Annotated in this window: 52 protein-coding genes, 4 tRNA genes and 1 pseudogene (1 of these 57 running past the window's edge); 18 read left to right on the top strand and 39 right to left on the bottom strand. The window is 44.1% G+C overall.

Annotation, left to right across the window (positions count from 1 at the left end):
* The 3 genes from EV213_RS07585 to EV213_RS07575 form a co-directional block, all read right to left on the bottom strand.
* On the bottom strand, positions 1-552 hold the 5' portion of the coding sequence (locus EV213_RS07585) for an ATP-binding cassette domain-containing protein (RefSeq protein WP_133579917.1). 429 nt of this gene lie to the left of the window's left edge; only the first 552 of its 981 coding nucleotides appear in the window; its start codon is at positions 550-552; the stop codon falls past the left edge of the window.
* 495 nt (positions 553-1,047) lie between these two features.
* Entirely contained in the window at positions 1,048-1,872 is an 825-nt protein-coding gene (locus tag EV213_RS07580) for an SDR family oxidoreductase (protein ID WP_341770326.1), read from the bottom strand.
* Between the two features lie 19 nt (positions 1,873-1,891).
* A complete protein-coding gene (locus EV213_RS07575; RefSeq protein ID WP_133579916.1) occupies positions 1,892-2,779 on the bottom strand; it encodes a helix-turn-helix transcriptional regulator in 888 nt (295 codons plus the stop codon).
* Between the two features lie 299 nt (positions 2,780-3,078).
* Between EV213_RS07575 and EV213_RS07570 the strand changes: the two genes are divergently transcribed.
* The gene (locus tag EV213_RS07570) at positions 3,079-3,528 is read left to right on the top strand and encodes an SRPBCC family protein (protein WP_133579915.1); all 450 of its coding nucleotides are present in this window, start codon (positions 3,079-3,081) and stop codon (positions 3,526-3,528) included.
* A gap of 47 nt (positions 3,529-3,575) precedes the next feature.
* Here EV213_RS07570 and EV213_RS07565 read toward each other — a convergent pair whose 3' ends face one another.
* On the bottom strand, positions 3,576-3,986 hold the full coding sequence (locus tag EV213_RS07565; protein ID WP_133579914.1) for a VOC family protein: 411 nt from the start codon (positions 3,984-3,986) through the stop codon (positions 3,576-3,578).
* 314 nt (positions 3,987-4,300) lie between these two features.
* Between EV213_RS07565 and EV213_RS07560 the strand changes: the two genes are divergently transcribed.
* A complete protein-coding gene (locus tag EV213_RS07560) occupies positions 4,301-4,897 on the top strand; it encodes a hypothetical protein (protein ID WP_133579913.1) in 597 nt (198 codons plus the stop codon).
* On the opposite strand, the gene EV213_RS07555 is transcribed toward EV213_RS07560, so the two are convergent.
* The 4 genes from EV213_RS07555 to EV213_RS07540 form a co-directional block, all read right to left on the bottom strand.
* Positions 4,878-5,546, bottom strand: a complete 669-nt coding sequence (locus EV213_RS07555) for an NUDIX domain-containing protein (RefSeq protein WP_208112726.1) — start codon at positions 5,544-5,546, stop codon at positions 4,878-4,880. The two genes, EV213_RS07560 and EV213_RS07555, sit on opposite strands and share 20 nt — an antisense overlap.
* Before the next feature lie 43 nt (positions 5,547-5,589).
* Positions 5,590-7,074, bottom strand: coding sequence for a UDP-N-acetylmuramoyl-L-alanyl-D-glutamate--2,6-diaminopimelate ligase (locus EV213_RS07550; RefSeq protein WP_133579912.1), 1,485 nt, complete (start codon positions 7,072-7,074; stop codon positions 5,590-5,592).
* 128 nt (positions 7,075-7,202) lie between these two features.
* Complete coding sequence (locus EV213_RS07545; protein ID WP_133579911.1) at positions 7,203-7,673, bottom strand: hypothetical protein; 471 nt, start codon at positions 7,671-7,673, stop codon at positions 7,203-7,205.
* A gap of 51 nt (positions 7,674-7,724) precedes the next feature.
* The gene (locus tag EV213_RS07540) at positions 7,725-8,165 is read right to left on the bottom strand and encodes an Lrp/AsnC family transcriptional regulator (protein WP_133579910.1); all 441 of its coding nucleotides are present in this window, start codon (positions 8,163-8,165) and stop codon (positions 7,725-7,727) included.
* Between the two features lie 193 nt (positions 8,166-8,358).
* Between EV213_RS07540 and EV213_RS07535 the strand changes: the two are divergent.
* The 4 genes and pseudogenes from EV213_RS07535 to EV213_RS07520 all read left to right on the top strand — a co-directional run.
* Positions 8,359-9,399 (top strand): annotated as a pseudogene (locus EV213_RS07535) (oxidoreductase); the annotation flags it as partial.
* Between the two features lie 295 nt (positions 9,400-9,694).
* Positions 9,695-10,243, top strand: coding sequence for a sigma-70 family RNA polymerase sigma factor (locus EV213_RS07530; protein ID WP_133579908.1), 549 nt, complete (start codon positions 9,695-9,697; stop codon positions 10,241-10,243).
* 2 nt (positions 10,244-10,245) lie between these two features.
* Entirely contained in the window at positions 10,246-10,677 is a 432-nt protein-coding gene (locus tag EV213_RS07525; RefSeq protein ID WP_133579907.1) for a PadR family transcriptional regulator, read from the top strand.
* Positions 10,674-11,924 (top strand): FtsW/RodA/SpoVE family cell cycle protein, encoded by a 1,251-nt coding sequence (locus EV213_RS07520; protein WP_133579906.1) that lies wholly within the window; start codon positions 10,674-10,676, stop codon positions 11,922-11,924. Before EV213_RS07525 ends, EV213_RS07520 begins: the two co-directional genes overlap by 4 nt.
* 322 nt (positions 11,925-12,246) lie before the next feature.
* On the opposite strand, the gene glmS is transcribed toward EV213_RS07520, so the two are convergent.
* The 11 genes from glmS to EV213_RS07465 form a co-directional block, all read right to left on the bottom strand.
* Positions 12,247-14,049, bottom strand: a complete 1,803-nt coding sequence (glmS, locus tag EV213_RS07515; RefSeq protein WP_133579905.1) for a glutamine--fructose-6-phosphate transaminase (isomerizing) — start codon at positions 14,047-14,049, stop codon at positions 12,247-12,249.
* 414 nt (positions 14,050-14,463) lie between these two features.
* Entirely contained in the window at positions 14,464-15,813 is a 1,350-nt protein-coding gene (glmM, locus tag EV213_RS07510; protein ID WP_133579904.1) for a phosphoglucosamine mutase, read from the bottom strand.
* Positions 15,814-15,905: 92 nt separating this feature from the next.
* The gene (locus EV213_RS07505) at positions 15,906-17,222 is read right to left on the bottom strand and encodes a CdaR family protein (RefSeq protein WP_133579903.1); all 1,317 of its coding nucleotides are present in this window, start codon (positions 17,220-17,222) and stop codon (positions 15,906-15,908) included.
* A complete protein-coding gene (cdaA, locus tag EV213_RS07500; protein WP_133579902.1) occupies positions 17,215-18,036 on the bottom strand; it encodes a diadenylate cyclase CdaA in 822 nt (273 codons plus the stop codon). Before cdaA ends, EV213_RS07505 begins: the two co-directional genes overlap by 8 nt.
* 414 nt (positions 18,037-18,450) lie before the next feature.
* Positions 18,451-19,056, bottom strand: coding sequence for an anti-sigma factor family protein (locus EV213_RS07495; RefSeq protein WP_133579901.1), 606 nt, complete (start codon positions 19,054-19,056; stop codon positions 18,451-18,453).
* Positions 19,057-19,073: 17 nt separating this feature from the next.
* On the bottom strand, positions 19,074-19,637 hold the full coding sequence (sigW, locus tag EV213_RS07490) for an RNA polymerase sigma factor SigW (RefSeq protein ID WP_133579900.1): 564 nt from the start codon (positions 19,635-19,637) through the stop codon (positions 19,074-19,076).
* Between the two features lie 336 nt (positions 19,638-19,973).
* A complete protein-coding gene (locus EV213_RS07485) occupies positions 19,974-20,438 on the bottom strand; it encodes a GNAT family N-acetyltransferase (RefSeq protein WP_133580097.1) in 465 nt (154 codons plus the stop codon).
* A gap of 158 nt (positions 20,439-20,596) precedes the next feature.
* Positions 20,597-20,669, bottom strand: a tRNA-Lys gene (locus EV213_RS07480).
* Between the two features lies 1 nt (position 20,670).
* Positions 20,671-20,745 (bottom strand) — tRNA-Gln (locus EV213_RS07475).
* A 7-nt stretch (positions 20,746-20,752) separates the two neighbouring features.
* A tRNA-Tyr gene (locus EV213_RS07470) sits at positions 20,753-20,837 on the bottom strand.
* Positions 20,838-20,851: 14 nt separating this feature from the next.
* Positions 20,852-20,926: transfer RNA gene (locus EV213_RS07465), tRNA-Glu, on the bottom strand.
* A 597-nt stretch (positions 20,927-21,523) separates the two neighbouring features.
* Here EV213_RS07465 and EV213_RS07460 point away from each other — a divergent pair.
* The 4 genes from EV213_RS07460 to EV213_RS07445 all read left to right on the top strand — a co-directional run bounded on the left by EV213_RS07460 (position 21,524) and on the right by EV213_RS07445 (position 25,613).
* Positions 21,524-22,717, top strand: coding sequence for a transposase (locus EV213_RS07460; RefSeq protein WP_133579899.1), 1,194 nt, complete (start codon positions 21,524-21,526; stop codon positions 22,715-22,717).
* Positions 22,718-23,377: 660 nt separating this feature from the next.
* The gene (locus tag EV213_RS07455) at positions 23,378-24,124 is read left to right on the top strand and encodes a sirohydrochlorin chelatase (protein ID WP_133579898.1); all 747 of its coding nucleotides are present in this window, start codon (positions 23,378-23,380) and stop codon (positions 24,122-24,124) included.
* Positions 24,121-24,735 (top strand): NAD(P)-dependent oxidoreductase, encoded by a 615-nt coding sequence (locus EV213_RS07450; RefSeq protein ID WP_133579897.1) that lies wholly within the window; start codon positions 24,121-24,123, stop codon positions 24,733-24,735. Before EV213_RS07455 ends, EV213_RS07450 begins: the two co-directional genes overlap by 4 nt.
* A gap of 59 nt (positions 24,736-24,794) precedes the next feature.
* Positions 24,795-25,613, top strand: a complete 819-nt coding sequence (locus EV213_RS07445; protein WP_133579896.1) for a uroporphyrinogen-III synthase — start codon at positions 24,795-24,797, stop codon at positions 25,611-25,613.
* Between the two features lie 506 nt (positions 25,614-26,119).
* On the opposite strand, the gene EV213_RS07440 is transcribed toward EV213_RS07445, so the two are convergent.
* From EV213_RS07440 to EV213_RS07415, 6 genes are all read right to left on the bottom strand, one after another.
* The gene (locus tag EV213_RS07440; RefSeq protein WP_133579895.1) at positions 26,120-30,298 is read right to left on the bottom strand and encodes an immunoglobulin-like domain-containing protein; all 4,179 of its coding nucleotides are present in this window, start codon (positions 30,296-30,298) and stop codon (positions 26,120-26,122) included.
* Positions 30,299-31,195: 897 nt separating this feature from the next.
* Positions 31,196-32,248: a substrate-binding domain-containing protein gene (locus EV213_RS07435; RefSeq protein ID WP_133579894.1), complete on the bottom strand. Its 1,053-nt coding sequence runs from the start codon at positions 32,246-32,248 to the stop codon at positions 31,196-31,198.
* A 131-nt stretch (positions 32,249-32,379) separates the two neighbouring features.
* Positions 32,380-33,651: an ABC transporter substrate-binding protein gene (locus EV213_RS07430; protein WP_133579893.1), complete on the bottom strand. Its 1,272-nt coding sequence runs from the start codon at positions 33,649-33,651 to the stop codon at positions 32,380-32,382.
* Between the two features lie 17 nt (positions 33,652-33,668).
* Positions 33,669-34,550 carry a carbohydrate ABC transporter permease gene (locus EV213_RS07425; RefSeq protein WP_243740024.1) on the bottom strand — a complete coding sequence of 294 codons (882 nt, stop codon included), beginning with the start codon at positions 34,548-34,550 and terminating at the stop codon, positions 33,669-33,671.
* A 15-nt stretch (positions 34,551-34,565) separates the two neighbouring features.
* Complete coding sequence (locus EV213_RS07420; protein WP_133579892.1) at positions 34,566-35,444, bottom strand: carbohydrate ABC transporter permease; 879 nt, start codon at positions 35,442-35,444, stop codon at positions 34,566-34,568.
* Positions 35,445-36,348: 904 nt separating this feature from the next.
* Entirely contained in the window at positions 36,349-37,371 is a 1,023-nt protein-coding gene (locus EV213_RS07415; protein WP_208112731.1) for a bifunctional transcriptional activator/DNA repair enzyme AdaA, read from the bottom strand.
* Positions 37,372-37,728: 357 nt separating this feature from the next.
* Between EV213_RS07415 and EV213_RS07410 the strand changes: the two genes are divergently transcribed.
* The gene (locus EV213_RS07410) at positions 37,729-38,712 is read left to right on the top strand and encodes a N(5)-(carboxyethyl)ornithine synthase (protein ID WP_208112725.1); all 984 of its coding nucleotides are present in this window, start codon (positions 37,729-37,731) and stop codon (positions 38,710-38,712) included.
* Positions 38,713-38,904: 192 nt separating this feature from the next.
* A complete protein-coding gene (locus EV213_RS07405; RefSeq protein WP_133579889.1) occupies positions 38,905-39,726 on the top strand; it encodes an STAS domain-containing protein in 822 nt (273 codons plus the stop codon).
* A 75-nt stretch (positions 39,727-39,801) separates the two neighbouring features.
* On the opposite strand, the gene EV213_RS07400 is transcribed toward EV213_RS07405, so the two are convergent.
* From EV213_RS07400 to EV213_RS07370, 7 genes are all read right to left on the bottom strand, one after another.
* Positions 39,802-40,191 (bottom strand): NUDIX domain-containing protein, encoded by a 390-nt coding sequence (locus EV213_RS07400; protein ID WP_133579888.1) that lies wholly within the window; start codon positions 40,189-40,191, stop codon positions 39,802-39,804.
* A 529-nt stretch (positions 40,192-40,720) separates the two neighbouring features.
* Positions 40,721-42,019 (bottom strand): arsenic transporter, encoded by a 1,299-nt coding sequence (locus tag EV213_RS07395; protein ID WP_133579887.1) that lies wholly within the window; start codon positions 42,017-42,019, stop codon positions 40,721-40,723.
* Between the two features lie 60 nt (positions 42,020-42,079).
* Positions 42,080-42,541, bottom strand: a complete 462-nt coding sequence (locus tag EV213_RS07390) for a GNAT family N-acetyltransferase (protein WP_133579886.1) — start codon at positions 42,539-42,541, stop codon at positions 42,080-42,082.
* Positions 42,542-42,622: 81 nt separating this feature from the next.
* Positions 42,623-43,423: an aminoglycoside phosphotransferase/kinase family protein gene (locus EV213_RS07385; protein WP_133579885.1), complete on the bottom strand. Its 801-nt coding sequence runs from the start codon at positions 43,421-43,423 to the stop codon at positions 42,623-42,625.
* Positions 43,424-43,443: 20 nt separating this feature from the next.
* Complete coding sequence (locus EV213_RS07380; RefSeq protein ID WP_133579884.1) at positions 43,444-44,292, bottom strand: YitT family protein; 849 nt, start codon at positions 44,290-44,292, stop codon at positions 43,444-43,446.
* 316 nt (positions 44,293-44,608) lie between these two features.
* Positions 44,609-45,514: a manganese catalase family protein gene (locus tag EV213_RS07375; RefSeq protein WP_133579883.1), complete on the bottom strand. Its 906-nt coding sequence runs from the start codon at positions 45,512-45,514 to the stop codon at positions 44,609-44,611.
* 138 nt (positions 45,515-45,652) lie between these two features.
* Positions 45,653-46,216 carry a ribonuclease FAU-1 family protein gene (locus EV213_RS07370; RefSeq protein WP_133579882.1) on the bottom strand — a complete coding sequence of 188 codons (564 nt, stop codon included), beginning with the start codon at positions 46,214-46,216 and terminating at the stop codon, positions 45,653-45,655.
* Positions 46,217-46,435: 219 nt separating this feature from the next.
* On the opposite strand from EV213_RS07370, the gene EV213_RS07365 reads away from it, so the two are divergent.
* The 3 genes from EV213_RS07365 to EV213_RS07350 all read left to right on the top strand — a co-directional run bounded on the left by EV213_RS07365 (position 46,436) and on the right by EV213_RS07350 (position 49,700).
* Positions 46,436-46,936: an AAA family ATPase gene (locus tag EV213_RS07365; protein WP_166639204.1), complete on the top strand. Its 501-nt coding sequence runs from the start codon at positions 46,436-46,438 to the stop codon at positions 46,934-46,936.
* A gap of 351 nt (positions 46,937-47,287) precedes the next feature.
* Positions 47,288-48,937: a ribosomal protection-like ABC-F family protein gene (gene abc-f, locus EV213_RS07360; RefSeq protein WP_133579880.1), complete on the top strand. Its 1,650-nt coding sequence runs from the start codon at positions 47,288-47,290 to the stop codon at positions 48,935-48,937.
* Between the two features lie 559 nt (positions 48,938-49,496).
* The gene (locus EV213_RS07350) at positions 49,497-49,700 is read left to right on the top strand and encodes a hypothetical protein (protein ID WP_133579878.1); all 204 of its coding nucleotides are present in this window, start codon (positions 49,497-49,499) and stop codon (positions 49,698-49,700) included.
* 135 nt (positions 49,701-49,835) lie between these two features.
* On the opposite strand, the gene EV213_RS07345 is transcribed toward EV213_RS07350, so the two are convergent.
* The 3 genes from EV213_RS07345 to EV213_RS07335 form a co-directional block, all read right to left on the bottom strand.
* Positions 49,836-50,408, bottom strand: a complete 573-nt coding sequence (locus EV213_RS07345; RefSeq protein ID WP_166639202.1) for an SDR family NAD(P)-dependent oxidoreductase — start codon at positions 50,406-50,408, stop codon at positions 49,836-49,838.
* A 115-nt stretch (positions 50,409-50,523) separates the two neighbouring features.
* Positions 50,524-50,835, bottom strand: coding sequence for an SDR family NAD(P)-dependent oxidoreductase (locus tag EV213_RS07340; RefSeq protein ID WP_133579876.1), 312 nt, complete (start codon positions 50,833-50,835; stop codon positions 50,524-50,526).
* A gap of 98 nt (positions 50,836-50,933) precedes the next feature.
* A complete protein-coding gene (locus EV213_RS07335) occupies positions 50,934-51,278 on the bottom strand; it encodes an ArsR/SmtB family transcription factor (protein WP_133579875.1) in 345 nt (114 codons plus the stop codon).
* Positions 51,279-51,464: 186 nt separating this feature from the next.
* On the opposite strand from EV213_RS07335, the gene EV213_RS07330 reads away from it, so the two are divergent.
* Both EV213_RS07330 and EV213_RS07325 read left to right on the top strand, forming a co-directional pair.
* On the top strand, positions 51,465-52,040 hold the full coding sequence (locus EV213_RS07330) for a DUF6434 domain-containing protein (protein WP_133579874.1): 576 nt from the start codon (positions 51,465-51,467) through the stop codon (positions 52,038-52,040).
* Between the two features lie 49 nt (positions 52,041-52,089).
* Positions 52,090-52,923, top strand: a complete 834-nt coding sequence (locus tag EV213_RS07325; RefSeq protein WP_133579873.1) for a dihydrodipicolinate synthase family protein — start codon at positions 52,090-52,092, stop codon at positions 52,921-52,923.
* 40 nt (positions 52,924-52,963) lie between these two features.
* On the opposite strand, the gene EV213_RS07320 is transcribed toward EV213_RS07325, so the two are convergent.
* The 3 genes from EV213_RS07320 to EV213_RS07310 all read right to left on the bottom strand — a co-directional run bounded on the left by EV213_RS07320 (position 52,964) and on the right by EV213_RS07310 (position 55,770).
* On the bottom strand, positions 52,964-53,566 hold the full coding sequence (locus tag EV213_RS07320) for a peptidoglycan-binding domain-containing protein (RefSeq protein WP_243740023.1): 603 nt from the start codon (positions 53,564-53,566) through the stop codon (positions 52,964-52,966).
* Positions 53,567-53,774: 208 nt separating this feature from the next.
* On the bottom strand, positions 53,775-54,569 hold the full coding sequence (locus tag EV213_RS07315; protein ID WP_133579871.1) for an SDR family NAD(P)-dependent oxidoreductase: 795 nt from the start codon (positions 54,567-54,569) through the stop codon (positions 53,775-53,777).
* A gap of 145 nt (positions 54,570-54,714) precedes the next feature.
* Positions 54,715-55,770, bottom strand: coding sequence for a helix-turn-helix domain-containing protein (locus tag EV213_RS07310; protein ID WP_133579870.1), 1,056 nt, complete (start codon positions 55,768-55,770; stop codon positions 54,715-54,717).
* Between the two features lie 402 nt (positions 55,771-56,172).
* On the opposite strand from EV213_RS07310, the gene EV213_RS07305 reads away from it, so the two are divergent.
* Positions 56,173-56,883, top strand: a complete 711-nt coding sequence (locus EV213_RS07305) for a DUF4386 domain-containing protein (protein ID WP_133579869.1) — start codon at positions 56,173-56,175, stop codon at positions 56,881-56,883.
* Positions 56,884-56,894: 11 nt separating this feature from the next.
* Here EV213_RS07305 and EV213_RS07300 read toward each other — a convergent pair whose 3' ends face one another.
* Entirely contained in the window at positions 56,895-57,503 is a 609-nt protein-coding gene (locus tag EV213_RS07300) for a Crp/Fnr family transcriptional regulator (protein WP_243740022.1), read from the bottom strand.
* Between the last annotated feature and the right edge of the window lie 168 nt (positions 57,504-57,671).

Genomic DNA, 57,671 nt, shown 5'->3' with positions numbered 1-57,671 from the left:
ACGGATGATATCCCACACCTGATTGCGGCTTCGTGGATCGAGACCCGTCGTTGGCTCATCTAGAAAAAGCAGATCCGGCGTTCCAACAATGCTGGCGGCAATATCAATTCGTCGACGCATCCCGCCAGAGTAATTTTTGACCTGTTTCGCAGAGGCGTCATCCAAGTCAAACGCGTGCAGCAAATCACGGGCACGGACTTTTGCTTCCTGTCGTGTATACCCGACGAGCCGTGAAACCATCACGAGGTTTTCAAAACCGGTTAAATCTTCGTCAATCGAAGCATACTGACCGGTCAAACTGATGCGTTGCTTGATGACATCTGCTTCAGTAAATAAATCATGCCCGAAAATGCGCACCTCCCCTTCATCTGGTCGGAGCAATGTCGCCAGCATACGAATGGTCGTCGTTTTCCCAGCACCATTCGGCCCGAGAAAGCCATAGACCATGCCTTTGTTGATGGATAAATCAACGCCATCAACAGCACGCTTCTCGCCAAATATCTTCACAAGCCCCTTCACTTCAATAGCAAGCTCTTTGTTTTCGTGATTCATCGTGTCGACCACCTTTCTTCTTATGCCTGACCTATTACTATTACTATTTGCCTTTTTCAATCTAATCTAAAAGTGGTCTCGCTAGGAATACATTTGGTTGTATCCTCGTCACTTGAAGTTACTAAGGGTATAAACATAGGGCTTCACAGCAAGCGTTGCCTAACGGAGGGAACTGTGTTCGTACAGATGGAGGACCGCCTATTCACCTTTGGGTTTACTGACTATCCAAGTTTCATTCGTGCCCTTTAATCGAGTTTACGTCAGTTATAGACTGCCTCCTCTTCATTTCTCCATACCATTTTCACCATACAACATTGATGCAAGCCCCTTTTTCAGAAAATCATTTAGTGAAGCATCAAGAATTTTCTTAACAGAACCCGTCACAGAGCTTTAATCTTTTAATAGAAGGTTTGGGGGAGAACAAGAATACAAAAGAATTTTCCATCGTTTAATGTTGTTTCTTTTCAGGCACGACAAAGCACAGACAAGCTCTTTCTACCTAAAAAGGTGATGATTTTCGCTTGCCCAATCCGCAAATGTCCTGGCCGGGCGACCTGTGATGTTTTCCACAGTTGACAGGACGGTGTAGCCCATCTCTGGTGGGTTGGTGCTCATCTGAATAAAGAATTCGATGCTTTCGTCATCATAGCCTTCTTCTTGCCAGCGTTTTTTCGCTTCGTCTAAGCTGATCGTTTCAAACGGAATCTTTGTCTCGAGAGCTTTTCCGAGTATGTCTAACTGGTCATGGACCGATAGCGCCTCTGGTCCTGTCAATGTATAAAGCTGCCCATGATAGCCCTCTTCCAAAAGCGTCGCCACAAACACTGCAGCGATATCCGCTTCATGGATAATCGCTCCCCGAACGTCTCCATCAAGCTCACGGACCGGCTTGCCGTTTCGAATGGCTTCCTGCCAGTTATCCACGGCGTTCCACATAAATCCGACAGGCTGAACAAACGTCCATTTCATCGTGCTGTTTTTGATCGCTTGCTCGACCTCCCCATCGCCATACACCGTCAACAAGCATACCTTTTGCACGCCCGCCTCTTCCGCCAAGGCCACGACCTCGGCATTCGTTTCCAAGTAGTTCCCTACCTGATCTGATGATGTCAGTAAGTACATCGCGGCAACCCCGTGCAACGCTTCTTTGAAGGTTTCAGGAGCCATTAGATCTCCTTTGACAACCTCAACACCGATAGGAAAACCTGCCTTATCGGGATTACGTGTTAATGCCCGAACTTCCTTCCCTTTTTCCATAAGCTGATCGACAATATGCCTTCCAACCGTACCTGTCGCTCCTGTAACGAAGATTGTCATCATCCATCTCTCCTTTTATGTCTCATGAATAGAGGCTTGCCATTCGTTTGATCGTTTCAAGCAATTCGTCTTTCAACTCAGTAGGGGCCATGATCCGGACGTCGTCCCCATAGCTAAGGGCGACGGAAAGCGCGTATTCCTTAGAATAGAAGACCGTGTGTACGTCAATCACATCGCCAAGCTCCTCATATTCGTCTGGAAACTGCTCAATGACACGCTGCTTTACGTTTTGATGAAAACGCAGATGAATGTCCATCCCCTGTCCTTCATGCGATTTCAACGCTTTTTTCCGTGGAAGAAATGTTTCCTCCAGCACCTCGACAGCATTCATTCGGGACACACGGAAGAAGCGATCGTCCTTCCGCGACAAACAGTAGCTTTCGACGTACCATTTCCCCTCCTCCCAAAGAAGGTTGTACGGTTCGATCGTTCGTTCCGATTGCTTGCCTTTCGCATCCGTGTACGAACAGCGGACCCTTCGCGATTGGTCGATCGATTGCAGAAGAATGGGAATGGTGCTTTTTTCAGTCTCTGAGCCGCTCATGGCAACGATGATGCGATCCTTCCGATCCTCGTTTAATAGCGCAGGCTGCAGGGCACCAAGCTTACTAAGCAACGGACTGATGCTTGCCGAGCCCACAGCCCCCTCCATCCCTTTAAAGACGGCATAGATGAGGGAGAAATCCTCAAGTGAAAAGTGCTGCTTTGTCAGGAAAAAACCGCTCATTAACTCATAGCCGCCCTGACTGCCAGGAATCGAAGCTACCGCAATGCCCGACTGGTTGATCAGCTCCATGTCCCGATAAATCGTCCTCACCGTCACCTCAAACTTGGCAGCCAACTCCGGCGCCGTCACTCGCTTCTTCGTCAGCAATTCCATCGTAATCCCCAGCAATCGGTCCAGCTTCATGTCCTCACCCCACTTGATAGAGTCCTCTAGCCGCTAAAGACAGCATAAACGAAGAACCCTGACATCTGTATGTCAGGGTTAAAATCGAGAGATATATTTTTCATAGGAGTGGTTTGTCATCACTCATTATGACCTGCTCTCCAACCCCGAATCGGTGAAAATTGCGTTATTGATTATATGAAAGGATGAAATTAGAACAGCCTAGATGAAGAAACATTTACAAGAGGTTTCATTTATACTATAGGAAATGATCACGAGATACTGAAATAGTTAAAAATTTCTTGCTAAGGAGATAACAAATGCCAATTATCAAGCATAAGGAAATCATCAAGGCACCTGTTGATGTATGTTTTGACCTAGCAAGAAATGTGGATATACATACTAAAACGACGGCTAAAACGAAAGAAAAAGTGATAGGCGGGGTGCTCAAAGGATTGTTAGAAAAGGGTGATACGGTGACTTGGGAAGCTACTCATTTCGGTATTAAACAAAAACTAACCGCAAAAGTGACACATATGAAAAAACCTACTTTGTTTGTTGATGTTATGGTCAAAGGAGCTTTTAAATCATTTACACACACCCATCAATTTATAGAAAAAATGGATGGGACACTAATGATTGATACATTTGAGTACAAATCACCTTTTGGTCCTATTGGTATCATTGCAGACAAACTATTTTTGGAGAAGTATATGGCAAACTTTCTAAGTTCTCGTGCAAAAGAACTAAAAAGAATTGCAGAAAAATAATGAAACGGTGCTCCATCTGCGACGTATTTATTTTGGCTGAGTGAACCTTACGCTTTTGGCATCTGTTCCGGATCCATGTAGAGTGCATTCCAGCGGTGCCCATCTGGATCGGCAAAGCCACACCCGTACATAAAACCTTGGCTTTCCGCTGGCTCCGCGTAGACGGAGCCTCCAGCGGCTTCCGCGTTTCTTGCCAGTTCATTGACCTCATCCCGGCTCGCTGCACTTATGGAAATCAAGACTTGAGAAGCCTCCCTGGGATCGGCAGCGTCTTGTCCAGTGAATTGTTCAAACATCTCTCGTGGAAACAGCATCACCGATGAGTTATTCTCTCCAAACGACAAAATCACATGCCCCGTCTCTTCTCGCACAGACACATCAAACCCAAGCTGTTCAAAGAATGATTTAGACCGTTGCGTGTTTTCTACAGGAAGATTGATCCATACATCCGTAGCCATTCGCCATGCACTCCTTCTCTGTGTCATATCCTAATTAGTATAGCATCGGTCGTTGTTGGAGATTTCTTTTTGATTGCGGAATTAGTGTCCATCTTCTTCAATGTTCAAATTGGAACCACTTGCCCACTCTTAAAAGTGAATCATTTTTAAATAAGGTAAACAAAGCCCAAATGATACATTTGACCGCCAGTATGTAAATGATTTCCCTCAAAATACCCCTTCTTATCGTATTTATAATGCAAAGGTATTATGATTTGTTTAAACTAAACAAAAGGGTTTTTTGGGGATAAGTAAGAAAAGAGGAGTGTTATCCGATGGCTCAATCTCTGAGAAGAAAGAAGGTTATTATCATCTTAACTGTCATGGTTTTGATCTCTTCAGCCATAGCTTACTTCTATTTAGAAGAAAGAGTTACTTTTGAAACTGTGCAGGCGAATTATGAAGTGTTCGAAACGCCCGCTCCCCTCGAAGAAGCTAGTGACTTCATTCTAACTGGGACTCCTGTCGAAAATGAAAATTACTTGAGAACGACTCGGGAAGGATATGTAGAAATTGCTTATACAATGACCGAATTTAAACTATCAGAGATCAAATACCAATCGCCTACAGTTTATAACTTTGAACCGGGAGAAACCATTACTGTGATAGAACCGACGTATGTATACGATAACCATTTCCCGCTAGGAAAGACGCGGTTCTCTACTGGTGGGTATACGTTAATGGAAGAAGGCCAAGAGTACCTTCTTTTCTTAGACTACAATGAAGAAGAAGATACGTATGTAATGAATGGGGTCACTCAAGGGAAATATAACTTCGAAAATGATTTTGACACGAACGAATTGCGTTTGAGTGATCACGCCCAGCAACAGCACGAGGAGTTTCGAGAATACTTTATTGAGCAGTATCGTTAGGATTACTTTTAGCAGCCTCATCAAACCGATAATGAAGTTCATTACACACATACTCAATCCACGCTTGCTGCGGAGTCACAATCGCCGGCAAATGCTCAATTGGCGACCAAAACAAACGGTAGTGGTGGTTGTCCACTTCAACAACCCAGCTCTGACGTCCATCGTCCTCTACAGACAAATGATAAAAGTAGCGGACCATCCTGTTGGTCAAACAGTCTGTCGGAACCCATCCCATAATATGATACGTCGTGTAATTAGGATGAACAAGTTGATCATTTTCTTCATAGGAAACCTGAGAAAAACTCCCCTCCACCCGCTGAAGGTTTACCCTGATTCCCCTAAGAAATCTCGCCCAATCAAAGCTAGTCGTGTCCGGTCTTGAATACACTTTGGTATCAGTTGTGACGGCAAATTGATCTGTCGGGAGCTCACTCTCCATCTTCCCGATATATTTAGTGCCTTTATACTGCTGGATGCCTGTTTCCTCCATTGCTTCTCGGACAGCGGCAGCTCTGTGGCTTTCAGCAACCTCCACCGTTCCAGCAGGAAGTTGGATGCCTGCATGTGGGTGTTCGAACAATAAAAGTTCCGTTACGCCTGCTCGTGATCGAGTGATGAACGCTGTAACCTTTTCAATGGCTATGGACAAGAGGGAACACCTCCGCTTTCAGTGAACATGATGTTGACCGTTTTTAGTCAAGTGTATTGAGGACTTTGATCGCTTCTTCCCTGTCATCAAAATGGATGGTTTCAGAGTGTAGAATCTGATAATTTTCATGACCCTTGCCAGCGATTAAAACAATATCATCTTTTGATGCCATTTGTATGGCTGCTTGAATGGCTGTAGCCCGGTTATTGATAAGCTCATAATTGGTCGAAGAATTATCAATACCAGCTGCGATTTCTGTCACGATCTTTACTGGGTCTTCTGATCTTGGATTATCCGAAGTAATTATCACATGATCACTCAAAGCACTCGCAATTCTCCCCATTTTTGGACGCTTGCTAGCATCTCGATCGCCACCACATCCAAATACGGTGATAATCCGGCCTTTAGAGAACTCCTTCAGGGTCGTTAATACATTTTCTAAAGCATCTGGTGTGTGTGAATAGTCGACGAGAACGAGAAAGTTTTGCCCAGCATTGACCAGCTCCATCCTCCCGCGAACATTGTCCATAGTTGCTAAGCTACTTTTAATACGTTCAAGAGGTATCCCTTCAATCAGTGAAGCCGTGATCGCAGCCAAAGTGTTGTACACATTAAATCGTCCAATGAGTTTTAGTTCTATATCAATGTTGCCTTTAAATGACTCTAAGCGAAAAGAAATGCCAGTCGCGCCAATGGTGATCTCCTTTGCAGAAACATCCGCACTTTCTTTAATTCCATATGTGATAACTTCGGCAGCCGTTCTATTTTTAAAATGATTGGACACTGGGTCATCCGCATTTAATACCGCATACTGTCTATTTTTATGAGAGCTGTTGTTGCCAAGCCGAGAGAACAATAACCCTTTTGCATCTCTATAACTTTCAAATGTCTTATGGTAATCCAAATGATCTTGCGTTAGATTTGTGAAAATACCTACAGTAAAATGACAGCCTACAACCCGTGCCATGTCTAGACCTTGGGAGCTCACCTCCATGACGCAGCAGTCCACGTTTTGATTCACCATTTGCCTTAGGTTTTTTTGCAGGACTGGCGGCTCTTGCGTGTTTATGTCTGTCGGATAGAACGTCCCATTTATTTTCATGCCGTTATTGCCCATTAACCCCATAGTAAGCTTGTGACTAGCAAATATCGTTTCAATGATATAACTTGTCGTGGTTTTGCCGTTTGTCCCGGTGATCCCGTACAATCTAAGAGCATTCGATGGGTGTCCATAAAAATGAGCTGACATGATCGCCATAGCGTATCTCGCACTTTTGACATGTATTTTTGTAACATTCGGATGATTTCCGACGTCTCTTTCTACGATCGTCGCAATTGCACCTTTTGAAACAGCATCATCTATAAATTGATGCCGATCGTCCAATAACCCGTTCATGCTAGGCACACAAACAAACAGATTCCCTTTTTCTATTTTTCTGGAGTCCATTTGGATGCCTGTGATATCAACATCGATGTCGCCATCAATTTTCTTCACCATTAACAAATCAGCGAGTTCTTTTAATCTCAATACGGCGCCCCCTTTCATTGTTTTGGCACCTATTAGTCTATGTATGCTTTTGTATCAATTCACTTTTAAAAACGATAAATGAATTGGATCTCTAGAGAAACTTCGGCCAGTTCCAACTTTAAAAACATTTATTGGTTCCGGCTCTTCTCTTGTTCTAAAGAATCCGATACGCTAATCACTTCAACGTATTTGCTGTATTTTTGTGAGGAAATAATAAAAAACGGATCTTCTTTAAGAATCTTTTCCTCTTGTTCAGTTAGATTGTCTACATGGACTGATGATCTTAAAGTGACGCCCGGATAATCTTCTAGGCGAGACAAGTCAATTGCATGATACACCTCAGCATTTTCAGCCCTGTATGCTCTTATTGGGTTTTCCAGATTGTAATACTTGGTGACCTCATCGCCTAAGAGCAACTCTATAAAGTACTCTCCATCTTCCACATATTTATCATGTATTGTGATATAGAGACTGACCATGACGGCACCTACATGATTTTTCTGATAGATATGGTTTTCAATTGCCTCATACACTTTCGGACCAAAGACAACGGCCAACAACAGGACGAGGCCAATGAGGACAAAATGTTTCTTTTTCATTGTTTTCTCCTACCTTTCAAACGTAACATTAATTATTCATTCATACCCTATTCACACCTCTACATTGTTAGGAAGGAGCGGTTTGTGTTCAAAAGGAGTGGATAGCACGATTAGAGAAGTCGAAAACCCAAATTGGCCACAGGCATCTGTGAATTCGTCCAATGATCGCGTTGATTCTGTAACAACTTTCACTAGATAATTATGTTGACCACTAATACGATGAAGGTCAATAACATCCGGATGACTTTCGCAAAAATCAATAAACTTTTCGCAGCTGTTTGTTTGAAACAGGACAAATGCTGTGGTCTCTTTCCCAAGCTTACTGGGAGACAAAGATGCTCCATAAGACGAAATTACCCCTTTTTCCTCTAACTTTCTCACCCTCTCCTTTACAGCAGGCTGTGTCATATTAATTAATTTTCCTATGTCTGCAATCGTTCTTCGTGCATTCGTTTGTAACAACTTAAGGATCTTCGCATCGGTTGAATCCACGTCATGTCACCTCGACTTTATTTTTGTCTGTTATTTTACCATATCTCCTTATTTTCTAAGGTCTTTTAAGGAAAACACATTCGTTTATGTATGTAAAATAAAGGTAGCTATTTATATACTATGTGTTGCAACCATAAATCAATCCTGATCTAAAATAAAGGAGAGTGCAATGCATATGCAAAAGATACCGGAGAAGCTTTTAAAACCATCAAGAATTGGAGCTTGGGATCTTCGTTCGAGAGTTGTCATGTCTCCGATGACGCGCAGTTTCGCAGATAATGAGACAGGGGTCGTTGGTCAAGATGTTGTGAATTATTATCAAAAACGCGCTGCAGATGGCGTTGGTTTAATCATTACAGAAGGAATTATCATTAGTCCACGTGCAAAAGGAACGACTGGCGTGCCTGGTCTTTATACACGTGAACAGATAAACGCGTGGAGAAACGTCACAAATGCGGTCCATGAGGTTGGCGGGACAATTGTTGCACAGCTCTGGCATGTTGGCCGTCTCAGTCACCACGAATTAACAGGTGGATATCCCTCGCAAGCCCCTTCAGCAATAAGAGTCGATGGCCTCGTGCATCGATTACGAAAACCTTATGATATGCCTGAAGAAATGACAATTGAAGATATTGAGGACGTGATCGCTCAGTTTGCTACGGCCGCTAAAAACGCTATGGAAGCGGGGTTCGATGGTGTCGAAATCCATGGAGCACATGGGTATCTCATCGATCAATTTACATACAAACTAGCCAATCATCGCACAGATCAATATGGTGGTGACCTTCGTCAACGGTTGACGTTTATGAAAAAGGTACTGAAAGCCGTCATTTCCAAAGTTGGTGCGGATCGAAAGATCATCCGTTTTTCTGAATTAAAGGATGAAAACCCAAGTTATAAGTGGGAGCATCCAGAAGATGCGGTTCAAACGTATATCGATGTCTTTCATGAGACCGGTGTTAAAATCATTCATCCATCAACGAATGACTTCACACAAGAGATCACCAATGGGAAGACATTTCACCAATTGGTTCGTAAATACTGGGATGGCGTCGTTATCGGTGTCGGCAATCTCAACCCAAGTACGGTTGAACCAGCACTCACAGACGGTACCATCGATCTTGCAGCATTCGGTCGACCTTTATTAGCCAATCCGGATTTTGTCCATCGGGTGAGTGAAGGGTGGCGATTGCGTGAATACGATACGTTTCAACACCTTCACGTCCTAACTTAACTTCATTTGTCAAGCAGCGTTTCCATGATAAGTCCTTCCTCGTCCCTCCCATCCTTTATCAGGCGATGGGGGATTTCTGTCGTCCAACGCGCATCAAAATTAACCATTGACCGGCTCAAAATGAACCAGTCAATGGCTGCATCATCATCGTTTTTTTAAAGCATCATTGGTTTTCTGTTCTTCGATGTTTTTTTAAAAGGCGCATTACGACAATGATTCACTTGATTTTCTTAAAATTTTTCCAAACCAAAAGGATGCTTGCTTCGTCTAAAATGGAGAAAGGGGTGAAACGTAGATGGCTGAACTTGAGGAAATAGAAATAAATAGTAATTGCATAGAAAATACTGAGCAAATTATCGGCCAATTAATGGATAACTACAGCGATGATGTACTGCATCTTGTTTTTTCATATGTAAAGAATCGAACGACAGCTGAGGATTTAACGCAAGAGATATTTATTAAGTGCTATGAAAAATTAGGTCAGTTTAATGATAAGTCATCCATAAAAACGTGGCTGTATCGAATTGCCATTAATCATTGTAAGGATTACTTACGTAGTTGGCATTATCGTAAAGTAAAATTCAGCGATAAAGTTTGGGACTATATCCCATCTAAATCAAACCATGTGGACGAGGAAGTCATCTCAAAAAATGTAGCAAATCGTTTAACGAGTGCTGTTATGGAGTTACCAGTAAAATACAGAGAAGTTGTTTTTTTATATTACTACGAGGAGCTTTCTTTAGTAAATATCAGCAAGATTACGGATGTAAATAGCAATACATTGAAAACGAGATTAAAAACTGCCAGAGAATTATTAAAGAATAAGATGAAAAAGGAGGTTTAACGATGGGCGATCCATTCTATAGCTTAAAGAATTCTTTTAAAAAAGATTTTGAAGGCCTTTCTTTTTCCGAGGAGAGAAAAAATGCGGTGAAAGAAACGATCCGGAGGAAGCAATCTCACCTAGACCTCGAGTATTGGAAAGTAGAAACCCTTAAAAATGTATTAGATTCACTGAAACATGAAGCAAAGTATGGGTACGATATTTCCACCCAACTATTTCGAAAAGACGAGCTTAGCTTCAAAAGCAATGAAGGCCAGATTTACACCCTTTTACATCTACTAGAAAATAAGAAAATCATTACTTCAAAATGGATGGAAGACAGGAAATACTATTCCCTAACTACGAAAGGAAAAAAATATCTAGCTGCTTGCGAACATAGAGATTCTAAACAACATGCATCACTGAAATATCTAATTGAGGAGGATTCTTTATGAGTTCTTCTAAATTTGAGGGCTATTTAAATAAAGTAATCTCTAAAGTGAAATCCAAGGAAGCTCATCATATGATCATAAAAGAGCTTAGTAGTCATATGGAAGAGCTAAGCCAATCCTTTCAAAAAGGCGGATTATCTATAAAGGATGCGGACAAAAAGGCAATGCAGGAGATGGGCGATCCCTCTACTGTTGGTAAAAACATGAATCTTCTTCATCAACCGAGAATGGATTGGCTCCTTATTGTTTTATTTGTTATTCTTGCAGGCATTAGTTTTCTTCCACTGATTGGTGGGGTTTCAGTACCTAGCTTTTCTTTTATGAAAAAACAAGTCGTCTGGCTCGTCCTTGCTATTCTTGCTCTCATAGGGTTTCTTTTCTTTGATTACAGGAAACTGAAAAACTTGTGGATGTATTTTTATGGAGGTGGCATACTCCTATTTTTCACAACGTTTTTAGTTGGCATTGAGCTTAACGGAGCAAAAAGATGGATTTCTTTCGGGGGTATTACGATTGACGGACCAGCTATATCCTTATTTTTATTTCTCATAGCGTGGGCCGGCATTTTTGCCAAAATCAATGCGTTTAAGGGGTGGAAAAAACATGGAATGCTATTATTCCTATTTTGGACTCCAGCCCTTCTCTACATCATAATCCCACATTTTATGTTTAGTATGATATATGTTTTATGCGTATTAGCCATGTATGTGTTTTCTTATATCCATAAACAATTTGCCATTAAAGTAGCCGTGGGTCATTTGCTTCTAGGTATCATTTTCATTAGTACGATGATTTTTAAATTACCTAAAAACCATCTCTCTGATACACTCATACCATTGAACGATATCCTTTCAGAGGCTGGTTGGTTCGGCCAGGGACTTTACAATGATCTAAAGCTCCCTGAAGCACATATCGATTTTGTATTCCCATTTCTCGTCTATTCTCTTGGGTGGGTATTCGGAATTACCCTTTGTCTACTTCTCTTTGTATTTATTTTGCGAATTTCATTAAATGCGTTTAAAACAAAGGATGTATTCGGCAAATTATTAGCCATCGGAGGGGCTGCATTATTTATTGTCCCCGCTTGTTGGAACATTCTAATGGGTCTTGGAATAGTCCCCATCATGGTTGTACCCTTGCCGTTTATTAGTTATGGAGGAAGCCTGTTGCTAGGGTACTCTGTACTATTAGGCCTGATTCTGAGCGTTTATCGAAGAAAGGATATTGTAGAACCTACACTGGTAAATTGATTTAGTGTATAACCGTTACCAAATACTCTATTAAAGCTATGAGAAGACTCTACCATATAGGGACAGGACAATTCGTTAAACGACTAGGGCGTGTCTGAGAACGCAGAAGGTGACGCAAAGGCTGTGACATTTGCTTCTAAGCGAGTTTATATGAGGGGGCCAACATCCTTCTATGCAAAAGCCTTTTTCATCAGATGAGAAATTATTGTATGAATATAGTTAAACAAGCATAAAAAAGATCAATGTAAAACCAAAAAGAACCGGAATTATGTACACTTGGTACTGTTCCGGTTCTCATTGATTTTACTTTATTGCAATAAACCTACTCCACCGTAACACTCTTCGCCAAGTTCCGTGGTTTATCAACGTCACAGCCGCGATGAAGAGCGGCGTAGTATGCGATGAGCTGGAATGGGATGACGCTGGCGAGTGGGCTGAAGTGCGGATGCACTTCGGGCAGCACGTGCTGGTCGCCTGGGCGAGCCTGGTCATGGGACACGATCGCACAGGTGTTGGCGCCACGGGCGGCAACTTCCTGCAGGTTGCCTCGTAGGTGGCCTGCGACATGCTCCTGGGTGATCAGACCGAAGACTGGCGTGCCGTCTTCAATTAAGGCAATCGTGCCGTGCTTCAGTTCGCCACCGGCAAAGCCTTCTGCCTGGATGTACGAGATTTCTTTCAGTTTCAGCGCAGCTTCCATCACGACGTAATAATCGACAGCGCGGCCGATAAAGAAGGCGTTGCGTGTCTCGGATAGATAATCGCGAGCGATTTGCTCGTAGTCGTCCTTCTGGGCGCACAGCACTTCCATCGCATTGGCGACAATCGCTAATTCTTGCAATGGATCAAACGTGAGCGTGCGTCCTTTGCCATTGGCCACATCGACAGACAAGATCGATAGAACAGCGATCTGTGCAGTGTAGGCTTTCGTCGAAGCCACCGCAATTTCCGGACCAGCGTGCAGCAATAATGTATGATCGGCCTCTCTCGACAACGTCGAGCCTGGCGAATTGGTAATCGTGAGCGTAGGGTGCCCGAGCTGTTTCACGTCAACAAGGACGCTGCGGCAGTCGGCGGTTTCCCCACTCTGTGAGATAAAGACAAACAACGGGCGCTCAGACAACAATGGCATGTTGTAGCTGAACTCACTGGCAATGTGCACTTCAGTAGGCACTCCGGCAATCGTTTCTAGAAACTGCTTGCCGACGAGACCTGCATGCCAGCTCGTGCCACACGCAATAATGTACAAACGATCGGCGGCTTTAACGGCTTGGCGAACGCCTTCGTCCACCTTTAGTTTGCCGGATTCGTCTTTGTATTGCTGGATAATGCGGCGCATAACGAGCGGCTGCTCATCGATTTCCTTGAGCATAAAGTGCGGATACGTGCCTTTTTCAATATCGGCCGCATCCAGTTCCGCGGTGTAGGGCTCTCTAGACACAGGTGTGCCGTCGAGCGCAGAGATGTGTGCCGCATTCTCGGTGAGCACAACGACCTCTCCGTCCATAATTTCCACATATTGATCGGTAAGTGCAAGGGTGGCCATCGCATCACTAGCGACGACATTTCCATGCTCCCCTAACCCAACAAGCAATGGGCTTTTTTGTTTGGCTACAAGAATTCGGCCTGGGGTTTCATTGTCGAGCAACGCAAGCGCAAAGGACCCTTTTAATAGGCCAAGCGTTTTCCGGAACGCTTCTTCTGCCTCTAGACCTTGCTTTGTGAACTGCTCAACAATCTGGACAATGATTTCAGTGTCGGTGTCGCTTGTCATGCCAACGTCCATCAGATGCTCGGTTTTAAGCTCCTGATAGTTTTCAATCACGCCGTTATGCACAAGCGTAAAACGACCCGATTCGCTTTGGTGTGGATGCGCGTTTGCATGGCTTGGTACGCCGTGTGTTGCCCAACGTGTATGACCAATGCCTGTTGCGCCAACTGCGTCGTCAGCGACAACGCCACGAAGCGCTTCGATACGGCCTTTTTCTTTATACACCTTCACGCCATTCGCGTCCATGAGGGCAATACCCGCCGAGTCATACCCACGATACTCCAGACGCTCCAAACCTTTTAACAAAATTTCCTTTGCCTGTTCCGATCCAATATATCCTACAATTCCGCACATGTGCTTTCATCCTCTCAAACTAACGAGGGCGATGAAAGCAGGGCTTTCTCGCCCCCGCTGTTCTTTTCGTTTTGTATGAAAGCTTGTGATTGTGTTTTTGTTCAAAGAGTCACCTCTCTGTTTTGAACACAATCTTAACGACCGAAGCTACTACGGCCGGGAGGCATCCGCCGATGCTCGATGATCCTCCTCCTCGTCAACTAAACCTTCCGTTTAGTTCAGGCGCTTTATGAAACTAGGAAACGTCCAACCCTCTCTTTCTTTACTAGAATAAAAGACATGCCCGAACGGCTGGCTCGAACACGCACCTATGATACCGCGGCAAAGATTCATTCGTCAACTCTCTGCCGCTTTATGTCTCATTACTACTGGTATGCCGTTCGACCTAATTTGGTGACGGCTATGCCATTTGCCTTACGCCTTCATGCCCAGCTCTTCTTCGATCACATCAACGACGCGCTGCACGTAAATGCGACACTCGTCTTCCGTCGGTGCTTCTGCCATGACACGTACGAGTGGCTCTGTACCCGATGGTCGAACGAGAATGCGGCCGTTTTCGCCCATTTCGGACTGTACTTGTTCAATCGTCTCAAGAATACGCGTGTTTGTGTTCATACTGTTTTTGTCAATGACGCGCACGTTCACTAAATGCTGCGGAAACTTCTCCATCCCAGCGACCAGCTCAGAGAGTGGTTTTCCCGTCACTTTCATAATATTGGCAAGCTGCAATGCACTCAGCAAGCCATCTCCGGTCGTGTTGTAATCAAGGAAAATGATGTGCCCAGACTGCTCACCACCAAGGTTAAAGTTACCTTTGCGCATTTCCTCCATCACATAACGATCGCCAACAGCTGTTTTTGCACTGCGTATACCGATCTCATCGAGGGCTTTGTAGTACCCAATATTGCTCATAATAGTACTAACGACGGTATTGTTTTTTAGGCGATTTTCCTCACGCATAAATTTCGCACAAACGTACAAAATGTAGTCGCCATCAATCACACGTCCGTTCTCGTCAATCGCAATCAGACGATCGCCATCTCCATCAAAGGAGAAACCAACGTCCGCGCCTTTTTCCTTCACCACAGCAGCTAAAGTCTCAGGGTGGGTGGAGCCCACACCAGCGTTAATATTCAAGCCGTTTGGCGATGTGCCAATTGACGTAATATCCGCCTCAAGGTCAGCAAACAAATGCGAAGCCAACGAAGAAGTTGCTCCGTGTGCACAGTCGAGGGCAATATGTAGGCCATCGAAATCTTCATCCACAGTATGTTTTAAGTATTGTAGGTATTTTTGTGTGCCTTCAAAGTAGTCAGTGACTTGACCCAAGTCTGCGCCGACTGGACGTGGCAGTTCATCATCCGCTGCATCAATAAGAGACTCAATTTCCGCTTCTTGAGCGTCCAATAATTTAAAACCGTCTGGGCCAAAAAACTTGATGCCGTTGTCTTCCACAGGGTTATGGGACGCAGAAATCATGACCCCTGCTTGAGCGCCCATTGCCTTCGTTAAATAAGCAACGCCCGGTGTAGATATAACGCCAATGCGCATCACCTCTGCCCCAATAGACAGCAATCCTGCGACGAGAGCGCCTTCAAGCATATGTCCAGAAATGCGTGTATCTCTTCCAATCAGGACCTTTGGCTTTTCGTTGTTTCTGGTCAGTACATATCCGCCGCAACGGCCAATCTTAAACGCAAGCTCTGGCGTTAATTCGCTGTTGGCCACGCCACGTACACCATCTGTTCCAAAATATTTACCCATAAAAGTCAATCGCTCCTTCGTTTTTTGCAAAAACGATTATTTCGCAGATTCAAGCGAACCTGCATTTGTCTGGCACGTTTGCCAAAACCGTTCTATGCTGCGTCTGTTGCTGTCGTGTCAGTTTCTGCATCCGTGTCCTCAGTGTTTGCTGGTGGTGGTGCTTCCGTATTGTCTGGTGTGCCGATCGTCACCACTGCGGTTTGACGTGGCAGCGTGAATGCGATCCCGTCGACAGGAGTCACCTGCAAAGGCACCTCATGTGTTCCCTGTCCAAGGCCTGATAAATCAGCTATGACAATGATGTCCTCATTGGTCAGACCACTCAAAATACTTTCAGCTCCAGTGGCAGACACATTCATAACGCCGCCTTGAGGAGCGGAAATGGCAATTTCCTCTCCTTCAGGGGCATTTTCAGCTTGCACCTGCACTTCTGGCACTTGGACCGTCGCATCTGGAATTTCATCTACAGTGACATCAACTGTTACCGTCTCTGGATCTGCCGTAATGCTTTCCGGAAGGTCGAGTCCGATTTCAATAGCGTCGCTGCTGTCGATGCCAGAGAGGTCAATTCCCTCCGTTTGTATGCGCTCAATACCGTCAAGCACGTTCTGTGGACCGGAGATCGTCACTTGCTGTGGCGTAGGTGAAAGATTTGAGACTTCGAAGCCTTCTGCGGCATCCCCAGTTCCTACTGCCTCAATTGGAACGGTTTTGCTAGGGGCAGCCACCGGCACTTCGACCTCGACACTAGATGGTTCAACAGTCACATCAAGCTCATTGCCTCGTTGGTCGTATACCTTAACAAGTGCATTCGACTGGAAGGTTTCTGAAATATTGGCTAGGTCAATCCAGGTTTTCACAAGCGCAATGCGTTCCATTTCGCTTTGCGGCCCAGTCACCCTCACGGAATCTGGTTGTACGATCGCATCTCCCGCACTATAACCCTCTGCCATATTCCCTTGATTAATATAGTCTATGCTTACAGGATAGACATTTGATACCTCTGGCTCAATCGTTACATTGATCTGCGCAGGGTCTAACGTCACGTTAAGGCGATTGGAGAAGCCTGAGTATTGGACATCCACCTCATGCGTGCCAGGCTCCAAGCCTGTCACATCGACAAACACTTCAAAATTTTGCTGGTTTAACGTGGCACGAATCACACTCGTCGGACCTTCTAAGTAAATGTCTGCCGTTTGTGCTTCATCCGACACAACATATTGCGGACCCTCAGTATGAGTGGCAATTGGAACGTTGTAAATTTCCTCAGTTTCCGAAACTTGCGGAAGCACATTTGAATTGTTCCTGTCCCCCGGCGTCGTTTCGGTCGTGACGATCAAAAACAACAAAACCGCCAGCACGAGTGAAATAATCTTGACGAACCACGGCGTATTCATCAATTTATCCATTTTTACGCCCCCTCCATTGCCACTTAGATGCGGTGACAGATTTGGCAGGCAACATGGTTTCTTCTGAAAGCATTTCCTTTAATGCATCAATTGTTAAATCTCTGTGTAATTCCCCATTCTTCGTTAACGACACTTGGCCCGTTTCTTCAGACACGATAACTGTCAGACAGTCTGTGACTTCACTGATTCCCAATGCAGCTCTGTGCCTTGTCCCAAGCTCTTTCGTAATAAACGGGCTTTCTGAGAGGGGCAAGTAACACGCCGCTGCGGCAATCTCTTGTTGTTTAAGAATGACGGCGCCATCATGGAGCGGGGTGTTTGGAATGAACAAGTTAATGAGTAGCTCAGAGGTAAGTCTGGCATTCATTTGAATACCGGTTTCAACATATTCATTCAAGCCGGTTTCACGTTCAATCGAGATCAATGCCCCAATTCTACGTTTGGCCATGTACTGAACTGCTTTGCCTATGGCTTCAATCGTCCGTGTCTGCTCATCTTCTTCATTAAAGGAGCCCCTTGAGAAAAGCTTGCCTCGCCCTAATTGTTCGAGTGCCCTTCGAAGCTCCGGCTGAAAGATGATAATGACGGCAAGGAAACCCCAGGTGACCGCTTCGCCCATCAGCCATTCCAACGTTCGGAGACCAAAGTAGCTGCTAATGAACCAGACACCAAAAATGACGACGATGCCTTTTAACAGCTGCACGGCCTTCGTGCCACGAATGAGCATGATCAGCTTGTACACCACGTACCAAACGACAAGAATATCCACGATCGTCGTTACATATTGAATCCAAGGGAGTTCTTCAAAGTTCATCCCTCACACTTCCTTCGGTACGAAAAATTAAAGCGGTTGTATTGGTCATCATGCCCAACACCAGCCTCATTATATCACAGAATGGCACATCAATAGGAATCAGCAGCGTCTTACTTTTGCCCCTTTTTCACCTAGACCTTTCGTCCCCCTCGTCCATTTTAAGGACATGTGGGGGTGATGGAAAAGTAGAATATCAATATGAAGGGGTCACTGCGCGGTGCCGTGCACCTCAGGGAAGTTGCGTTCCTGTCGAACACACTCCCTTTTATCCACACAGTTTGGATTGGAAACCGAGCACTTTCCCGGTCTATCCGAGCACCTCAGGGCTGTATCCGCACAGTAAGAGCTCCTCTCACTCTATATAAAAAAGAATTGCCGCTCAACCACTCGGCAATTCTTCCGTTTATATCTATCCTAGAAAAGTGATTTGAGCTGGTACAAGAGCCACTCAAACACTTGATCAATTTCTTCAATGTCGCCAACGACCTTACCGGATTTTGCCATATATTGCTCGCCATTACCTAAAATGTTTCCGTTAATCACGGTCACATTCCCTGTGACTTTTCCGCGTATGTCCAAGTCCCCATTCTTCACTAGCACATCGCCTTCGATGACTTCACCTTCAGGGACAATCACAGTGCTGCCTTCGACATCCAGATTGCTTTGTGAAGACATTTGTAGCTGATCTTGGTCTGTCCAGACGGCAGAGATGCCTCCGACAAATAATAGAAAGAAAATGGCTGCGGCTGTCACTATCGGGTGAGCGGTAAACCATCGGCGGTAAACCACTGTTTTTTTCTCTTTTGGGAGCTGACCGAGAACAGAAGCTGTAAACCCATCAGGTGCTTCCATTTTTGGTGTCGCTTGAATGATAGCAACGGTTTTCTTCAGCTCAACATAATGCTGGTGACATGTTGAGCATTCTTTTAAATGCTGATGAAGCTCTTTTTGCTTTTCAGCTGAAAGCTCACCGTCTAAATAATCGTGCATCATTTCAACAATTTGAGTAGGGCACCCCATGCTTGCTCCTCCTTTCATCAGGCTTTTCCAAGTCGTTTTCTTAGCGCCTCACGACCACGGCGAATTCTCGTTTTGACTGTATTGATTGGCAAGTCAAGGATGTCTGAGATTTCTTTCAAGGACAAATCCTCAATGTATTTTAATACAACGGCAGAACGATACTTCAACGGGAGGCCCATAATTTCCTCTTGTATCCACCCCTGGAGTTCCAAAGATTCCACTTGCTCCTCCACAAGCGGATCTTCAGACGATAGTTGTGAATACATATCGAGACCTTCCGTCCCGTGCACTTCCGCATCCAAAGAGAAGTCCGGCTTTTTCTTCCGCATACGATCAATGGACACATTCGTCGCAATCCGATAGAGCCACGTGGAGAACTTCTTCGAGGTATCATACGTATGGATGTTTACATACGCTCGAATAAACGCCTCTTGTGCCATATCCTCTGCTTCGTGCGCATTCCCTAGCACTCTATAACATATATGGTACACCTTATTCTTATAAAGCTCGACAATATCGCCGTACGCATTTTGATCGCCTTTCTTCACCTGGCGAATGCGTTCCTTCACTATTGAGTCCATGATTTACCTCCGCTCGCTGCGGCTATCCGTTATATACGATTGATCTCTCCGCAAGGTTTCATTCTTTGATAAAAATTTTTCATAAAACAGATGTGCGCTGAAATGCGGATTCTGTCTAGAAGCGCACCACTGTATTATACCAAAGGTTGACAGAGAAATAATTGGGGCAATGTGTTTTTTTGTTAATCAAATGAAGTTGAGAAGTTTCTCAAGGCAATATATTTTTTGTTTTTGGCTCGCTTTCTTTCTCCTCGGGATCGCTTCCGCTCCGTGCGTTCCTTTGCTATGCACACCTTTACTGTTTGTCACTCAAGAGCTTTATGGGACGCCCAAAAGTTAACATTCGTATTCCATTTTCAAAAATTCAAATGTACTTCCATTTGTGTCCTGCATAAAAGTAGTCGTTTCTATAAATCCAACTTTCCGATAAAGTTTGATCGCTCTTTGATTAAAGGTCGCAACTGATAATGTTATTTTTTTTGGTTTAAATTCACTTTTCACAAATGCTATACCTGCGTTTAGAAACTTTACTCCTTCGCCTTTACCGGTTAAGTCCGGTCTCATTCCTAAGCCTATATCGAATGTAGAATCTTCTCCCTTGTACACGCTAAAAAAACCGACCAATTCATTATACATAGTAACGGAATACATAGTGTCCCCTCGTTTTTTCGGGTCCACAAATTCCTCTAAATCTTCTTTATCGGCTTCCATATCATAAAAAGAATAATCTCCATCATAATGCCATTTATATGCGATATCCATAGCTTGTTCTTGGGTCATCATTTCAAATGTATATGTCATCATTGTCCCCTTTGACCTTTATTCCATCATCCTTCTTCATTAAGTACGGAAGAAATATGATCCAACCGCAATTGCATCATACCGCTTCTATCCACTCAATTATTCGAGATAAACGAAAAACAACCCTTCTCAATGATGAAGGGTTGTCGTGTGTCAGATGAGCCATGGAGGATTCGAACCTCCGACCCTCTGATTAAAAGTCAGATGCTCTACCAACTGAGCTAATGGCTCGTGGCTGGGCTAGCTGGATTCGAACCAACGAGTGACGGAGTCAAAGTCCGTTGCCTTACCGCTTGGCTATAGCCCAATCACAATGGTGGAGGGGGGCGGATTCGAACCGCCGAACCCGGAGGGAGCGGATTTACAGTCCGCCGCGTTTAGCCACTTCGCTACCCCTCCATTGTAAAAATCATTGGTGACCCGTACGGGATTCGAACCCGTGTTACCGCCGTGAAAGGGCGGTGTCTTAACCGCTTGACCAACGGGCCTCTTTTCAAACGCCAGATATCATTATATAAGGCAGGCCAACAAAAAACAAGCGTTTTTAGAAGAAATTTTAATAAAAGTGATATCTTTGACTGCTCAACTTTCGCGCCTTACATTTTGGAGACACGCTTAGATATAGCTGGGTAAATCTGAAATTCAATATTGGGGTTGCTTTCTATGCAAGCTGCCATACGCTCGCTTTCCGCGGGCTTCTGCTGCGCCTCCTCGATCGCTTGCGCGCTCTGTGGGGTCTCGCTAGTGGCTGCTTTTAATGATCAGCATTTATGCTTTAATTACAATTAAAAAAAGATTCTTTTGGTGATTAAGGGGTAGATGATTTTTGTCCTGCGTAAGTTATCTAAACATATGTCCACCGCTGCATCAACACTGCACTAGGTGATGTAACTTTGCAGAAACGATGCACTTCCTTATCTTGTTTGGTAAACAACACGTCTTAACACACTTTCTTACTCGAGGGTTTTGCATAATTATTGAACCTTGCGGCGCAAGGGTTTTAAAACAAAGGAAAAGGACTTCACCCCAAATTGTAGAAAGAGATAAGTAGCGAAACCTATCTTTCCAAAGGAGTGAAGTCCTCTTTGTATATTCTACAAGATTCTCTATTTACCTTGCAAGAGTTGCTTGAGATGGAATCAAATGATCGTTTTTCAATCTTTTTTAAAGAGCTTGACCTTCGACCTTATGCCGCCATGTTGAAAAGCAAATCACCCCAAGGTGCTCAAGGGCATTCTCGTGAAGCGATATTACGAGCACTCCTCATCGCACCACTTGAAGGGTATTTCACTTTTACAGCCCTTCACAGAAGATTGGACAGTGATATATCGTTTCGTTACCGATGTGGATTTTCTCTCGAAGACAAAGCGCCTTCCATTTCAACATTAAGCCGAACCTTTCGTCAGCTGACAGATCAGGGTCTTCTTGATCAACTCTTTAACGATTTAGTTCAGCGTTGTTGGGATGAAGGCATCATTGATGGAACCACGATTGCCATTGACAGCACAGCGATTGACGCCTATGAGAAAAAACGACCAAAATCACGCTGCCAACAGAAGGATGAAGCGTCATGGGGAGCGAAACGTGACAGCTTCGGAAACCTACTCACTTGGTTTGGATACAAGGCTCACTTAGCCGTTGATACAGCGAGCGAGCTACCCGTCGCCATTGAAGTCACACCAGCCCATATAACGGATGGTGAGATCGGACCGAGCCTCGTCGAGAAAGCCGCACAGTCTGTCTCTTTCACCTATGTCACGGGAGATGCCGGATATGATCAAAAAAGAAACTACGAAGTGGTCAAAGCACATGGCGCCCAAGCCATCATTCCATTGAATCTCAGGAACGAGAAAGAACCGCCATCTGGTTTTTCGTCCATTGGAACGCCGCGCTGTTCGATGGGCTATGACATGACCTATTGGGGGACAGACGGGTCACATTTGAAATTCCGCTGTCCTCATGCCACGGGCCATGTAGAGTGTCCCCACGGCACTACATGGTGTTCGCCATCCAATTACGGAATGGTGAAAAAGGTCGATGTAGACCAAGATGTCCGCCGGTTTTCGCAACCTCACCGTGGAACGCGTCATTGGAACGAAACGTACAAGCAAAGGTCGAGTGTCGAAAGAGTTAATTCTCGAATGAAAGATCACTTGACGTCGGATGATCTCCACGTGAGAAAACTGAAAAAAGTGACCACATATATCATTCTGAATGCCATCGTTCTTTTAGCTTCATCGCTAGCTGCGAAGCGAACAATCGCTCAGAATGCGGCTTGAGGATCGTTGAAAAACTGACACCCCTACCCGCTATTAAAACATTCTGCCCGTCTGTCCTTTTCTAGGTGATCGAACAGAAGGAAGCTGAGCACGTTTGGAATCCGCATGCTCATCCATGGATTTCATGCGAATTCTATCTGATTTGTTTCTAGAAAGTTGTTATTTTGCAAAACCCTCACTCGTTATACGAGACCCGGACAAATAAAAAAATTTACGCAGAAACAAACATCAGCGTAGTCAAAACACGCAGACTCCTGCGGGAACAGCGCGAGCTGAAGATCCCGCAGGAAAGCTTTAGCTTTCTGAGGAAGCTGAAGCCGTGCCCGCGGAAAGCGAAGTATTTTGACGAAGTGATCGTGATTTCATCCTTTTCTTTGCGCCTATAGGGGCACAAGTGCAGCATCGACTCGATAAGACCTCGACGCGTTTTCTTTTAAGTCAAGCGATCTATCTCACCTTACTTCTACTCAAGATTTGCTAGCTAACATTGAAGGTGATTTTTGCACTGCGAAAGTTGTCTTTGATTATTAATATGATTTGTTTTCTACCAAAAAACCAAAAACCTACGTCAATCTGCTGACAAAACATCACTTCCCTAGCGGATTCTATGGTAAAATGCCCAAAAAGAATTAAAATTTCGTCATAGGAAAGAGGGGTCCTTTGAAAAGCATTTTGTACGTCTGTCACGGTACACGATCGGAAGCAGGACAGCAAGAATCCAAACAATACATTCGCGCCCTTCAAAGTCACTTTGATGTCCCTATGCAAATAACGTCATTCCTCGAGCTGACAAGCCCGACCATTCCAGAATCGTTAGACCTCATGATTAAGAAGAATGTGCATGACATTTTAATCATGCCAATTTTGCTCTTTTCCGCGGGGCATGCGAAGGTGGATATCCCGACTGAAGCAGATCGGGTGTTGCTGCAATACCCCCATGTACGAGCTTCTTACGGGCAACCAATCGGTGATCACAAAACGATGCCTGCCATTGTTGAAAAACAGGTCGCTTCCTGCGGTACCCCACCCTCTCCCGAAGATACCATTTTAATCGTTGGGAGAGGAAGCAGAGACGATGCAGCAACTGAGGATTTTGAAGCCATTGTGGAAGCATACCGTCATCGTTCAGGCCATCCTAACGTGGAAACCTGCTATCTCGCCGTTCAGAAACCAACTTTTCAGGAAGCGTTTGAGAATGCTTTGGCGGGAGGAACAAAGGTGTACGTCGTTCCTTACCTCGTCTTTACCGGCTTGCTGATGAATGATTTAGAGAAAGCTGTACAGATGGCAAACCACCAAGGGCATCAAGCCAAGCTTGCCACTTACTTGAGCAAACATTCGGAACTTATGGATGTGTTCATTGACCGTGTAAAGGAAGGCATTGTTCAGGAGAGACTTTCCTTTTGAACGCTTTTCCGGTCATGCTCAACTTACAGAATAAACGTGTTGCCGTTATTGGGGGCGGGTCCATTGCCGAACGAAAGGTGCGCGCCTTGCTTCCCCACCAACCTGAGTTATCTGTCGTTAGTCCGGAGGTAACGCCTGGACTAGCGGCATTGCATGAGGAAGGGACGCTTGTCTGGCAGAAAAGAGCTTTCCATTCCTCGGATGTGCTTAACTGTTTTTTCGTCGTTGCGGCGGCTCCACATTCTGTCAACGAAGAGGTCGCTCGTGCTGTTCACCCCTCTACGCTACTTAATGTAGCTTCTGATGCAAGCCTCGGCAACGCCACCATTCCTGCGTTTGAACAAGCAGGGAGCCTGACGCTCGCGCTTTCTACAAATGGAGCTAGTCCAGCCTATGCGAAGCAGCTAACGACGGCTTGGGCCGCACAATTTACGCAACAAGACGAGGCTTATGTGGCTTTTTTACGAACTTGTCGCCAACTTCTAAAAACGAAAGATGTGTCGGCTGCCTACAAACGGGAGCAACTCATACAGCTGTTAGATCCATTGTACAAAGACGTTCGTGCGCAAGAGCAACTGCTCGCCACCCTTCACGCGCTGCCCGATCAATAAGAGCAACATACGAAAAGGAGGTGGAGCTGCCGCACGACCGAGCGTGGCAGTGACCCAACATGTTAAAAGGATTACAACAACGCACCATCGCCCTTGCCGGTGGACGAAAAAGTGAAGAACTGACAGCGATGATTGAAAAAAACGAAGGCCAGTCCGTCGTTTGTCCGATTCAAGGCACTTCGTTTCTGCGTGAAGAAGCCGTCCTTCAAGATATAGAGAAGGTTCTAGCGGCAGAGCCCGACTGGTTTATGCTGACGACCGGCATGGGGGCACGAAAAATACAGGATGTGGCCGAGCAGGCGAACAAAAAAGACGACTGGATCACCGCATTGAATACCGCATCCATCGCTTCTCGCGGACGAAAAACACAGGCGTATCTCGCAGACAATGGTCTATCCAGTACAATATCGGATGAAGACGGCACGATACGTTTGCTTTTGAAGCAATGGCTTCCTACATTAAAAGGAACCGAGACCATTGCTGTTCAGCTTTATGACCATGAGCCAGAATGGGTGAACGACATTCGAGACACCGGTTGCAGCGTCGTTACGCTACAGCCGTACGTCCATGAAATGCCTCCAGAGGAAACATTGGCAGAACTGTTGGACCACGTTCTCCAGCACCGTGTAAATGCCGTTGCCTTTACAAGTGCTACACAGGTCCGCCACTTGTTCACGTATGCAAAAAAGGCGAACAACGATGAAGCCTTGCAGCAGGCCTTTAATCGTCAGGACGTTGTCGCTGGATCGGTTGGCAAAGTCACCTCTGAAGCCTTGCACGAGGAAGGCGTAACTAGTTTTGTAGAATCAGCAAGCCAACGTATGGGCGACTTAATTGTTCAATTGGCCAATCACCTAGAATCGGTTAGCAATCGTTAAACACCCATTCGCATTTGTCAGTAAATTGTCACCGTCGCCTCTCCTGAAATCCGCTACACTAGAGATAACCATGAAGTTTAGAAGGCAGGGGAGCGTATGGGTTTTTTAATGACCACACTTGCACTACTTGTTTGTATCGCTGTGATTGTTGGCTGCATTGTCGGAGTTGTCGTGACGATGAAAAGCAAAAATGATGACCATTCAACGCATTAAAAAAGCACACTCTGACACGGTGCTTGTGCTCAGTGTCAGAGCGCAGGTGGAAAGTGGCTCAGATAAAAACGCTTGCATTATTAAGCTCAGTCGTCATACGGGCAAAGAGCACTGGTCACGACCAAGCCACGTCGAAAGAGCGGTTGAGTGTAAATTACTCTAAAATAATGTTTGAATTGCTATACATTGTCCAAAGACGATTCACCCCCTACTTCACACGCTTGAAGTGGGGGTTCTCGCCTTCAATATCACCATACATCGCCCTGACTGAGCCGAGAATATTAGTTCCACATTCACAATGATCCGATCCAGCCTGCTCGCTCCAACATTCTATGCAGAATAGCGGTCATTTCTTCTCTTGTGACCGAATCTCTAGGACGCACTGTACCCGTTGTATCCCCCAACAAAATGCCATGCTTGTATACTTCAGCTAAAGCAACCTCAGCCCATGGAGCAATCTCGGCATGATCGGACCAGCGGGACAAGTGATTCTCCACTTCTGCGCCGCTAAGCTCCAACGATTCACCAATCATTCGTTGCACTCGATTTAGAATCACGGCGGCTTCCTGGCGGCTCAGCGTATCATTCGGACGGAAACTTCCGTCTGGATCACCCACCATCAGCGACTTTTCTCCCACCGCTTCTAAAGCTTCTTGGTACCAAACATCCTCACTCAATTGAGAATAACTTCCAATAACCCCCAATGACCGCGCGATCATCGCTGCCACCTCCGCACGTGTAACGTCACGCTTCGGATCAAACTTCATATCCGTCACACCGTCTACAATGAGGCGGGCAGCCATGTCCTCCACCACGTCTTCACTCCAACGCTGTTCGACATCACGAAACACAGGTGAATAGCTGATCAGTCCATAGATACCGGGCTCGCGAGCGCGAAAAACTGCCTGTTTTTTCGTCTCGTCTGTTACGGTCGGCACGCCATCCACATCATCCATTCCATTGAGTCTTACCGCCGTACTAATACTGTGAATGTCCTCCTGATGGATTGAAATTTTCGAATACCCATCCCACGGACGAATGGTCTCGATTTTTTCGCCATCCGTTGCCGTTACGAGCACCTCTATCGGCGGACCTATTCGTTCGCCCGGCAAAGCGGTGAGGGCGGATTGCAGTGCCTGCCGGTCCTCGCTCGACGCTCGACTCAATTGAATTCCTAACATGAAATCCGTTGGGTCATATCCTTTTTCATGCAAAGAATCGATGCGTAGGTTGAATGCAGCGTAGTTTAATTCCAACTCTCCTAGAGAGTTTCCAAGAGCTAAATCCACTTTGTGTTCCCCCAACCATTCTGCCAAGGCATACGAGCTTTCCAAACGAAGCCCATCGACATCATCCCAAGGCGCTCCATCCATGTTTTCCCACAACCAACTGTCCGTCGACAAGTCAATTTTGGGAGACGTGGAAGCTTCTAGGCGTTTCTTTAATTTATCTTCATCTGTCAAAGAGATCACTAGCAACAAACGCCCATCATCCGTCTTTACTTGTTTCATTTCTGCCAACCCACGATCTGCCTTCCCATTGACCTTTAGATCAATAGACCATTGATTTGTTTGCGATTTTCTCTCGTCGTCCTCCTTCTCATCCTCTTCTTCCGACGAACGGTTAGGTCTTGAGTCAGCCAAAACTGTTAACGCAAACGTTTTCTTGGCCGCAAACGCTTCTTTGGTTAATGTTGCGGTCAACGTTACTTTCGCATTCTCCGCTGTATAGTGCGGGCGATCTACGGTACCATCAGACGCAATCACTGCTTCGTTATTACTTTCCCACTTGACGGTTGTCCCGTGCAAGCCCTGCTTGACCAACGTAACTTCCTTCGTCACGCTACCCGCTGAGTCTCCAGGAACATAACCGATTGCCAGGGCGTTCAAGGCTTCCGCGAATGCTTCTTCTTCCGTCTGAACCGCTCTAACCACCGTTAACTCAAACGTTTTCTTGGCCGCAAACGCTCCTTTGGTTAACGTTGCGGTCAGCGTTACTTTCGCATTCTCAGCTGTATAGTGCGGGCGCGTCACCTTACCATCAGACGCAATCGCTGCTTCGTTATTACTTTCCCACTTGACCGTTGTCCCGTGCAGGCCCTGCTCGACCAACGTAACATCACTCGTCACGCTGTCCGCTTCGTCTCCCGTGGCATAACCGATTGCCAGGGCGTTCAGGGCTTCCGTGAATGCTTCTTCTTCCGTCTGAACCGCTCTAACCACCGTTAACTCAAACGTTTTCTTGGCCGCAAACGCTCCTTTGGTTAACGTTGCGGTCAGCGTTACCTTCGCATTTTCCGCTGTATAATGCGGGCGCGTCACCTTACCATCAGACGCAATCGCTGCTTCGTTATTACTTTCCCACTTGACCGTTGTTCCATGTAAACCCTGCTCAATCAACGTAACATCACTCGTCACGCTGCTCGCTTCGTCTCCCGTGGCATAACCGATTGCCAGGGCGTTCAGGGCTTCCGTGAATGCTTCTTCTTCCGTCTGAACCGCTCTAACCACCGTTAACTCAAACGTCTTCTTGGCCGCAAACGCTCCTTTGGTTAACGTTGCGGTCAGCGTTACCTTCGCATTTTCCGCTGTATAATGCGGGCGCGTCACCTTACCATCAGACGCAATCGCTGCTTCGTTATTACTTTCCCACTTGACCGTTGTTCCATGTAAACCCTGCTCGACCAACGTAACATCACTCGTCACGCTGTCCGCTTCGTCTCCCGTGGCATAACCGATTGCCAGGGCGTTCATGGCTTCCGTGAATGCTTCTTCTTCCGTCTGAACCGCTCTAACCACCGTTAACTCAAACGTTTTCTTGGCCGCAAACGCTCCTTTGGTTAACGTTGCGGTCAGCGTTACCTTCGCATTTTCCGCTGTATAATGCGGGCGTGTCACCTTACCATCAGACGCAATTACTGCTTCGTTATTACTTTCCCACTTGACCGTTGTCCCATGTAAACCCTGCTCGGCCAACGTAACATCACTCGTCACGCTGCTCGCTTCGTCTCCCGTGGCATAACCGATTGCCAGGGCGTTCAGGGCTTCCGTAAATGCTTCTTCTTCCGTCTGAACCGCTCTAACCACCGTTAACTCAAACGTTTTCTTGGCCGCAAACGCTCCTTTGGTTAACGTTGCGGTCAGCGTTACTTTCGCATTCTCCGCTGTATAATGCGGGCGGCTTACTGTACCATCGGACGCAATCAATGCTTCGTTACTGCTTTCCCACTCAACCGTTGTCCCATGTAAACCCTGCTCGGCCAACGTAACATCACTCGTCACGCTGCTCGCTTCGTCTCCCGCGGAATAGACGATTGCCAGAGCGTTCAAGGCTTCCGACAAAGTCTCTTCATCTGTCGGCTCCTCTCGCAGTACGGTCAAAAGAAACGTCCTTGTCCCTTTCGCTGGCCCTTCCATAATCGTTGCGGTCAGCGTTACATCTATATTTCCTGTCGTATGATCCGGACGGTTAACCGTCCCGTCAGAAGCAATCACTTCCTCATTGCTGCTCGACCAAATCACAACCTCGGCGTTTACTCGCTCTGGCAAACCTACGTCCTGCGTCACATGGTTTGCATCGTCACCAGGCGCATACGCGATAGTGATAGAATCAAACGCATCTTCAAACGCGCCAAACGTTATTCCATGAAGCTTTGCATAAGCTTTAACTGTAGATTCTTCATGTCCATAAATAACCAAATTTGTTAATTGGTAAAATGCTCTTTCATGTATTTTAATCTTCAACGCATGTATAATAACTTCTGATAATGGATTTGATGAAAAAGCACCTTCTCCAATAGTTTCAACACTTTTCGGAATGGTCACACTTGTCAGTTGATTATTTATAAAAGAAGCACTTCCAATACTCTTGACGCTATCCGGGATGATCACACTTGTCAACTGGTTGCCGGCGAAAACTGCCTCTCCAATAGCCTCGACACTTTCCGAGAGGGTCACGCTTGTCAGTTGATTGCTAGTAAAAGCATAATTTCCAATACGCTCGACGCTATTCGGGAAAGTCACACTTGTCAATTGGTTACCTTGAAAAGATCCCTCTCCAATACTCTTGATGCTGTCTGGGAAGGTCACACTTGTCAGTTGGTTACGTTGGAAAGCTGCCTGTCCAATACTCACGATGCTATCTGGGAGGGTCACACTTGTCAGTTGGTTCTCTGCGAAAGCTGTCTTTTCAATACTCACGACGCTATCTGGGAGGGTCACACTTGTCAGTTCGTTGTAAGAAAAAGCATCTTCCCCAATACTTGTGACGTCCTTTCCACCCAATTGATGAGGAATGGTGACTTCACTTTCCGTCCCAACATAGTCGGTGATGGTGATTGTGCCATCACCATTGTCTCTATATTCAAAAATTTCTTCTTCTGCAGCTAGAGACGGACGATAAGCGGTCAGTACAAGGGTCATGGTGAGAAACAATAGAAAAGTCTTTCTGATGAATGAAAATTGAGAGAACATGGTTGACTCCTTTTTTGTTTTATTATTTTTTTAAGCAATTCCTTTGGACAGGAGGCAGCGCGTAAAGAAACGTTGGCTCCTAACCACCAGCGGTCCTTTGTAAGCCGCATAGCGCGTGGCACACGGCAGAAAAGTGTTCTTAGCTAAAAGGAAGCCTCTTGAGATCTAGCTGTATGGATTGAAATCAAGCCGTAAAAATGGCTATCTTAAAAGATTAAAAATTCAAATAATTTTGTTGATGTGAAATAAGCGTGTGTAAATAGGCCCGTCACCTTTCCAGCTTAGGGAATTGAATAGAAATTATGATGCATTGAAAACTTTTCTTAGTTCATTTTTCACATTATCAGAATTCCGACCTTGGAACAATTAAGTTTATCTTAAATTGCAAACTTGCTTTATTGAGGTGATGGAGATGGATGGATTTAAACGAAGAGATAAACAAAAAAATTGATATAATAGAGTTGGCTTTGAATTTATTCGTTGAACACAGCATTAAATAGATTACTGTCGAGGAGATTGCTGATCAGGCGCATGTTTCATGCATGTTTCGAAAGTCACGATAGTCAACTATTATTCAAACATAGCAAACCTGCAGCTCCGCATCTTACTACTGAAAAAAGTCTATGAGGAACTGTCGTCCATCTTTTATAACGGTGTAACTCGAGGCAAAAAGGGGCGCCAATCTGAATAGGAATGTGAGAGCTCGCCCCATCCACAATACGATCATAAAGCTTCGAAATGCACCACTCTTATTTCTTGCCATTGAGGGTCGCACACCGAGACCATTTGGTCGTAGTCAATCTATCTCTTGTTTAGACATTTGATCGCTCACTCATTCTTTCAAAGTACCTGTTGAATAAGGTTCACCTAAGCCTCCCATTGCTGAAACGCAAAGTCCTACTTCACAAACGTCGTCGATTCTCGTAGCATGAGGTTTCCTTGAAGCACCACCTTTTCGAAAGGCGATTCTGGGCTTTGGTATCGACGAATCAGCATGTCCACTGCTCGCTTTCCAAGCTCGTCGGTATAGGATTGGACCGTCGTCAGTGTTGGGTCAGACTCATAGGACTTTTCGATATTATCAAAGCCGGTCACAGACACATCACCAGGAACCGTAATGTTCACCTGCTTTAAATCCCTCAGCACACGCTCCGCAATTGAATCATTTGCACATACAAAGGCTGTTGGGAGAGTGCCGTCATTTCGTCGCTCAACAAGCATAGGAATGCTGAGTTGCCGATCAAAGCTCTGGTGTTCATCCTCGCCCCCAGCTAATTCGGTCGTACTCGTTGCTTTTAAGTCGTGTGCCTCCATAGCAGATCGGTATCCGAGGTATCGGTCGTAGAAGCTTGGTGCATAGTTTATATTTCCAACAAACTCAATCGCGCTGTGCCCAAGCCCAAGCAAATGATTCGTCAGCCTTAGCGTGCCTTCGAAATTGTTGTTGAACACGGTATCACATGGGTAGGTCCGATCCTCATGATCGATGAGCACCAAACAATAGTCCTCGCGATAGACATCTAACAAAATAGATGAGGGAATACTCCCAATGCCAATCACACCGAAAAACGCATCGCGGTTAAACGAATCGGTCAACTGCCCGACATAGGGATCCGTAATGATGACAAACCCATAGCCGAACTCTTCAAGACGTTGGCTCACCCCATCCAGCATTGGCCCCCAAAAGGAATGCTCCTTTGATCTCGAACGTGTTGTAGGCATCAGAATTAAAACAGATAGCTTGTTCGCTGTCTTCGTGCTCGTCAGCACCGTGGCATCCATTCCAGGGGCTTGATTTTGAGTAAAATAGCCTAGGACAGACGCTGCCTGCAGGACCTTCTGCTTCGTTGGTCCGCTTACACCATCCTTCCCTCCAAGTGTACGGGAGACGACATACTTCGATACGCCAACGTAATTTGCAATTTGCTGCATAGTGACTTTTTTCGCCATAACTTTCCCCCAACTATCATCCAGCAATGATTCATTTGCCCCAGTATAGCATACCCCTCTAGCGCTCTTTTCAGGTTCGCACCCGTTTAAAAGAGGGCCGACGCAGTCAGCCCTCCTACACGCAAAGTTCCTTATTCGATGCCCAGTTCTGCTCGCATTTTGTCTGCCAGCTCTGGCAATGCTTCCGCTGGTGTTACTTTCCCAGCCATAATTTGGTCCATCACCGGTTGAATCATATTTTCAACCTCTGCCTGCTTTACAAACAATGGAGGCAAAACTGTGTTTTCTTCCATCGCTATGTGAACAGCCTCCACATTATCTGGGGCATACGTTCCGTTAGAGAAATTCTCCTGAGCACGCGGGACGGTTGGGTACGCGCCGACAATGTCAGATTGTATGTCTTGACCGCCGCCATGAGTGAGCCACTTCAACAGCGTCCATGCCGCTTCAGGATTTTCTGTATCTGCTCCAATAGAGACAGGAAGTCCTAGCAATTCCGACTTGTTGCCAGCTTGACCTGCTGGCACCTCTTGAATGTCCCAAGCGAATTTTCCTTCTTCGTCATACGCTCTCCAATTCCACGGGCCTGCAAAAGCCATCGCAGCCTTTCCGGCGAGGAACAGGTCCCCCATTCCTTGATTTTCGGTTGGTGTTGGTGCTACACCATGCTCTAGACTAAGATCCGCCACCCATTCAATCGCTTCGATCGCTTCTGGAGAATCAATCAACACCTCAGTGCCATCTCGGTTAAATGGAACGGTTCCATTCTGATAGAGAGCTTCCTTCCAATAATAGCTTGAGAAGCCGTACTGGCTCGTGCGGTCGCCTTCTTCAATCGTAAGCTGCTGTGCTTTTTCAAGCAAATCATCCCATGTCCAATCAGCTTGAGGGTACTCTACACCAGCTGCATCAAACATGTCTTTATTGTATACAATGTGGTGGGTAATAATATCACGCGGCAAGGCATATTGCGTATCATCGTATTGGCCCATTTCAAACGCTTTTGGCAACCAATCGTCAGCTGTTAACCCTTCCTCTTCAAGCATCGGTCCGAGGTCCATAAACATGCCTTTTTCAGCAAACTCAGCAAAGTAGATCGGCTGCATCCAGATCACATCAGGTTGATCTCCACCTGCTGTCATCGACACAAACTTTTCCATTACCTTGTCATACGGGGCACTGACAAGATCCACATTGATCTCAGGATGATCCTCCATAAATTGCGCATAAATTTCTTCCTCGCCCTTCAGCTCAGCGGGTCCATTGCCCCAAACTAGCACACGTAAGTTGACCTTGCCATCTCCGCTTCCTCCATCGCCTCCACTTGTTCCGCTGCTACACCCTGTAGCGACGAGCAGCAGTACGAACACGGCAACGAGCAGCTTTTTCCATGAATGTCTCATTTGAAAATCCCCCTTTTTTATCCTTTAATTCCCGATGTAGCAATGCCTTCAATAAAGTATTTTTGGGCAAAGAAAAACACAATCACAAGCGGCATAATGACCATCGTACTCGCTGCCATCATCGGCCCCCAAAGCATCGTTAATTGCCCCTTAAACATTTGCAAGCCCAATGCGAGAGTAAAATTCTCTTGATCATTCAAATAGATTAACGGGTTCAAGAAGTCGTTCCATGTCCACATAAAGCTTAAAATCGCGACTGTAATGAGCGCCGGAACCGACAGTGGCAAAATGATTCGAAAAAATCGTCCCAGAATACTACAGCCATCGATGGTAGCTGCTTCTTCGAGCTCCTTCGGCACCGTCTTAAAAAACTGCCGCAGAAGGAAAATGAAAAACGGATTGCCGAAAAAAGCAGGGACGATGAGCGGCATAAACGTATTTACCCAATCCAACTGTGCAAAAATCAAATACGTCGGAATCATGGTCACCTGTGGCGGCAGCATCATCGTGGCAAGCAAGACAGCAAACCAAACATTCCTGCCTTTGCCTTTAATACGGGCAAAGCCATAGGCGACAATAGAGCAGGAAAGCAGAGTGCCCAACACCGTCAGCGATGTCACGATAATCGTGTTCATATAAAAACGGGTGAAATCGACAATCTCAAACACTTCTCTATAATTGGTCCAATCAAACACCTCTGGCAAAAGAGTAGGCGGATAGGTGATCGCATCTGCCTCGTGCTTTAACGAGGTTGAGATTAGCCATACAAACGGCAAAATGAACAGTACTGACCAAAATAGAAGCAGGGCGTATGAGGCCAGGCGATCCGCACGTTTTGATTTCGTAATACTCCGATGTTTTACTTTGACCTGCGGGTTTGTCACCGCTTTCATTCTCATCTTCTCCCTCCCTCTTTAATCATCAAATTCGTAGTACACCTTGCGACCAAAAAACTTGAATTGCAGCAACGTAAACACGAGGATGATCAAAAACAATACCCATGCCAGTGCTGAGGCGTAGCCCATTTCAAAATATTGAAATGCATTCTGATACAAGTAATGAACGTAAAACAATGAGGCATAATTCGGACCACCTTCACTCATGACATATGCCTGCGTAAACACCTGGAACGAGCCGATAATGCCCATGATAAGATTGAAGAAAATGACGTGTGATGTCATTGGAATGGTCACGTTAACGAGCTTTGCCCAACGCCCAGCCCCATCAATCTCAGCCGATTCATACATCGACTTTGGTACCCCTTGCAGACCAGCCAAATAAATGACCATGCCTCCCCCAACACCCCATAAGCCCATAATGATTAAAGCCGGCTTTACCATCGTCTCACTCATGATCCAATCAGAGGTCGGCAAGTGAAGCGATGACAGCATGGCATTTGCTAGACCAAACTCCGGCTGAAAAATGAGCATCCACAACAGGGAGCTTGCCACAGCCGGTACGAGCGACGGCAAATAAAAAATCGTGCGAAACACACTCATAAACCGGACCTTTGTATTCAACAACACCGCAAGTAGATAGCCAAAAACCAAGCTTAATGGAACACTCAAGCCTGTGAAATACACCGTGTTCCAGATCGATTTCCAAAACAACGGGTCTTGAAGAAGCTCCTTAAAATTTCCGACGCCAATCCATTCTGCTCCGCCAATGATGTCCCATTCTGTAAAAGACATGAATAGAGAAAATACCATCGGTCCCGCGCCGAAGACGAGAAAGCCTATGAGCCACGGAGAGATAAACAAGTAAAACAATAACGTGCTCCTGCTCTGCTTCATTCTTTTGCCTCCTTTTGAAAACGTATACATAAAATTGCAGTTTCTTACGCGTTCTGATTCCTTTTTACTCATTTTTTGTTATTTTTGTTATTATCTTAGTTATCATTATATGCCTATTGTTTTCTATGTCAACAATATTCAGAACATTAATTTCGTTCATTTTCGCTGTTTTTCGACATATTAATTGATAATTCGGCATGTACATCTAATGACCTCTTGTATTCCCGTCTTTCTTTATTGTTATTTTTGTTATTTAACTCAACTTCCGCACCTTACATTTGGCAGACACGTGTAGACATTACTGGGTAACCTGATACATTGTTCGAATGTTTTGGAGAGGTCTTGTTTGATAAACCCCACGCCTTAACACGCTTTCTTACTCGCTAAACGAGACAAAGAAAAAAACAATTTACGCAGAAACAAACATCAGCGTAGTCAACATACGTAGACTCCTGCGGGAACAGCGCGAGCTGAAGATCCCGCAGGAAAGCTTTGCTTTCTGAGGAAGCTGAAGCCGTGCCCGCGGAAAGCGAAGTATTTTGACGAAGCGGCCGTGTTATCTTTCACCCTACGGGTACAAGTGCAACATCGACTCGAGAAGACCTCGTCGTGTTTTCTTTGCCGCTGGAGTCCCGCTAGTGGTTGCTTTTAATAATGAGCCCATTTTTTATAATGAAGTTATTTAGGGCCTAGAGATTCGCTTAGATACTAAAAGGCGATCTTTTAAAAAATATAGCGTGGTAATCATTGGGAAATTTAAATTCCCTGACAATCCTACCATCTCACCTTGCTTCTAATCAGGCACCGCCACCGTTGAAAGTAATTTCTGCACTGCGAAAGTTGTCTAAACAATAAAAAAAGAAGCCCCTGAATCAGGCCTCCTCATGTCCTTCATCTATGCATTTTATGTCCGCTTCAGCTTTGCCTCTTTCTCGTGCTGGAGCAGCCAATCCTTTCGCGGAAGACCGCCGGCATATCCTCCTAACCCCCCGTCTGTCTGAATCACACGATGACAAGGAACCACGATCGCCAGTTGGTTGGCGCCATTCGCTCTTGCGGCCGCTCGAATCGCTGTAGGATGCTCCAATTTCGCAGCCAACCCCTTATAAGACAAAGTCGTGCCCACAGGGATTTGCTGAAGCTCACGCCATACACGTTGTTGGAATGGCGTGCCTAGTAGCCGAATGGGCGTTGAAAAAGAGAGCTTGTCTCCACGGAAGTACGCATGCAGCTCCTCTTCTATCTGCAGGATGATGGCCGTTCTTTCCGGAACAATAGCCGCTTGCAGTTTGTTGCGCAAACGCTCAATTTCCTTTTCGAGACCACGTCGATCAACAAATTCCAGCAGTAGCAGTGCCTCATCATCTGCAATCGCCAGCATTGCACCAAGGCGTGTATCAATCCAGGCACTGTAAAGCAGCTTGACGCCAGTCGATTTTGTCGGCACAGCCCCCATGATTTTCGCGAATGCATCCCGAAAACCATTGCTTGAGTCATATCCGCTCTCAAGCTGTGCATCAATAATCGCCTCACCGCTCCGAATATGCTTAAATGCCATACCCATCCTTCTAGATCGGGCGTATTCAATAAAGGTCATGCCAAATTGCTTTTTAAATTGCCGTCTCGTCGTATTGGCACTAAAAGACAACGCATCGAGGTCTTTATCCGTCCACTTTTTTTCCGGATTTTTCTCAATGGCATCAACAAGCGTCTTCACCTCGGGCGATAGCGAACTCGGAGCCGAAAGTGGACGACATCGTTTGCACGGTCGAAAGGACGCAAGCAACGCCTCTTTCGCCTGCGCAAAAAACTCACAGTTCTCCTTCTTTGGCTTTTTTGCCGGGCAAGTAGGACGACAAAAGATGCCCGTCGATTTGACCCCTACGTAAAAAACACCTTCATATGCCCGGTTTTTCTCGATCAACATTGTATAATATAAATCAATTTTCGAGGGATCTGTAATCACTCTGGCTCACCCTTCCGTTATCACAGTTTGTGCACGTTGGATAAAGTATATCGACTTACTGAAGAACTCGCACCAGCAAAATTAACATCAATTATGTAAGAATCCGTGAACAGCTTTTTTGTACGTTTACTTTTTTTGAATATTATTCTTATTTTTATTTTTCGATCTAAATTAATACAACGCTAGTGAAGTGTGTTATATTAAATAAGTCGATTCAATTAAATGTAAGAATTTCAATCATTTTCATCCCCATTTATGCGATGGGAGCTTAAAAAATCTAGATGGATTTTTGCTATGAAAATAATTGGAGGGATTTATTTGATTAGAACAGTAGGTTTTCCATTAAATTGTAAAGAAAATGAACATAGACAGGCAATGATCCTTAATGATATTGCTAAAATGAATCATAAGGATAAGTTATATATTGAAAAAGGGTATGGTGAATTTTTTGCTGTCTCAGATGAGACGTTAAGAAACGTTGGCGTCCATGTTGTTAGTAGGGAGGAGGTTTTAAAGCAAGACATTATTTGCGACCCGAAAGCCGGGGAAGCCGACTATATTGGAGACCTTCAAGATGGACAAATTGTATTTGGCTGGATTCATGCAGTACAAAATGAGAGGTTGACCAATACCTTTTTGTCAAAACGTTTGACCGGCATTGCTTGGGAAGATATGAATGAAGAAGGAAGGCATGTGTTTCTGAGAAATAATGAGATTGCTGGAGAGGCAGCGATTATGCATGCGTTTAGCTGTTATGGAAAAATGCCATATGACACAAAGGTTGCCGTTTTAGGTAGAGGAAATGTGGCACGTGGCGCATATAAAATATTAATTGGATTAGGTGCAGAGGTAACTGTATACGATAGACGGACAGAAGATTTATTTCGAAAAGAATCAGGAAAGTACGATGTGCTTGTAAATGCAATTACATGGGATGTGAGCCGCACAGATCATGTTATCTATAAAGAGGATTTAAAAACAATGAAACAAGATGCCATGATTATTGATATTAGTTGTGATGAAGGAATGGGCATTGAAACGAGCAGGCCAACAACGATTGAAAAACCGACATATTATACGGACAGTATCCTCCATTATGCGGTCGACCATACGCCAAGTATCTTTTACAAAACGGCTTCCAAATCCATTAGTGCACAGGTCGGAAAGTATTTACCTGTTATCATGTTGGGTCATGAAAAGAAGAACGATATTATACGTCCCGCAATTATCCTAGAAAACGGACGCATTTATGATCATAAAATCTTTGAGAATCAAGAACGAAGAGAGGTAAGGCCGGTCTAGCGACTCAACAGGTGCTCCCTATTCTCCACACGTTTACTACCTCCTTATCACCTAAATTTAACCTTCACTGCTAGTGACTTCTTTCGTCCGTGCCGAGCTACAAACAGAAGCTTTAATGCGTTATTTATAGACATTTTCTTCCTCTCATGGCATAGTAAAAATTAGGTTATTATCTATGAAGAGGAGCAAGCCATGGAAACGTCATTGTATGACTATATGAAGCAACGCACATGGGATCTAACCGAAGATTGGTATGCCGCACTTGATAAATCGAAGGATGGGGTTTACAGTGTGAGCGACCCGGAACAAATTAGTGCTCTGAAGGAGCAGAATCATCAGTTTCATCTTGTGTACTGCGAGCTTTTTAATACGAAGAAAGATCATTTAACTGAAAAATTCGAGGCGTGGGTTGTTGCTATTACAAGCGACCAAGCACATCTACAGACACCCATCCCCCAAATTATAGACGAATTTCTAAATGTCCAGGAACAGTACCTTCAGTTGGTACGCGAATACGCACAAACTCAGCAGGTCACGTTTGATCAATACGATGCATGGAACAAGCAGGTCACGTCTTCCTTTCAAAAGATCATTGTTGAGTTCAGTGAACGAAGCAAAGCAAACGCTGACAAGCTATATCAAGCCCAGCAAGACATTATCACAGAGCTAAGCTCACCCGTTATCTTATTAAACGCCAATATCGCCTTACTGCCGCTCGTTGGAGAAATTGACACGTATCGGTCGAAGGTCATTTTAGACTCTACATTAAACCAATGCGTCGAAAATCAAGTGGATGCGTTGTTGATTGATTTATCTGGGGTTCCCATTGTCGATACGATGGTCGCCAATCAATTGTTCCAGCTCATTGAAGCCCTGAACCTTGTTGGCACAAAAGCGTCACTATCGGGGGTTCGCCCTGAAATTGCCCAAACCTCGATTCAGTTAGGCATCAACTTTGGTAAAATTAATATCTACTCCTCCATTTCACGCGCTTTGCAGGAGTTGAATTTCTAAAGAGCTGTCCCGTAAGTCATGTTTATGGCTTTGGGACAGCTCTTTATTTGCCCCGCTTTTTTGGGCAACCAACAATTATATGACGTAGAGGTCGAAATACGAACGATCTTCAGGAAAGGACAGCACGAGCGCGTCGATGTCGTTTAACGACTTCCAGGCAACGTCATAAATAAGCCCATCTGGGTCATTGGATGTAGTTGGTGTTCCCCCAATGACCTTTACTAAGAAGTAGTGCACCTCAGCCCATTCATTCTTCTTCGTATGGAGCTTTTCAACCACCCGAACGTCATACCCTGTTTCCTCCAAAACCTCTCGGCGACAGCATTCCTCAAAGGTTTCCGTCCCTTCTTTGCCCCCTGAAGGAACCGACCATTTTTTCTCTTCCTCAGGTTTGCCCTGTAGCACCATTAAAAGATTTTTCTCGTCATCTATACAGATGGCAGCAGCTCCGTACCATTTAGCCATTGGCCCCTCCTCCCCTCTTTAATATGTTAAAATTAGCATATCACTCCTAAATTTATTAATCTATCTATGAAACTCAATGCTACCATCTCCCTGTTCGTGGCCTTCACTATATTCGTTCAGGTGTATGTTCTTTCGTTAGACAATTTTTTCGTTTTGCAGTTTTCTGATCTACCAAATGTTTTACCTTATATACTTCTTTGGATTTTCCCCATCCTGTGCTTGATCCTGTTTCACCGAGTCAAGATAACCGGAGACCGGAGGAAGAAATTTGCTTGGCTTATTTTTGTCGTCTACTCGAGTATTTTCCTGATCAATCATTTCCCAATACTGACCTACCTTTTCAATACGATTGATTGGACAATTGCATTGAACCTTTTGTTAAGGGTTAATGGTATCGGCACACTGATGATTATGAGCCTTTTGTATATAAAGCTTATCGACAAAGCGGACGAAAAGGATCAGTCATAGGATTAAATTAATCATATAAGTAAAACGCCTGAAGCTGCTACCAGCCTCAGACGTTTTTTCTCTAATATAGTAACAACAACCAGCCATACAAGCTGAGAAGTGTGATGAAGAGCACAGGAACCGTTAATACGATACCCGTTTTAAAATACGTTCCCCAGGAAATGCGAACGCCTTTCCGTGACAGGACGTGCAGCCATAACAGTGTAGCCAGTGAACCAATGGGTGTCATTTTCGGTCCCAAATCCGACCCAATCACGTTGGCATAAATCAAGGCTTCCCGTATCATTCCAGTGGTGTTTGTATCCCCAATGGCAATCGCATCAATCAACACTGTCGGTAGATTGTTCATCACTGATGAGAGAATGGCGGCCAGAAACCCCATTCCCATCGTTGCAGCAAAAACCCCGTGATCTGCTGTCGCTTCAATGACATTGGCGAGCATATCGGTTAAACCGACATTGCGAAGCCCATAAACGACGACATACATCCCGACTGAAAAAAACACGATATTCCAGGGGGCCTCCTTCAGCACTCGCTTTGTATGGACAGCTGGACTTTGTCTCGCCGCTAAAATGAAGAAAACGGCAATCACACTGGCGACAATCGATACAGGCAGATGAAGAAATTCGCTGATTAAATAGCCGATGAGCAGCAACTTTAAAACATACCATGAGATGTGGAACATCCTGACATCCTTAATGGCTTCAGCTGGTATTTTGAGTTCCCTAGCATCAAAACACTTCGGGATCTGTTTGCGGAAATAAAGATAGAGAACGAGAATGCTCGCAAGCAAAGCAAAGAAATTCGGGACAATCATTCGGGTCGCATATTCGACAAAGCCAATATGAAAATAATCAGCTGACACGATGTTGACGAGATTGCTCACAACAAGCGGCAATGAGGTCGTGTCTGCGATAAACCCACTGGCAATAATAAAAGGAAACACCATGCTCTCATTAAAATTCAATGCACGCACCATCGCTAACACAATCGGTGTCAAAATTAACGCTGCTCCATCATTCGCAAACAAAGCCGCTACGACCGCTCCTAGAATGGTCACGTAAACAAACATCAAAATGCCGTTTCCTTTGGCTGCTCTCGTCATATGGAGCGCTGCCCATTCAAAAAAACCAATTTCATCTAAAATCAAAGAAATAATAATAATAGCAATAAACGTGATGGTGGCGTTCCACACAATGCTTGTGACCTCTACTACATCAGTCAAATCCACAACACCGACGATCAACGCAATCAGTGCGCCGCCACATGCCGACCAGCCGATGTTCAAATTCCTCGGTTGCCAGATAACCATCACCAGCGTCACAATAAAGATGAAAGACGCCAATACAACTGAAATCACAATCAGTTTCCTCCTCTGGCTAACACTCCACTCGTGTCTCTCTTTCTAGCATAGTCACTTTCAACTGCGTAAGTCTTTCGTCATGAAAACGCTATTCGGATCCTCTTTATAATTTGAAAAAGGTCCACAGTACTCGAACCCAAACTGAGAATACAGTCTTCTTGCGGGCTCAAATGCAGCCATGGAGCCCGTTTCCAGACTCACTTTCCTATAGTCTCGACGCTCTGCCTCTTTAAGAATATATGAAAGTAGTCCCCGAGCCACCCCTTTTCTTAAGAAGGCATCAGACGTTCTCATGGATTTAATCTCTCCATGATGACGATCAAGTTCTTTAAGCGCCCCACAGCCTACCAAGGTATCGTCTACCCATGCACTCCAGAACGTAATCCCTGGTTGTCTAAGCGCCTCCAAGTCAAGGGCATGGATACTTTCTGGTGGTGAATGCAGCTTCATACCCTGTAAGTGAACATTTAAAAGCTCTGCAATTTCAGGACCTGTTAAATCATCAACTTTTATGTTCATTTCACACCTCAAAAGCACTAATATAAGTGACTTAAATAAATTTTCATTTCCGAGGACAATGCCCACATAAACCATGTACACTCAAGCTCTCACCAATGTCTTTACAATTGGCTCATACGCCTTTAATTCAGCTGCAAAAGAACGATCGTCGCCATTTGCAAAAATAGCCGCCACAGCTAATCTAAAAATCAGCGCCCTAGTGATCATTTCTTTGGAATGGTTGTTTTCAGGCAACAGATGCATGGCTTGAAGTGAGCTGCCCTGCCAGGCGATACAATCACATAGTAAAATGGACTCCCCATATGCAGCCGGCGCGATGGTCGGGGAGAAGTCGATAACCACTGGGGGCAGGGTTTGATGAAAAAGGATATTGCCTGCCAGATCTCCATGGATGAGCTGTGTTTCATAATCGGGATGTCGCGTGATGCTGGTGAGCAACTGATGAAGCACTTCTTTTGCGGTCGCATTTGTCTCAATAGGAATCTCCTCCTGACACCAGGCGATTCGATGTCCACGTGACCAAGGATTTTCAACTGTCGGTGCAGAGCGGTATGGGCTGCCTGCCAAATCCTTATGGAACAATCTTGCGACCTTAAGTTTGCCTTCTACATTCCCCTCCATGGGCTGTCCTTCCTCAAAGCGGGCACACGACCACCCTTGGTACACAGAAGAACCCTCTTTTGTTCGCATCGGAGTCGCAAGTCGATACCCTTTTGGCTGTAAGTCATCCAGCACGCTTGATACCCAGTCGACATAGGCAGGGTCATCTTCCACTGGCTTTAGAACAGCATTCCCCACTTTGACTGACGTGCCTTGACCTCCGGGGAGTTTTATCGCATCCCCGTCAAGTTGAAAAGCCTCCAAGACATTTCTAGGAATCATTCGTTTCCACCTCTCGTTGTTTAGCGGTAGGTTTTTGGCAGTGTAAAACCTCGTCCGACGATATCAGAAGCATTCAAGAAAATCACGAATGAGTCTGTGTCACTATGCTGAATTAAGCTTTTCAGATACACCGCTTCCGATTGCTCAACGACGCTAAACAACAGGGCTTTCCTTTCGCTAGAGAACCCGCCTTCAGACCATACCTTCGTAAAGCCTCGATCAAGCTCATTTCGAATCAGATCCGTTACCTGCTGCTCCTTTTCCGTCACAATCAGCACGAGCTTTGAAGACGATGTGCGTAATTGAACGAGATCAATGATTTTACTGCCAATGAAAATGGCGATCATGGCATACAACGCGCGCTCCAGATCAAACACAATCATCGCAAAGACGACGATGACGCCATCGATAAGCAACTGAGCAAAGCCACTGGAAAAGCCCGTGTACTTTTTGATCAGCTGACCGATAATGGTCGTGCCGCCAGTAGATCCATTGCCTCGGAAAACGAGACCTAGCGCTAGCCCTAACAAAATGCCGCCATAAATGGAAGACAGCATCGGGTCATGGACGGCGAGTGGTACGTACGAAGTGAGCCAAATAAAAAATGGCAGCAGAAACGTCGCCACAAATGTTTTAATGCTAAACTCCTTGCCAAGCAGCGCATAGCCTAAAAAGAAAATCGGGATATTCAATAGCCCTTGCACTAACGCCGGCGTCCAACCATACACGCTAAACAGCAACGTGCTAATCCCTGAAATGCCTCCAGCCGCAAGCAAAGCCGGCAGCAAAAACAAGTTATATGAAAAGCCGTAAAGCAGTGTGCCAAGAGCAATGAGTGCATATGATTTTGCTTCGTTCGGTGTGTTCATCGATGTACCTTCCTTCAATTAACGTCTCACGCTCTTCATTATAAACGAAAAGGGGGCCTTTCTATAAGGTGAAAATGAGTTGATACACAGAGGCAGCGTTAAACGATTCATAAATTACAGCGATTTAGGCTTGGGGATCACAACTGAACAGAGGAAAGTGAGACGTTCAGTTGCCATTTCGCCATCACTTTTACATGGAAATAAAGAAGGAGCAGCTCTGAAAGTCATTTTTTATGACTCTCGGAACAGCCCCTACGATTGTTTGTTTTGAAACGCTTATCATGTCTATCCATTCGCTATGCCACGTGCTAATCTGTTACAGCCCTGCCTCATATTGCAAGCGTTTTGATAGCTCTCTGAATTGTTCTTCGTCAAAGCCAGGGGCGAACTCTTCTGGAACCTCGAGCAGATCCGGAATCTCTCCGCCTTCCGGTGTCCCATCCACCACTTCTAGCTCACCCGCCGGACCAATTGGTGTAGGTCCTTTCCAGATACGATTTAAGAGGGTATAGTCGTCATCACTAAACCGGTACAGCTTTCGATGCTCCCCGAGTGACTCATATTTTTGAGCATGCGAAAACTTGGCATTGTCGAGATTCGGCACTGGCAGCATTTTCATCATGTTCACACCTGTCACTTCCTCAAGTGCCTTCGCATACGCCACGGCATGCACGCTTCCCCGCACGAGCAAATACCCAATCAGTTCGCGTGCCGTCTGATTTTCTGTCATTTCGTACACACGCATTTTATGAGTACGTGCCCCACATTCCAAATAGAAATTGTGCAGCAAGTCGTTCACCAAATTCCCACTAGAGAAGACGTTGTCACCTGTCCAAGGCTTACCAGCCGAATCCACCGGAAGGGCGTTTTGACCTCCAAGCATAAAATTGAATTTGTTGCCCATGCCAGCCACCTGCTTTAATGGGGCATCATCAGGATTCGTGCTTCCATTCCCTGTCGACCCGTCCAAACAAAGGTTAATCGTATTCGACACAAGCTCGACATGACCAAACTCCTCTGCAGTAATGCTCGCAATCAATTCATAGAAGGGACGTAGTTTCTTTTTGCTACGAAAGTTAAACGACTGAAACATATAGTTGTTCAGCGTTGACATTTCTCCGAAACGGCCACCAAGAAGCTCTTGAACGACACCGGCAGACTCAGGGTCAGGTTGTTGAAGCTTCGGCAAATCAATTTGCAGCTTGTCTATCCTTTTAAACAAAAGAGCTCACTCCCCATTCGTAAAATTATTCTTTCAGTAGGAGTGTTGCCAAAATTGGTGCCAAGCAAACGAAATGACAAATAACCATTCCGATGACGCGTTAGAGACCCTTCTCTGTGGAACAACCCCAAGAGTTGTTCATTTCTCCGTCAGATCTCCCTTCTGAAGCATTTGTAAAAGAATATCTTTATGTTCCTTTGAAAGCTGTAACAAGGGAAAGTTTCTATCTTTAATAAAGGCATTAATCATATGTGCTTCTTGTTTTGCAAGGTCATATAGAGATTTGTCTATTGTGCCATTAAGCAATGCTTCATTGAGTTCTTCTACATCCTTTTGGATGACTTCTCCTGATGGCAAGACGACAATGTCTAAGTACAAATCATCCATCCAAGGCACATTATCCTCACTCACACCGTTTGTATAACAAATATCAATATACCATTGCACAATGTGCCCTTTTTCATCAAACATCGTCGTTACTGAATGATGCTTATCGCTAGGGAATTGTTGAAGCCATAGATATCCGTCATTTACGATGCAAATAGTTTGGTCAGCGTATTTAACGTACAAGGGCTCTTTCACTTTATCCACCTTCAGAAGTGACAAGTACCCTTTAAAATGATCCGTTTCAAGATAGGACTGTACATAGTCTCTTTCCAGTATACGCGTCCAATCAGAGCGGTCTCCATATTTTCTCTTCAAGAGTGCATCTCCCTCCTGTGAAAATGACTTGCACGCTCATGCTGTTTTAAATGAACGTATGGGGGAGAATACCGCTACTCATTCATGTACTCCCCATTTCCCATTAGTAAGGCCCTCACTTCTAATTTACATGAGGAACGAGCAAAAAGGGGGGATATTTTGAATGTTTTCTCTTTTTTCGGTACAATTCAAAAAACAAAAAGGAGACGGGGAAATAGGATGAGCAAGGTGATTCTCTTCATTACCGGCATGTCCGGGACTGGTAAGACGACTATTCTAAGCCACTTAAACCAGAAGGGCTATAAAACCATCGAAACAGATGACCACCCCTTAGTAAAGAAAACCTACAATCCAGTCCTTAAGGAAACGGATTGGATCTGGGATAAGCACAAGATCCAATCCATCCTCAACGATCATACAGAGGGGATCTTATTTTTATCAGGAGCCGTATCCAACCAAAGCCACTTTTACGCCTACTTTGATGAGGTCATTTGTTTTTCCGCTCCTCTTGAAACAATCCTGTCCAGGGTTGAAAAGCGAACGACGAATCCGTATGGAAAAACGGAAGCCGAGAGAAACGACATTATCGATAACTTTGAGCGATTTGCAGGCATCATTCAAGCTTCTGCCACAGTCACGATTGATACGACAAGGGACATTCATCAAAATGTAAAAGAGATTGAAGCATTGGCCTTGTTGAGGCTGAGCAACGCGGAATGACTCCGCTCCTACAACACTTTCTTCTCTGTTGGAATCGCCTCGAAGCGATTCGCACATGAGTATGCCCATGCCTTCGCGCCTTGATTTTCCAATTCAAACATGGTAAGGTCTAAGAACATTAAACGAAAGGGATGATGGGTGGACAATGTACAGCTAAACCTACGTTTTCGCATTTGAAATGACTCTAATTTCAAGTTGAAAAAACCTAGGATTAGTCTGCCCAAATCTCTCTAGATAACTAGATAGCGTAATCGCTACATAGCTTATTTAGGTACGGTTATTACATGACTAATCCTTCCAATACCATTGGGAGGATTTTTTGAATTCTCCCTGACTAGAAGGGATGATTGCATGATCGAACTCTTGCAACTACAAAATGTCAGCTTTGAGATCAATGGCAGCCCATTGCTTACCAAGCTAAATGCTACCGTCCATCAAGGCGATGTCATTGGGCTGATCGGCAAAAACGGCGCCGGCAAATCAACATTGCTGCATTTGCTGCATCAGGACCTAACACCGACAACTGGACACATCAAGCACCTCCAAAACAACCTGAGCCTCTCCCTCGTGGAGCAGGAAAACGACGCCTTTGCATTCGGTGATGTTGGCTCGCAGGACGTTGCTTTGTTAAGTCGTTGGAATGTTCCTGCCAACGAATACAGCACACTCAGCGGTGGCGAAAAACTTAAGGCCAGACTGGCGAAAGGCTTTGCCACATCTGCTGATCTTTTGCTGTTGGATGAACCAACAAATCACTTAGATGACCTGAGTGTCGACGTTCTTATTGAGCAAATGAAACAGTTGAACTGCACGCTCATTCTCGTCTCCCATGACCGCTATTTTCTAGACAAAGTCTGTACGGACATTTGGTCCCTTGAGGAGCAAACGCTCATTGCTCATACGGGAAATTACTCAAGCTATATGGAGGAACGGGAGCAAAAGCGACTGACCCAGCAGCGCGAATATGAGAAACAGCAAAAAATGAAGGCTCGTATCGAAGGCCAAATGAAACAGCTCACCTCCTGGTCAAGCGCGGCTCATGCGGCCTCAACCAAACAAGAAGGACCAAAGATGGGCTTGAAGGAATATCATCGTGTCAAAGCGAAAAAAATGGACGCGCAAGTGAAATCGAAACAGAAGCGGCTTGAAAAAGAACTTGAGAAAATAAACGCTGAAGCTGTTGCCCCAGACGAAAAGGTGCAGTTTTCAATGAAAGCCAACACAAAGGTAGGAAGACGTTTCATGGAAGTGACGAACCTCACCAAGTCCTATGGCGAGACCACTCTCTTTAAAGAAGCGCAATTCACAATCCAGCATGGGGAAAAAATTGCTCTCATTGGTCCCAATGGCAGCGGGAAAACCACCTTCCTGAGAATCGTCATGGGCCAGGAGGAGGCAACGGGCGAAGTGTGGCTGTCCCCTACCGCAAACATTGGCTATCTCACACAGGATGTCTTTGATCTACCTCTTGATCAGACACCTAAAGAGATCTTTTACCAAGACAACTATGCCGACAGAGGCCGCGTGCAAAACTTGATGAACCATTTAGGCTTCAGTGCCTCTCAATGGGCAGAGCCCATTCGCGACATGAGCATGGGCGAGCGTGTGAAGTGTAAGCTAATGGCGTACATTTTAGAGGAAAAAGATGTGTTGATTCTAGACGAACCGACCAACCACCTCGATCTCCCATCGCGCGAGCAACTTGAAGAAACGCTCAGCCAATACAACGGAACGCTGCTCATTGTCTCGCACGATCGTTATTTTCTTGAGAAAACAACAGACACCGAGCTTGTCATCGCGGATAAGAAAATGCACAAAAAAATCAATGCACCCAAGCCGCCTCAAGACAATCAAGCAAACGAAGAGTTGCGCCTAACCTTGGAAACAGAACGCCAGGAAGTGCTCGGCAAGCTCAGCTTCTCGCCACCAGCCAGTAAAGAGTACCAGGCACTGGATGCCCGATTTAAAGAACTGACGGAGACGATTAAGACGCTTTCGTAGGTATTGATAAACCCTTACGCTATTGAAAAAAGCCGGGGATCCTCCCTGGCTTTTTCGAAATCATTCTAATGCAACTTGTCTCATCATGGAACATTATAAAATTACAGAAGGTAGAATTTGAATTAAGATGATTAAATTAAGTCATTATTTCAAGTGTTCGGTAGAAGATACTTTTTATGATGAGGAGTGATTGTATGTCAAAAAGAACGCTTTCACTAATTTCAATGGGTTTGGCTCTATGCTTTGTCCTTATTTCAATCGTTTTTCTGTTTTCTGGACAAAACCTGTGGGTGATCGGATTGTTAGTACTAGGAACAGCCATTAATTCTCTCCTGGAAATAAAAATAAAGGGAGTTAACGGGGTAGAAGATGAACGCTACCATCATATTTTTCAAAAAGTATCTGTCTACACAAGCAGGATTACTTTTTCAGCCGTGATTATTATGTGTATCATCCACTTTTTTTTCATCCAAATAAACGCTTCAATACTATTAGTCCTATTAGTATTAACCTATTACATATCTGAGTCCGTGAGCACATGGGTGATTTCTAAAAGGTATTGAATCAAACTGCCAAGATGAATGGGGCTTTTTATGGAAGCAAAGAAAGTCATGGTGGCGGAGAATATGCGCATGTGGCCTCGCAGCAAAACCTGAGTATGCTGAATGTGAATCTATCTAGCGACCGCGCCCTATTGATTTCTTGTGCAAACAGCAAATTGAATGAGCACGGCGGATTTAAAAAACCAGACGTTATTGGCTGACCTAAAAGCAGTGATTGGCAGTTTGATTGAGCAGATGTAGGCATGTGATAAACGGGAAGATAGTTTGATTTAATTAATCGCTACATTGCTCGTTCACTCCGAAATATGGAAGGATCCGTTTGGTCTAATAGCTAATCACTTTGTTGGTCGCATTATTCGTTTTACGGTATTTAGAACCAAATTCCGCGGTAATATTGGAACGAGCTTAGCCGCCAAAGCGTTAGAAAAACCGACCACTTTGAAATGCCGCTTCTCCTCGATGGCTTTGAATGCATGATGAACGACATCGATTGGTTCCATTAGCTTCCCTTTTAAATGATCTGCTCCTGAGCGTTGATAAAAGGCGCTTTGGGTTCCTCCAGGACATAATGTGATGATTTGAACCTTCGTCTCATTGTACTCAGCCGCTAAGGCTTCAGTAAACGAAAGGACATACGCTTTTGTTGCACCATACACTGACATAAATGGCGCAGGTTGAAATGCAGTCATTGATGCCACGTTAAGAATAACCCCCGCATTTTTGGCTAACATCGGTGCTAAGAAGAGATGAGTTAATTCTGTAAGAGCGATGATATTCAACTGAATTTCTTTATTGATACGCAACATATCTAAGCGGTGTGTAGTGCAAAACAATAGTGCATAACTTTGCAAGCCGATATTTCGTTGCAACTTTACACGGAGAGTTGGGCGTGCTAGCCTTTTTGGCAAAGCCAAAGCCTTATGGCGCATGGCTTCTTGGCGTTTAGTGCATGCCCATAGAGGCTCCGTGTCAAGTTGCATTACTATGTAGGAGCAATTGCAATGTTATGCATTTCTACATTGCCTAACACAAGCGGTCAAGATAGTCTAATGTCCCAACTCCTGCATTGTTAATAAGGATGTCTACCTCTTTGTTATTGTCTTCTAATTCGTTATATATGACTTCAGCTGCACCTGATTTTGCTAAATCAATAGAGAGTACTTTTACGTTCACATGATACAAATTTTTCAGTTTAGTCGCAAGTTCCTCTAATTTCTCTTTTGAACGTGCAACCAGAATTAAGTTTCCTCCTTTCTTGGCCAGTTCCTGTGCAAATTCCAGACCGATGCCCGAAGAAGCTCCTGTAAGTAAGATCGTTTTGTTTGCGTAATCCATGATAATTTCATCCTTCCTATAACGTTTAAACGTTTAAACTTTTGATCATTTAATGCCTATAAAAACATTCTAATCGAAAGTAAGAATTAGAATGTTGATCAATCTTCTTTATTTTGCATAATTACTTCGGCACTCTCTACAATCCTCTTTAATTTTGCAATGACTGAATCACCCAAATTTAATGAGTAGAATACTTCCGTTTTCACTTTGTTTGAGCTTAAAATACCTGCTTGCTTCAGTATTTTAAGGTGGTGAGAAATAGCAGGTCTTGATAAATGCGACTGTTCAACGACCTCGGCAACATTCATACGTTTTGCTATCATAAACATTAAAAAAATATCCTGTCTTACAGGGTCTGAGAAAGCTTTGAAGATATCTGTAGAATCACGAATCTCGTCTATTAATTCCTTTTTTCTTGTCAATAATGTCTCTTCATTGTTCATCAGCAATAACCGCCTGTCAAAATCAAATGATCATTCATTTAATTATTTAACTATATAAGCTCATTAGAAATATGTCAATGGTTTCTATGATTAACCCTTGTCTAACACCATTCATTTGAACATATTTCTTTTGATTAGCAAGAACAAATGTTCTATAATGAACATATATACATGGGGGTGTTATGAATGAGGCCTGAGTTAATGAAAGAGATTGATGTTGACCAGTTTAATGAGTACTACTGGCTGAAAGAAGAATTACAACAATTTAGTAGAGCACATGGTTTGAGTGCTACAGGGTCGAAAATAGAGTTATCTAAGCGAATCGAAGTTTTTTTGAAAACAGGAAGAATAGAAAAGCCGATTCGTAAAGCTACAGGAGCTAAAAAAACAGAAGCTCCTCATCAGCTAAGTCTAAATACAGTGATTACTGAAAACCATCGTTGCAGTCAACACGTTCGAGCCTTTTTCAAGAATGAAATACCTAAGTTTCATTTCTCTACGTACATACAAGATTATTTTAGAACTAATGTAGGAAAAACGTATCGTGATGTGATTACGGCATGGCATGAAGAAGAAATAAGAAAAAAAGACCCCTCTTACAAAAGAGAGATTGGGCCACAATTTGAATACAATTTGTTTATAAGCGACTTTTTTTCAGACCCTAAAAATCAAGGAAGAAGTCGCAAAGAAGCGATCAGTGCATGGAACAAAATTAAGCAGCTACCTGGCAGCAACAAATACGCGTCTCGTTCCGAAGTGTGATCCTGACGGAGAATAAATCGGCTATGTGTTCAAAAAAGGAGCGTACAGAATGCTAAAAGAAAATTACCATATTGCTGTCCCTACTTCATTTTCTCAAAATGAAGAATTAGAAGTAGACAACACCATCAATCACGTCCAAAACCTATACGAGCAAGGAATTAAATCTGTCCTCGTTTGTGGGACTACGGGGGAACAACATAGTCTTACTGTAGCAGAAAAAATAGAGCTCATTGAAGCTTTAGATGACCATGATGTAACAAAAAATATGGAGATTCTTTTTGGCGTGTCCGCTGTGAGACAAAAAGATGCAGTGATTCTTGCTAAAGCCATTCGAAAGTCCAATATTGCTGGAATCATGCTAGGGTTTCCTCCCTATATTGTCCCTACCCAAGATGAGATGATCACGTATACGACAAAAGTTATTGAAGCGGGGCAAAAGCCGACAATCCTCTATAACAACCCGCCAAGAACAGGATTTGATTTAGCAGAAGAGACGATGATCACTTTGTTTAACAATGTTGATCTTATCATCGGGGTGAAAGAAGCTGGTCAAAAAAGCAATGACTCCTTAGCTCATATAAAAAAGAGCTGCCCAGGAATTTTTCTCTATGCAGGTGGGGAAGTAAATCTCGAGAGTAAATTAAAGAGTGGCTTTAATCGACTATCGTCTATTCTAGGAAATGTTGATCCAGAAGGAATACGCGAGTGGTTCAATCGGTTGCAGCTAGGTGAGGAAGATCAACTTAAAGATCAAAAGGTCACCCATTTACTCCAATCATTGTTCACTGATTGTTCTGTCATCATTCATATTAAAGAGGCATTAAACAAACAAGGTACCCAAATAGGCATATGTAGAAGTCCATTAGGAATTAAGAAACCCTGACTTGTTTCGTCAGGGCTATACATATTTACTTTCTCTCTTATTATGATTGCGGCTTCGATTCGACAATGTCTCCATTTTCATACACATCATAAAATCCGACGGTACCCGAACCTCCACTATCAATGTATGCTTGGCTTTGAGCTCTTAAAGAGTAGAACTGGTTGCCTTCAGCATCTTTATGAAGCTCACCATTACTACTGAAGACGAGATCATCATTATCCAGTGCCTCTTCCGCATAAGAAATAGCAGTCTCTACAGGGAATTCGCTATCGTTATGCTCAGAGAAAAGAGCTACCCATGTATTAATACCTACAATGCCATCAGCTGTTAACCCATGAGCTGCTTGAAACTGTTTTACTTTATCCTTTGTGTCTGGTCCAAACACTCCATCGACTTCGGTTTCAAACCCAGCTTGACTGATTGTAAATTGAACGAAATCAACTTCATTTCCATACGTCCCCGTACGACCTTGTGTTAATGTAGGTTGATGTTCAGGGGCAATCATTAATACAGACTCTAATTCACTTGGTAATTGTGACTCTTGTACAACTTGTTCACTAGAGGCGGATACCGATTGAATGGGCAATGGGGCTGCCACAAGCGCCACCGCCGGAATTACAGCTAACCATTTCTTTTTCATCATAATCTCCTCCCAATTTGTGAACTTACTACAGAGTTCCCTTTCCAACAGAAGAAATAAACATGGTAATGAATTGGTACACATTGTTTTAGGTTTCTTCGTTATGGAACACAGGCTCAATGACGCCTATTCTCTTGCATCAATCGGCTTAATTAAAGGGGTTGAACTTCCCAATATTCCTTGGTAAGTCACAGTCATTCCGTAGAACCTTTTAGATAATTGTTGGAACAATCCCTCCATCCATACGAATAGGAGAACCTTTGAATGCTCCAGCATATGGACTACATAAAAATGCAGTTAATCTACCAATTTCATCAGGTCTAATAAATCGTTGTAATTCCGAATGAGCTAAGTTCTCTTTCATAAACCTAGCCTCTTTATCCAAAAAGTCCATGTCCTTATCTTGAAACATCTCTTCAATTATTTGTTTCACATTCTCTGATAATGTAGGACCTGGCATGATTGTGTTTACCGTCACGTCTTTCCCAGTCGTCAACTTAGACAGACTTTTTGCTAGAGATAACAACATGGATTTTGTGATGGCGTACTGAGGCATAAGTCCTGAGGGCATAACGGCTTCCTCGCTTGCAATAAACATAACTCGGCCAACGTTTCTTTCTAGCATTTTATACAAATAAAATTTAGTTAATGAGTTCGCTACCGCAAAATTTGTTTGAATGTATTTTTCCAATACCTCTTCATCAACATCTTTATAATCCATCATTTCATAAATTCCTACATTGTTTACAAGAATATCGATATCAGGATACGTATTAATGACTGCCTCTCTTTCAATCCTATCCAAAAGGTTCGCTTTTGCATTTTGGGGACATGTGTCTGGAAACTTGTTCTTAATTTCTAGGACCGTGTTCTCTACTGACTCTTGATCCCTACCATTAATTAAGACATGAACACCTTCTCTTGCCAATGCAATGGCTATTGCTTTCCCAATCCCCTTCGTAGAACCTGTTATGAGTGCTGTTTTATTTTTTAGTTTCAAATCCATATCGCATTCCCCTATAATGAGTTTTAATGTCAGCCAATAAAACAAACAATGACTGACTACTTATAGGCTACATTAAAATAAATAGAATAGAACTAGTTTCAAATGACAGTGTTCTCGTACTTAACGCCACACTACGAGGAATCAATTACAATACTTCGCGGGAAACGTGATTTAATGAGCAATTAGAATCTCTTCGCCAGTTCGTGGGTGTATCGTTCTCCCAAAGTCGAAAAGCACGGTAAAATGAATTTTGATCAGTATAACCAACCAAATAGGCAATTTCTTTAATGGATAAAGATGTAGTAGCGAGATAATCTAAAGACTTTTCACGTCTCACTTGCATGAACAACTGCTTGAAATTCGTTCCTTCATCGTTTAATTTACGTTGCAACGTACGACTTCCTGTCCCCATCTTTTTCGAAATTAATTCAATACTTGTATTCTCATTAGATAAGTTATTTCTCAACATCTCCTTAACGTGCTCCGTTAACGTTTTACTGTTTAGATGTTCTGATAGCATTTTATCTAAAGTGGGGGTTAACATGGAAAGCACTTCTTCATTTGACGAGGCAAAAGAATGATCTAAATCACTTCGCTTGAGAGTTAGTCGGTTGTATAGAGATCGAGTCTTCACCTTACAGCCAAAAAAGGATTCTAAAATCTGACTGTTATCTAAAGAAAATGTGACCTCTAACTGCATCGCATTCATCTTTAATCCTGTACCTCTGCGTCCAACTTCCAGAATAGACGCTAACGTAGAACCTATTAAAACGGGTGGTATATTTTCATCATTTACATGACCTAGGTCAATGTAGCTTTTATTTCCCTTCTCTTGGAAGGTTAAATTCTCTGGAGGACAGAGTTTTTTATATTTGACCATCTTTTTTATAGCCTCTCGATAGGTGCTTGCATGGTAAATTGCCATAAAAGAAGGAGGATATTTTGATATTTTATACGCATCTACCATTTGAATAATAGCTTGAGACGTATCACCAATGAATTCCTCATATACTTTCCAGATCGCTAAATAGTGTGACCTTTTTAAAACGAGCGGCTCTTCTTCCGTTAAAGAGATCGGCAGTTTCGCTTTACAAATGACCTCATGATGATGAAGCCCCAATGACTTCAAACTTTCCCAAAAGCCCTGTGGTATTTTAACAAATCCATCTGAGTGACTATACAGTGCTGCTCCCTCCTTCAATCAAACCGTTCTTGTGAAATGATAAGAATAAGTGGTTTACATAGATAATACTATCATCTTAGCAAACAATATAACGAGATAAGTTCCGATTTCTAAATTACGGGAATTGGAAAAATAATAAAATACGTGCGGAGTAGATAGATGTAGGTTAGACATCACTTAGCATGAACGAAATCAGAAGCCATCTACATGATCACGAAGGACCGTGCATCAGGGGTTCAGGTATGCGATGCGATACAATTGAGAAACAAGCTTTGGAAATAGCGGTTATGATAAGCGATGCAATCGTCAAACAATTTCCTAGGATGTCCTTGTAAGGAACAACGTGTCTTGACTTAAGTCAATGAAATAAAATGTCTCCACATGTACACTTAGATTAAAAAGCGACGTGGAGGACATAACATGTTAGCCTACGAAACAGAAAGAACCACACTCCGTCAAGTTTCCGTGATCACGGGAGTTTCCATGCTGATTATGGTGATTTGTGCAGGGATTGCTGTTGGTTTGGTCAATGGTCAGTTAATCATACCAGGAAACCCTTCTGCCACAGTAACCAATCTTCAGCAATCCTTTCCTTTATTCACTTTAGGGGTTTTCTGCTGGCTTGTTATTATTATTTGTGATGTCATACTTTCTTGGTCATTTTTTATATTCCTTAAGCAAATAAACACGAGTTTATCCTTACTTGGCTTGTTATTCCGCCTGATGTATACTGCATTCTTGGGTGCCGCTACGTTTCAATTAGTACGTGTCATGAACCTTTTAAATAACACTGAACGTCTATCTTTTCAAACTGAGGAGCTAGCTTCCTTAACGATGCTCTCTATGGAATCTTTTCAAAGCATTTGGTCTTTCGGCCTCATTATCTTCGGATTTCACTTGTTCATCGTCGGATGGCTTACTTTAAAAGCATTATTTATTCCTAAACTGCTCGGCTATCTTTTACTTGTGGCGTCTATCAGCTACATAATGGTTCATACAATGTATCTTTTTTTACCTTCCTTTCACTCCATCACCCAGACACTTGAATCGATCCTATCCATCCCTATGGCTATTGGTGAACTTGGTATCGGAATGTGGATGCTCTTTCGAGGAGGCAAGCAAAAAGAGTAAACCCCTTCCTATCATGTTTGGTTTACTCTCTTTTTAATTCTGCTTAATGATTCAGGCGTCATCCCCAAATAACTTGCTAACTGATGTTGAGGGACGCGCTCTATGAGATCAGCTTTTTGGGCTAGTAACGCCCGGTACCTATCTTCAGGAGTAGCTGATACTGCGTTGGCTCGTTCATCCTGTTCCGCCCCAAAATTTTGTTCGACCATCGAGCGCGTTAGCTTTTCAAGTGCTGGGATGGTTTCATACATTGATGATTCTGTTTCCAACGAACCCACGATGAGCACAGAATCTTCTGCGCACGTAAGAGAATAAGGACTTTCTGTTTTGGTCTTGAAACTATTAAACAGAACTACCGCTTGTTCTTCTTTATAAAAGTTAGAGGTCATTTCTCTGCCTTCAGCATTAATAGAATACTGTCTAATTAATCCTTTTAACACAAAGTAACAGGCCGTGGAAATCTCCCCTTGTTTAAGAAGCGTGGTGTGTTTCGGGTACGTGGCTACTTGAATAGTTTCCATGATCGCCGATAGCTCTGTCTCACTAAATACCGCATGTTTTTCAATGAAATGCTTAAGCAGCCTATGTGATGGCATATCTTGTTCAGCGTTTGTTGTCATAAGAATCACCTCAGTTATAATAATAGATAAAATTCACCCTTTGTCTTAATTATCCGAGTACCTTGTTACAATATCACTAATGTTGCATAAATAATTTCATAAAATTCTGTTCTTTATTCATCGCGGGTAAAGCAAAAAAAGGAGAACCTGAACGAAAGGTGATCTGTC

This window comes from Aureibacillus halotolerans (assembly GCF_004363045.1).
GTDB lineage: Bacteria > Bacillota > Bacilli > Bacillales > DSM-28697 > Aureibacillus > Aureibacillus halotolerans.
This window is presented reverse-complemented; position numbering and strand designations above follow the sequence as displayed.

Excerpts from the sequence above, each read along its gene's own strand:
- EV213_RS07340 (WP_133579876.1), bottom strand. The coding sequence starts at position 50,835 with ATGGATTACGCAAACAAAACGATCTTACTTACAGGAGCTTCTTCGGGC.
- EV213_RS07580 (WP_341770326.1), bottom strand. The coding sequence starts at position 1,872 with ATGATGACAATCTTCGTTACAGGAGCGACAGGTACGGTTGGAAGGCAT.
- EV213_RS07335 (WP_133579875.1), bottom strand. The coding sequence starts at position 51,278 with ATGAACAATGAAGAGACATTATTGACAAGAAAAAAGGAATTAATAGAC.
- glmS (WP_133579905.1), bottom strand. The coding sequence starts at position 14,049 with ATGTGCGGAATTGTAGGATATATTGGATCGGAACAGGCAAAGGAAATT.
- EV213_RS07380 (WP_133579884.1), bottom strand. The coding sequence starts at position 44,292 with ATGAACACACCGAACGAAGCAAAATCATATGCACTCATTGCTCTTGGC.
- EV213_RS07300 (WP_243740022.1), bottom strand. The coding sequence starts at position 57,503 with ATGACAACAAACGCTGAACAAGATATGCCATCACATAGGCTGCTTAAG.
- EV213_RS07495 (WP_133579901.1), bottom strand. The coding sequence starts at position 19,056 with ATGGGGTGCCCTACTCAAATTGTTGAAATGATGCACGATTATTTAGAC.
- EV213_RS07440 (WP_133579895.1), bottom strand. The coding sequence starts at position 30,298 with ATGTTCTCTCAATTTTCATTCATCAGAAAGACTTTTCTATTGTTTCTC.
- EV213_RS07520 (WP_133579906.1), top strand. The coding sequence starts at position 10,674 with ATGAGTTCTTCTAAATTTGAGGGCTATTTAAATAAAGTAATCTCTAAA.
- EV213_RS07400 (WP_133579888.1), bottom strand. The coding sequence starts at position 40,191 with ATGGCTAAATGGTACGGAGCTGCTGCCATCTGTATAGATGACGAGAAA.
- EV213_RS07485 (WP_133580097.1), bottom strand. The coding sequence starts at position 20,438 with ATGACATATACATTTGAAATGATGACCCAAGAACAAGCTATGGATATC.
- EV213_RS07570 (WP_133579915.1), top strand. The coding sequence starts at position 3,079 with ATGCCAATTATCAAGCATAAGGAAATCATCAAGGCACCTGTTGATGTA.
- EV213_RS07315 (WP_133579871.1), bottom strand. The coding sequence starts at position 54,569 with ATGGATTTGAAACTAAAAAATAAAACAGCACTCATAACAGGTTCTACG.
- EV213_RS07435 (WP_133579894.1), bottom strand. The coding sequence starts at position 32,248 with ATGGCGAAAAAAGTCACTATGCAGCAAATTGCAAATTACGTTGGCGTA.
- EV213_RS07530 (WP_133579908.1), top strand. The coding sequence starts at position 9,695 with ATGGCTGAACTTGAGGAAATAGAAATAAATAGTAATTGCATAGAAAAT.
- EV213_RS07320 (WP_243740023.1), bottom strand. The coding sequence starts at position 53,566 with ATGATGAAAAAGAAATGGTTAGCTGTAATTCCGGCGGTGGCGCTTGTG.
- EV213_RS07425 (WP_243740024.1), bottom strand. The coding sequence starts at position 34,550 with ATGAGAATGAAAGCGGTGACAAACCCGCAGGTCAAAGTAAAACATCGG.
- EV213_RS07505 (WP_133579903.1), bottom strand. The coding sequence starts at position 17,222 with ATGGATAAATTGATGAATACGCCGTGGTTCGTCAAGATTATTTCACTC.
- EV213_RS07390 (WP_133579886.1), bottom strand. The coding sequence starts at position 42,541 with ATGAACATAAAAGTTGATGATTTAACAGGTCCTGAAATTGCAGAGCTT.
- EV213_RS07575 (WP_133579916.1), bottom strand. The coding sequence starts at position 2,779 with ATGAAGCTGGACCGATTGCTGGGGATTACGATGGAATTGCTGACGAAG.
- EV213_RS07565 (WP_133579914.1), bottom strand. The coding sequence starts at position 3,986 with ATGGCTACGGATGTATGGATCAATCTTCCTGTAGAAAACACGCAACGG.
- EV213_RS07545 (WP_133579911.1), bottom strand. The coding sequence starts at position 7,673 with ATGAAAAAGAAACATTTTGTCCTCATTGGCCTCGTCCTGTTGTTGGCC.
- EV213_RS07305 (WP_133579869.1), top strand. The coding sequence starts at position 56,173 with ATGTTAGCCTACGAAACAGAAAGAACCACACTCCGTCAAGTTTCCGTG.
- EV213_RS07385 (WP_133579885.1), bottom strand. The coding sequence starts at position 43,423 with ATGATTCCTAGAAATGTCTTGGAGGCTTTTCAACTTGACGGGGATGCG.
- EV213_RS07430 (WP_133579893.1), bottom strand. The coding sequence starts at position 33,651 with ATGAGACATTCATGGAAAAAGCTGCTCGTTGCCGTGTTCGTACTGCTG.
- abc-f (WP_133579880.1), top strand. The coding sequence starts at position 47,288 with ATGATCGAACTCTTGCAACTACAAAATGTCAGCTTTGAGATCAATGGC.
- glmM (WP_133579904.1), bottom strand. The coding sequence starts at position 15,813 with ATGGGTAAATATTTTGGAACAGATGGTGTACGTGGCGTGGCCAACAGC.
- cdaA (WP_133579902.1), bottom strand. The coding sequence starts at position 18,036 with ATGAACTTTGAAGAACTCCCTTGGATTCAATATGTAACGACGATCGTG.
- EV213_RS07365 (WP_166639204.1), top strand. The coding sequence starts at position 46,436 with ATGAGCAAGGTGATTCTCTTCATTACCGGCATGTCCGGGACTGGTAAG.
- EV213_RS07330 (WP_133579874.1), top strand. The coding sequence starts at position 51,465 with ATGAGGCCTGAGTTAATGAAAGAGATTGATGTTGACCAGTTTAATGAG.
- EV213_RS07420 (WP_133579892.1), bottom strand. The coding sequence starts at position 35,444 with ATGAAGCAGAGCAGGAGCACGTTATTGTTTTACTTGTTTATCTCTCCG.
- EV213_RS07415 (WP_208112731.1), bottom strand. The coding sequence starts at position 37,371 with ATGTTGATCGAGAAAAACCGGGCATATGAAGGTGTTTTTTACGTAGGG.
- EV213_RS07445 (WP_133579896.1), top strand. The coding sequence starts at position 24,795 with ATGTTAAAAGGATTACAACAACGCACCATCGCCCTTGCCGGTGGACGA.
- EV213_RS07405 (WP_133579889.1), top strand. The coding sequence starts at position 38,905 with ATGGAAACGTCATTGTATGACTATATGAAGCAACGCACATGGGATCTA.
- EV213_RS07525 (WP_133579907.1), top strand. The coding sequence starts at position 10,246 with ATGGGCGATCCATTCTATAGCTTAAAGAATTCTTTTAAAAAAGATTTT.
- EV213_RS07325 (WP_133579873.1), top strand. The coding sequence starts at position 52,090 with ATGCTAAAAGAAAATTACCATATTGCTGTCCCTACTTCATTTTCTCAA.
- EV213_RS07560 (WP_133579913.1), top strand. The coding sequence starts at position 4,301 with ATGGCTCAATCTCTGAGAAGAAAGAAGGTTATTATCATCTTAACTGTC.
- sigW (WP_133579900.1), bottom strand. The coding sequence starts at position 19,637 with ATGGACTCAATAGTGAAGGAACGCATTCGCCAGGTGAAGAAAGGCGAT.